Annotated in this window: 58 protein-coding genes, 10 pseudogenes and 1 riboswitch (1 of these 69 only partly in view); of the genes and pseudogenes, 32 read left to right on the top strand and 36 right to left on the bottom strand. The window is 69.1% G+C overall.

Annotated elements, in window-relative coordinates:
• Positions 1-463: the 5' portion of an LLM class F420-dependent oxidoreductase gene (locus tag ACWGJM_RS21315; protein ID WP_453413240.1), read on the bottom strand. The gene continues 419 nt to the left of window position 1, outside the view; the window shows 463 of its 882 coding nt (coding positions 1-463); it begins with the start codon at positions 461-463; its stop codon lies off the left edge, out of view.
• Between the two features lie 208 nt (positions 464-671).
• On the opposite strand from ACWGJM_RS21315, the gene ACWGJM_RS21310 reads away from it, so the two are divergent.
• Positions 672-1,643 carry an alpha/beta hydrolase gene (locus ACWGJM_RS21310; protein WP_453413239.1) on the top strand — a complete coding sequence of 324 codons (972 nt, stop codon included), beginning with the start codon at positions 672-674 and terminating at the stop codon, positions 1,641-1,643.
• 10 nt (positions 1,644-1,653) lie between these two features.
• Here the strand turns inward: ACWGJM_RS21310 and ACWGJM_RS21305 are convergent, their stop codons facing one another.
• Positions 1,654-3,690, bottom strand: coding sequence for a TerD family protein (locus tag ACWGJM_RS21305; RefSeq protein WP_453413238.1), 2,037 nt, complete (start codon positions 3,688-3,690; stop codon positions 1,654-1,656).
• Positions 3,691-4,219: 529 nt separating this feature from the next.
• Between ACWGJM_RS21305 and ACWGJM_RS21300 the strand changes: the two are divergent.
• Positions 4,220-5,279 (top strand): annotated as a pseudogene (locus ACWGJM_RS21300) (helix-turn-helix domain-containing protein).
• A gap of 131 nt (positions 5,280-5,410) precedes the next feature.
• On the top strand, positions 5,411-7,039 hold the full coding sequence (locus ACWGJM_RS21295) for an IS200/IS605 family accessory protein TnpB-related protein (RefSeq protein ID WP_453413237.1): 1,629 nt from the start codon (positions 5,411-5,413) through the stop codon (positions 7,037-7,039).
• Between the two features lie 488 nt (positions 7,040-7,527).
• Here the strand turns inward: ACWGJM_RS21295 and ACWGJM_RS21290 are convergent, their stop codons facing one another.
• Positions 7,528-7,731 (bottom strand): cold-shock protein, encoded by a 204-nt coding sequence (locus ACWGJM_RS21290; protein ID WP_010982331.1) that lies wholly within the window; start codon positions 7,729-7,731, stop codon positions 7,528-7,530.
• 354 nt (positions 7,732-8,085) lie between these two features.
• Positions 8,086-8,499, bottom strand: coding sequence for a hypothetical protein (locus tag ACWGJM_RS21285; protein ID WP_453413236.1), 414 nt, complete (start codon positions 8,497-8,499; stop codon positions 8,086-8,088).
• A 310-nt stretch (positions 8,500-8,809) separates the two neighbouring features.
• On the opposite strand from ACWGJM_RS21285, the gene ACWGJM_RS21280 reads away from it, so the two are divergent.
• Positions 8,810-9,022 carry a hypothetical protein gene (locus tag ACWGJM_RS21280; protein ID WP_453413235.1) on the top strand — a complete coding sequence of 71 codons (213 nt, stop codon included), beginning with the start codon at positions 8,810-8,812 and terminating at the stop codon, positions 9,020-9,022.
• 87 nt (positions 9,023-9,109) lie between these two features.
• Positions 9,110-9,252 (top strand): annotated as a pseudogene (locus tag ACWGJM_RS21275) (DnaB-like helicase C-terminal domain-containing protein); the annotation flags it as partial.
• Between the two features lie 147 nt (positions 9,253-9,399).
• Here the strand turns inward: ACWGJM_RS21275 and ACWGJM_RS21270 are convergent.
• A complete protein-coding gene (locus tag ACWGJM_RS21270; protein ID WP_453413234.1) occupies positions 9,400-10,293 on the bottom strand; it encodes an NADP-dependent oxidoreductase in 894 nt (297 codons plus the stop codon).
• Positions 10,294-10,369: 76 nt separating this feature from the next.
• On the opposite strand from ACWGJM_RS21270, the gene ACWGJM_RS21265 reads away from it, so the two are divergent.
• The 7 genes from ACWGJM_RS21265 to ACWGJM_RS21235 all read left to right on the top strand — a co-directional run bounded on the left by ACWGJM_RS21265 (position 10,370) and on the right by ACWGJM_RS21235 (position 15,850).
• Positions 10,370-10,987 (top strand): TetR/AcrR family transcriptional regulator, encoded by a 618-nt coding sequence (locus ACWGJM_RS21265; RefSeq protein ID WP_453413386.1) that lies wholly within the window; start codon positions 10,370-10,372, stop codon positions 10,985-10,987.
• The gene (locus ACWGJM_RS21260; RefSeq protein ID WP_453413233.1) at positions 10,984-11,496 is read left to right on the top strand and encodes an MFS transporter; all 513 of its coding nucleotides are present in this window, start codon (positions 10,984-10,986) and stop codon (positions 11,494-11,496) included. Before ACWGJM_RS21265 ends, ACWGJM_RS21260 begins: the two co-directional genes overlap by 4 nt.
• Before the next feature lie 342 nt (positions 11,497-11,838).
• The gene (locus ACWGJM_RS21255) at positions 11,839-12,861 is read left to right on the top strand and encodes a zinc-dependent alcohol dehydrogenase family protein (RefSeq protein WP_453413232.1); all 1,023 of its coding nucleotides are present in this window, start codon (positions 11,839-11,841) and stop codon (positions 12,859-12,861) included.
• Between the two features lie 370 nt (positions 12,862-13,231).
• Entirely contained in the window at positions 13,232-13,642 is a 411-nt protein-coding gene (locus tag ACWGJM_RS21250) for a hypothetical protein (protein WP_453413231.1), read from the top strand.
• Between the two features lie 198 nt (positions 13,643-13,840).
• Positions 13,841-15,061, top strand: a complete 1,221-nt coding sequence (locus ACWGJM_RS21245) for a PP2C family protein-serine/threonine phosphatase (protein ID WP_453413230.1) — start codon at positions 13,841-13,843, stop codon at positions 15,059-15,061.
• 31 nt (positions 15,062-15,092) lie between these two features.
• Positions 15,093-15,503 (top strand): STAS domain-containing protein, encoded by a 411-nt coding sequence (locus ACWGJM_RS21240; RefSeq protein ID WP_453413229.1) that lies wholly within the window; start codon positions 15,093-15,095, stop codon positions 15,501-15,503.
• 77 nt (positions 15,504-15,580) lie between these two features.
• Positions 15,581-15,850 carry a hypothetical protein gene (locus tag ACWGJM_RS21235; RefSeq protein WP_453413228.1) on the top strand — a complete coding sequence of 90 codons (270 nt, stop codon included), beginning with the start codon at positions 15,581-15,583 and terminating at the stop codon, positions 15,848-15,850.
• Between the two features lie 58 nt (positions 15,851-15,908).
• On the opposite strand, the gene ACWGJM_RS21230 is transcribed toward ACWGJM_RS21235, so the two are convergent.
• The 4 genes from ACWGJM_RS21230 to ACWGJM_RS21215 form a co-directional block, all read right to left on the bottom strand.
• Positions 15,909-16,265, bottom strand: coding sequence for an ArsC/Spx/MgsR family protein (locus tag ACWGJM_RS21230; RefSeq protein ID WP_453413227.1), 357 nt, complete (start codon positions 16,263-16,265; stop codon positions 15,909-15,911).
• A gap of 49 nt (positions 16,266-16,314) precedes the next feature.
• The gene (folE, locus tag ACWGJM_RS21225) at positions 16,315-16,968 is read right to left on the bottom strand and encodes a GTP cyclohydrolase I FolE (protein ID WP_453413226.1); all 654 of its coding nucleotides are present in this window, start codon (positions 16,966-16,968) and stop codon (positions 16,315-16,317) included.
• A 1-nt stretch (position 16,969) separates the two neighbouring features.
• Positions 16,970-17,425, bottom strand: coding sequence for a hypothetical protein (locus ACWGJM_RS21220; RefSeq protein WP_453413225.1), 456 nt, complete (start codon positions 17,423-17,425; stop codon positions 16,970-16,972).
• 72 nt (positions 17,426-17,497) lie between these two features.
• A complete protein-coding gene (locus tag ACWGJM_RS21215) occupies positions 17,498-18,046 on the bottom strand; it encodes a DUF2231 domain-containing protein (protein ID WP_453413224.1) in 549 nt (182 codons plus the stop codon).
• Positions 18,047-18,167: 121 nt separating this feature from the next.
• On the opposite strand from ACWGJM_RS21215, the gene ACWGJM_RS21210 reads away from it, so the two are divergent.
• Positions 18,168-18,896 carry a helix-turn-helix transcriptional regulator gene (locus ACWGJM_RS21210; RefSeq protein WP_453413223.1) on the top strand — a complete coding sequence of 243 codons (729 nt, stop codon included), beginning with the start codon at positions 18,168-18,170 and terminating at the stop codon, positions 18,894-18,896.
• A 37-nt stretch (positions 18,897-18,933) separates the two neighbouring features.
• Positions 18,934-19,353, top strand: a pseudogene (locus ACWGJM_RS21205) (DoxX family membrane protein).
• 239 nt (positions 19,354-19,592) lie between these two features.
• Here the strand turns inward: ACWGJM_RS21205 and ACWGJM_RS21200 are convergent.
• From ACWGJM_RS21200 to efeU, 3 genes are all read right to left on the bottom strand, one after another.
• Positions 19,593-20,174, bottom strand: coding sequence for a TMEM165/GDT1 family protein (locus tag ACWGJM_RS21200; RefSeq protein WP_453413222.1), 582 nt, complete (start codon positions 20,172-20,174; stop codon positions 19,593-19,595).
• Positions 20,175-20,767: 593 nt separating this feature from the next.
• Positions 20,768-21,421 carry a cupredoxin domain-containing protein gene (locus ACWGJM_RS21195; protein ID WP_453413221.1) on the bottom strand — a complete coding sequence of 218 codons (654 nt, stop codon included), beginning with the start codon at positions 21,419-21,421 and terminating at the stop codon, positions 20,768-20,770.
• Positions 21,422-21,528: 107 nt separating this feature from the next.
• Positions 21,529-22,476: an iron uptake transporter permease EfeU gene (gene efeU / locus ACWGJM_RS21190; protein ID WP_453413220.1), complete on the bottom strand. Its 948-nt coding sequence runs from the start codon at positions 22,474-22,476 to the stop codon at positions 21,529-21,531.
• A 150-nt stretch (positions 22,477-22,626) separates the two neighbouring features.
• Here efeU and ACWGJM_RS21185 point away from each other — a divergent pair, with 150 nt between their 5' ends.
• Positions 22,627-22,869 (top strand): hypothetical protein, encoded by a 243-nt coding sequence (locus tag ACWGJM_RS21185; RefSeq protein WP_453413219.1) that lies wholly within the window; start codon positions 22,627-22,629, stop codon positions 22,867-22,869.
• 97 nt (positions 22,870-22,966) lie between these two features.
• Positions 22,967-23,114, top strand: a riboswitch (cobalamin riboswitch).
• Positions 23,115-23,204: 90 nt separating this feature from the next.
• On the opposite strand, the pseudogene ACWGJM_RS21180 reads toward ACWGJM_RS21185, so the two are convergent.
• The 3 genes and pseudogenes from ACWGJM_RS21180 to ACWGJM_RS21170 all read right to left on the bottom strand — a co-directional run.
• Positions 23,205-23,420, bottom strand: a pseudogene (locus ACWGJM_RS21180) (histidine phosphatase family protein); the annotation flags it as partial.
• Between the two features lie 319 nt (positions 23,421-23,739).
• Positions 23,740-23,985 (bottom strand): annotated as a pseudogene (locus ACWGJM_RS21175) (5-methyltetrahydropteroyltriglutamate--homocysteine S-methyltransferase); the annotation flags it as partial.
• Positions 23,986-24,314: 329 nt separating this feature from the next.
• Positions 24,315-25,121 (bottom strand): TetR/AcrR family transcriptional regulator, encoded by an 807-nt coding sequence (locus ACWGJM_RS21170; protein ID WP_453413218.1) that lies wholly within the window; start codon positions 25,119-25,121, stop codon positions 24,315-24,317.
• A 73-nt stretch (positions 25,122-25,194) separates the two neighbouring features.
• Here ACWGJM_RS21170 and ACWGJM_RS21165 point away from each other — a divergent pair, with 73 nt between their 5' ends.
• Positions 25,195-25,911 (top strand): DUF4386 domain-containing protein, encoded by a 717-nt coding sequence (locus ACWGJM_RS21165; RefSeq protein ID WP_453413217.1) that lies wholly within the window; start codon positions 25,195-25,197, stop codon positions 25,909-25,911.
• Positions 25,912-26,114: 203 nt separating this feature from the next.
• Here the strand turns inward: ACWGJM_RS21165 and ACWGJM_RS21160 are convergent, their stop codons facing one another.
• A complete protein-coding gene (locus tag ACWGJM_RS21160; RefSeq protein ID WP_453413216.1) occupies positions 26,115-26,366 on the bottom strand; it encodes a replication-relaxation family protein in 252 nt (83 codons plus the stop codon).
• Between the two features lie 249 nt (positions 26,367-26,615).
• On the bottom strand, positions 26,616-27,506 hold the full coding sequence (locus ACWGJM_RS21155) for an ATP-dependent DNA ligase (protein ID WP_453413385.1): 891 nt from the start codon (positions 27,504-27,506) through the stop codon (positions 26,616-26,618).
• A gap of 216 nt (positions 27,507-27,722) precedes the next feature.
• Here ACWGJM_RS21155 and ACWGJM_RS21150 point away from each other — a divergent pair, with 216 nt between their 5' ends.
• From ACWGJM_RS21150 to ACWGJM_RS21135, 4 genes are all read left to right on the top strand, one after another.
• Entirely contained in the window at positions 27,723-28,754 is a 1,032-nt protein-coding gene (locus ACWGJM_RS21150; RefSeq protein WP_453413215.1) for a medium chain dehydrogenase/reductase family protein, read from the top strand.
• A gap of 124 nt (positions 28,755-28,878) precedes the next feature.
• Complete coding sequence (locus ACWGJM_RS21145) at positions 28,879-30,363, top strand: alpha/beta fold hydrolase (protein ID WP_453413214.1); 1,485 nt, start codon at positions 28,879-28,881, stop codon at positions 30,361-30,363.
• A gap of 56 nt (positions 30,364-30,419) precedes the next feature.
• Positions 30,420-30,986 (top strand): ester cyclase, encoded by a 567-nt coding sequence (locus ACWGJM_RS21140; protein ID WP_453413213.1) that lies wholly within the window; start codon positions 30,420-30,422, stop codon positions 30,984-30,986.
• A 938-nt stretch (positions 30,987-31,924) separates the two neighbouring features.
• The gene (locus ACWGJM_RS21135) at positions 31,925-32,317 is read left to right on the top strand and encodes a DUF2267 domain-containing protein (RefSeq protein WP_453413212.1); all 393 of its coding nucleotides are present in this window, start codon (positions 31,925-31,927) and stop codon (positions 32,315-32,317) included.
• An 89-nt stretch (positions 32,318-32,406) separates the two neighbouring features.
• Here ACWGJM_RS21135 and ACWGJM_RS21130 read toward each other — a convergent pair whose 3' ends face one another.
• Complete coding sequence (locus ACWGJM_RS21130; RefSeq protein ID WP_453413211.1) at positions 32,407-32,874, bottom strand: ATP-binding protein; 468 nt, start codon at positions 32,872-32,874, stop codon at positions 32,407-32,409.
• A 505-nt stretch (positions 32,875-33,379) separates the two neighbouring features.
• Between ACWGJM_RS21130 and ACWGJM_RS21125 the strand changes: the two genes are divergently transcribed.
• On the top strand, positions 33,380-33,697 hold the full coding sequence (locus ACWGJM_RS21125) for an STAS domain-containing protein (RefSeq protein WP_453413210.1): 318 nt from the start codon (positions 33,380-33,382) through the stop codon (positions 33,695-33,697).
• A gap of 154 nt (positions 33,698-33,851) precedes the next feature.
• Here the strand turns inward: ACWGJM_RS21125 and ACWGJM_RS21120 are convergent.
• The 6 genes and pseudogenes from ACWGJM_RS21120 to ACWGJM_RS21095 form a co-directional block, all read right to left on the bottom strand.
• Positions 33,852-34,208, bottom strand: a pseudogene (locus ACWGJM_RS21120) (GAF and ANTAR domain-containing protein); the annotation flags it as partial.
• 569 nt (positions 34,209-34,777) lie between these two features.
• Complete coding sequence (locus ACWGJM_RS21115) at positions 34,778-35,623, bottom strand: SDR family oxidoreductase (protein WP_453413209.1); 846 nt, start codon at positions 35,621-35,623, stop codon at positions 34,778-34,780.
• A gap of 88 nt (positions 35,624-35,711) precedes the next feature.
• Positions 35,712-36,599, bottom strand: a pseudogene (locus ACWGJM_RS21110) (IS630 family transposase); the annotation flags it as partial.
• 259 nt (positions 36,600-36,858) lie between these two features.
• On the bottom strand, positions 36,859-37,338 hold the full coding sequence (locus ACWGJM_RS21105; protein ID WP_453413208.1) for a Pycsar system effector family protein: 480 nt from the start codon (positions 37,336-37,338) through the stop codon (positions 36,859-36,861).
• A gap of 288 nt (positions 37,339-37,626) precedes the next feature.
• Entirely contained in the window at positions 37,627-37,866 is a 240-nt protein-coding gene (locus tag ACWGJM_RS21100; protein WP_453413207.1) for an ATP-dependent DNA ligase, read from the bottom strand.
• 61 nt (positions 37,867-37,927) lie between these two features.
• Positions 37,928-38,284: a DUF6233 domain-containing protein gene (locus tag ACWGJM_RS21095; protein ID WP_453413206.1), complete on the bottom strand. Its 357-nt coding sequence runs from the start codon at positions 38,282-38,284 to the stop codon at positions 37,928-37,930.
• A gap of 64 nt (positions 38,285-38,348) precedes the next feature.
• On the opposite strand from ACWGJM_RS21095, the gene ACWGJM_RS21090 reads away from it, so the two are divergent.
• A complete protein-coding gene (locus ACWGJM_RS21090; RefSeq protein WP_453413205.1) occupies positions 38,349-38,567 on the top strand; it encodes a LexA family protein in 219 nt (72 codons plus the stop codon).
• On the top strand, positions 38,564-38,764 hold the full coding sequence (locus ACWGJM_RS21085) for a hypothetical protein (RefSeq protein ID WP_453413204.1): 201 nt from the start codon (positions 38,564-38,566) through the stop codon (positions 38,762-38,764). Before ACWGJM_RS21090 ends, ACWGJM_RS21085 begins: the two co-directional genes overlap by 4 nt.
• Positions 38,765-38,777: 13 nt before the next feature.
• On the opposite strand, the gene ACWGJM_RS21080 is transcribed toward ACWGJM_RS21085, so the two are convergent.
• Together ACWGJM_RS21080 and ACWGJM_RS21075 are read right to left on the bottom strand one after the other, a co-directional pair.
• Complete coding sequence (locus ACWGJM_RS21080; RefSeq protein ID WP_453413203.1) at positions 38,778-39,020, bottom strand: hypothetical protein; 243 nt, start codon at positions 39,018-39,020, stop codon at positions 38,778-38,780.
• A 13-nt stretch (positions 39,021-39,033) separates the two neighbouring features.
• Positions 39,034-39,318: pseudogene (locus ACWGJM_RS21075) on the bottom strand (helix-turn-helix domain-containing protein); the annotation flags it as partial.
• Between the two features lie 35 nt (positions 39,319-39,353).
• Between ACWGJM_RS21075 and ACWGJM_RS21070 the strand changes: the two are divergent.
• Entirely contained in the window at positions 39,354-39,830 is a 477-nt protein-coding gene (locus ACWGJM_RS21070; protein ID WP_453413202.1) for a hypothetical protein, read from the top strand.
• 270 nt (positions 39,831-40,100) lie between these two features.
• Here ACWGJM_RS21070 and ACWGJM_RS21065 read toward each other — a convergent pair whose 3' ends face one another.
• Positions 40,101-40,580 (bottom strand): ATP-binding protein, encoded by a 480-nt coding sequence (locus ACWGJM_RS21065; protein WP_453413201.1) that lies wholly within the window; start codon positions 40,578-40,580, stop codon positions 40,101-40,103.
• A gap of 156 nt (positions 40,581-40,736) precedes the next feature.
• Here ACWGJM_RS21065 and ACWGJM_RS21060 point away from each other — a divergent pair, with 156 nt between their 5' ends.
• Together ACWGJM_RS21060 and ACWGJM_RS21055 are read left to right on the top strand one after the other, a co-directional pair.
• Entirely contained in the window at positions 40,737-41,123 is a 387-nt protein-coding gene (locus tag ACWGJM_RS21060; RefSeq protein WP_453413200.1) for an STAS domain-containing protein, read from the top strand.
• Between the two features lie 1,515 nt (positions 41,124-42,638).
• Positions 42,639-43,049, top strand: coding sequence for an ester cyclase (locus ACWGJM_RS21055; RefSeq protein ID WP_453413199.1), 411 nt, complete (start codon positions 42,639-42,641; stop codon positions 43,047-43,049).
• A 475-nt stretch (positions 43,050-43,524) separates the two neighbouring features.
• Here the strand turns inward: ACWGJM_RS21055 and ACWGJM_RS21050 are convergent, their stop codons facing one another.
• The 3 genes and pseudogenes from ACWGJM_RS21050 to ACWGJM_RS21040 all read right to left on the bottom strand — a co-directional run bounded on the left by ACWGJM_RS21050 (position 43,525) and on the right by ACWGJM_RS21040 (position 45,218).
• Positions 43,525-43,935, bottom strand: a complete 411-nt coding sequence (locus ACWGJM_RS21050; protein ID WP_453413395.1) for a hypothetical protein — start codon at positions 43,933-43,935, stop codon at positions 43,525-43,527.
• 112 nt (positions 43,936-44,047) lie between these two features.
• Positions 44,048-44,326: pseudogene (locus tag ACWGJM_RS21045) on the bottom strand (replication-relaxation family protein); the annotation flags it as partial.
• A 496-nt stretch (positions 44,327-44,822) separates the two neighbouring features.
• Entirely contained in the window at positions 44,823-45,218 is a 396-nt protein-coding gene (locus tag ACWGJM_RS21040) for a hypothetical protein (protein ID WP_453413198.1), read from the bottom strand.
• Between the two features lie 10 nt (positions 45,219-45,228).
• On the opposite strand from ACWGJM_RS21040, the gene ACWGJM_RS21035 reads away from it, so the two are divergent.
• The 3 genes from ACWGJM_RS21035 (at position 45,229) to ACWGJM_RS21025 (ending at position 46,096) form a co-directional block, all read left to right on the top strand.
• Complete coding sequence (locus ACWGJM_RS21035; RefSeq protein ID WP_453413197.1) at positions 45,229-45,390, top strand: hypothetical protein; 162 nt, start codon at positions 45,229-45,231, stop codon at positions 45,388-45,390.
• 16 nt (positions 45,391-45,406) lie between these two features.
• Positions 45,407-45,538, top strand: a complete 132-nt coding sequence (locus ACWGJM_RS21030) for an ATP-binding protein (protein WP_453413196.1) — start codon at positions 45,407-45,409, stop codon at positions 45,536-45,538.
• Positions 45,539-45,835: 297 nt separating this feature from the next.
• Positions 45,836-46,096, top strand: a complete 261-nt coding sequence (locus ACWGJM_RS21025) for a hypothetical protein (RefSeq protein ID WP_453413195.1) — start codon at positions 45,836-45,838, stop codon at positions 46,094-46,096.
• Here ACWGJM_RS21025 and ACWGJM_RS21020 read toward each other — a convergent pair.
• The 3 genes from ACWGJM_RS21020 to ACWGJM_RS21010 all read right to left on the bottom strand — a co-directional run bounded on the left by ACWGJM_RS21020 (position 46,060) and on the right by ACWGJM_RS21010 (position 49,099).
• A complete protein-coding gene (locus ACWGJM_RS21020) occupies positions 46,060-47,628 on the bottom strand; it encodes a hypothetical protein (protein ID WP_453413194.1) in 1,569 nt (522 codons plus the stop codon). The genes ACWGJM_RS21025 and ACWGJM_RS21020 overlap by 37 nt on opposite strands.
• 80 nt (positions 47,629-47,708) lie before the next feature.
• A complete protein-coding gene (locus ACWGJM_RS21015; protein ID WP_453413193.1) occupies positions 47,709-48,035 on the bottom strand; it encodes a hypothetical protein in 327 nt (108 codons plus the stop codon).
• 458 nt (positions 48,036-48,493) lie between these two features.
• The gene (locus tag ACWGJM_RS21010; RefSeq protein WP_453413192.1) at positions 48,494-49,099 is read right to left on the bottom strand and encodes a hypothetical protein; all 606 of its coding nucleotides are present in this window, start codon (positions 49,097-49,099) and stop codon (positions 48,494-48,496) included.
• A gap of 258 nt (positions 49,100-49,357) precedes the next feature.
• Here ACWGJM_RS21010 and ACWGJM_RS21005 point away from each other — a divergent pair, with 258 nt between their 5' ends.
• Entirely contained in the window at positions 49,358-49,588 is a 231-nt protein-coding gene (locus tag ACWGJM_RS21005; protein ID WP_453413191.1) for a hypothetical protein, read from the top strand.
• Between the two features lie 343 nt (positions 49,589-49,931).
• On the opposite strand, the gene ACWGJM_RS21000 is transcribed toward ACWGJM_RS21005, so the two are convergent.
• The gene (locus ACWGJM_RS21000) at positions 49,932-50,510 is read right to left on the bottom strand and encodes a hypothetical protein (protein ID WP_453413190.1); all 579 of its coding nucleotides are present in this window, start codon (positions 50,508-50,510) and stop codon (positions 49,932-49,934) included.
• A gap of 52 nt (positions 50,511-50,562) precedes the next feature.
• Entirely contained in the window at positions 50,563-51,387 is an 825-nt protein-coding gene (locus ACWGJM_RS20995; RefSeq protein ID WP_453413189.1) for an IS5 family transposase, read from the bottom strand.
• A 304-nt stretch (positions 51,388-51,691) separates the two neighbouring features.
• Between ACWGJM_RS20995 and ACWGJM_RS20990 the strand changes: the two are divergent.
• A pseudogene (locus ACWGJM_RS20990) lies at positions 51,692-51,814 on the top strand (IS5/IS1182 family transposase); the annotation flags it as partial.
• 283 nt (positions 51,815-52,097) lie between these two features.
• Here ACWGJM_RS20990 and ACWGJM_RS20985 read toward each other — a convergent pair.
• Positions 52,098-52,955 carry an inositol monophosphatase family protein gene (locus ACWGJM_RS20985; RefSeq protein WP_453413188.1) on the bottom strand — a complete coding sequence of 286 codons (858 nt, stop codon included), beginning with the start codon at positions 52,953-52,955 and terminating at the stop codon, positions 52,098-52,100.
• Between the two features lie 77 nt (positions 52,956-53,032).
• Here ACWGJM_RS20985 and ACWGJM_RS20980 point away from each other — a divergent pair, with 77 nt between their 5' ends.
• Positions 53,033-53,800, top strand: coding sequence for a transposase (locus tag ACWGJM_RS20980; protein ID WP_453413187.1), 768 nt, complete (start codon positions 53,033-53,035; stop codon positions 53,798-53,800).
• Positions 53,801-53,961 lie beyond the last annotated feature (161 nt).

The raw sequence follows: 53,961 nt of genomic DNA, 5'->3' as shown, positions 1-53,961 counted from the left end.
AGGGGCCGTCGGCGTCCGGATCCCACATCTGGAGACAGATCCGCAGGGTCTCCTCCAGCCGCTCGAACCGCTCCGCTAGCGGCGGGTAGGGCACGCCGAGCCCCTGGTGCTCGCGGTCGTACCAGGCCGCGCCGATCCCCAGCGTGGCCCGGCCCCCGGAGAGCACGTCGAGCGTGGTGGCGATCTTGGCGAGGAGGCCGGGGTGCCGGTACGTCACCCCGGTGACCAGCGCGCCGAGCCGCACGGTCGAGGTGTGCCCGGCGAGGTAGCCGAGGGTCGTGTAGGCCTCCAGCATCGGGTCCTCGGCGCCGCCGTTGAACTCCATCTGGAAGTAGTGGTCCATCACCGACAGCCAGCTGACGCCCGCCGCCTCGGCCGCGGCTCCCGCGGCGGCCAGTTCGGCGCCGAGCGCGGGGACGCCCCCGGAGTGGTCGAACCGGTTGATGTGTACGCCCACCCGCATGTCCGTCTCCGTTCCACCCGGTCCTCGATCGACGAGTGCGACGCTAGGACTTCGAGCACTCTCGAAGTCAAGCCTGGTGGGCGGGGCGGGACGCCGATCGGGCCACCCGCCGTACGGCGGGCATTTCCGCCGTACGGCGGCCTCCTGGCGGGCGGCGGCGCGCCGATGATGGCCGTACCCGCCGCAGCACCCCGTGTGAGGAGAAGCCATGACGTCGGCCCCGCCCCCGTTCGACCCGGAACTCGCCGCCGCCCTGGAAACGATCAAGGACGCGATCTCGCCGGGGCTCACCCCGGAGGAGATCGGCACCGCCCGGCAGGGGCCGGGGATCGACCTGCTCGCGGATCTCGACCTCACCCTGGGCGGGGTGTTCGACGTGGCGGACCGCACGGTCCCGGGCCCCGAGGGCGCTCCCGGCGTCTCCCTGCTGATCTGCCGCCCGGCCGCCCCGGCGGGCACCGGCCCGCTGCCGGTGATCTACCACGTCCACGGGGGCGGCATGATCCTCGGCAACAACCGGGGCGGCGTGGACGGCCCGCTGGAGTGGGCACGGGAACTGGGCGCGGTGGTGGTCTCCGTCGAATACCGGCTCGCCCCGGAACACCCTCACCCGGCGCCGGTCGACGACGTCCTCGCGGGCCTGCTGTGGACGGCGGAGCACGCCAAGGAGCTCGGCGGCGACCCTGAGCGGATCGTGCTCGCCGGGGCCAGCGCGGGCGGCGGCCTCACCGCGGCGCTGGCCCTGCTGCTCCGCGACCGCCGGGGCCCGAGGCCCCTCGGGCAGATGCTGCTGTGCCCGATGCTCGACGACCGCAACGACACCTTCTCCAGTCACCAGATGGCGGGCCTCGGCATATGGGACCGCACCGCCAACGAGACCGGCTGGGGTGCCCTCCTCGGCGCGAGCCGGGGCGGCCCCGACGTGTCCCCGTACGCCGCCCCCGCCCGCGCCGCCGACCTCTCCGGCCTCCCGCCGGCCTTCCTCGACGTCGGCTCCGCGGAGACCTTCCGCGACGAGGTCGTCGCCTACGCCTCCCGGATCTGGCAGTGCGGCGGCACCGCCGAACTCCACGTCTGGCCCGGCGGTTTCCACGGCTTCGACGGCTTCGCCCCCCAGGCGGCCCTGTCCCAGGCGGCCCGGGCGGCACAGCTGGAGTGGCTGCGCAGACTCCTGGGATGACCCGGCACGCTCATCGCGCCGCCGTGCGTTCCCCCGGCGATGTGCGTCGGGTGGCCGGGCCGTCCAGGTGCGACACCACCGTCAGGTGGAAGCGATGAACGGCGTCGTCGACGCTTCGGATGAACCCCGTCTCGGCGTTGCCGCGACCGCTGCCCATCCCCTTGAACAGGGAGAGGCGGAACCCGGTGATCCGGACGCCGTCGCCCTTCGGCAGCAGGTCGGCGGGTTCGGGGCGGAGCCGCTCGAGCGTGCCGCGCGGGCCGGCTGCCGCCCCCTCCACCAGCGTCTCGATGTGGAGGTCGGCGGGAGCCTCGGCCAGTCGCCGAACGAGCCGCTTGACCCAGGTCAGGGGGTACCCCTGCTCGGGCGCCGGGATCTCGACGGAGGTGCGCAACTTGCCGGTACGCAGATCCGCGGCGACCGCGAGCACGCCAGGAGTGCCCTCGATGCGCAGCTCCGCCTCGAGTCTGCCCTGGAGGCAGAGCTGGTCGGCGAGGCAGCTGCGGCGCTCACGCGGGTCCGCGCCGCGCCGGGCGCGCTGGACGGGCAGCACCTTCTGGCCGAGTTCGCCGCCCAGTCCAAGACAGACCTGCCGAATGAGCCGCTCCCAGCTCTCGACCACCTCGAGGGCGCGCGGGTCGCCCTGGCAGAGGGTCTCGTCGTCGATGCCGTTGCGTACGGGTACCCAGGCCGGACCCATGTTCTGGAAGCCGTGGCAGCCGGAGTTCTCATGCTGGAGGTAGTGCAGCAGTTCCCGCAGCAGCCAGGCGTGTGCCGCGTTGCCGACGCCCTCGTGCCGGATCAGCAGTTGGGCCTGGTGGGTGACTTCGGCCCAGGACAGATGTCTGAGCGCCACCTTGTGCTTGCGCCTGCCGTCGGTCTTGACATCGACGAGCGGGGTGCCCTCCAGGGCGACGTCGTTGGACAGTGTGATCACTGCCTCGTAGCCGCGGCGCGCGGCGATGTCCATGTACGCCTGCACCTGTTCGGCCCTGAGCGCGTTGCCGTTGGTCTTCGTTTCGACCAGCGCCGTCCACAGCTTGCCGGCCCGCTCGACGCGGATGATCCCGTCGGGGCGTCGCGGGGAGTCGCCGTGCGGCAGGGAAACCTCGGTGAACGTCTCCATACGGCCTGCCGGTGCGCCGAACGCGGCGGTCAGGCGCCTGCCGAACTCCGGCACCTGCGCCATCACGGACAGCAGGACCGAGGTGGCACGCGTCTCGCGGTCCCGGTCGCTCTTGAGAGCCGAGACGGGAAAGAGCCGGGCCTGCCTCCAGGACTCGTTCTCCGCCAGGGACCTCCGGCTCGTCCTGGGCAGGACGACCTTCTTGCGTGACGTACGAGGCCGGGCCACCGGTTTGCCCGGCACGGTCGCGTCGCCGGGCGGGCGGGGCGCCGGTACGGCGTCCAGCGGCGGCGCCTGCGCCTCGATCGCCGGGGGCTCGTGCCCGACGTCGGTCTGCTCTCCGCCGGCCATGGCCTCGAGCGTGTCAGCCGCCGCGTCGTCGTCGATGTCGACGCCGAAGTCCGTCGCCAGACCGACCAGACCGGTGTCGTAACCCTGACCCACGGCACGGAACTTCCACTCGTCCGACCGCCGGTACAACTCGCCGAAGATGACCGCGCTCACCGTGTCGGCGTCGTCGATCGCGAACCTCAGGAGAGGATCGCCGACCGCGTCCGACAAGGTCACGGTGAGGTCTTCCAATTCCTTGAAACGGGCCCCGCCATAACGGCTGGCAGCGATGACGATCCGCCGCACGTCGTCCGGAAGCGCTGTCAGGTCGAAACCGAGCCGGTCCTCGTCGCCGTCCTGCGTGGGCGTCTTGCCCAGCAGTTGCACGCTTCCGTCGGCCGCGACCGGGTTGTTGTAGAAGTAGAAGTCGCCGTCGCCGCGAACCTTGCCGTCGTCGCTCAGCAACAGGACGGACACATCGGCGTCACCCTCACCGCTCGGGCTGGCCCAGCCCAGGCTGACGATCACCGAACCGACATGCTCGCTCAGAGCCGACAGCGATACGTTCGACCCCTTGGACATTTCCTGCATGAATCCCCCCACGGAATCCCCACCGCAACTGCTTGCCACGCCCCACGATGTGACGTGTCACACACGGGTAACTGTAATACCCACGGAGCTGGGCCGTCGGCGGGATCCGAAGACACGTGATGTCCGCATACGGTCTTCCCCGGCCGATCGAAGGGGAGGGAAAAGTCGTTGATGGGTCCTGCCGGTCCCGACTGTCTGGTGACCGTGTTGGTGGAGATCTAGGCGGACCTGCCGCCTGGGAGAAGGTGGAGCAACACTTCGGGGAGCTGGGTGGTCGTGGCGGTCGGCCACGGCCAAGGAGCGGCGTGTCGCTCGCCGGGCCGTCGGAGCCGATCCTGGCGACTCCGGTTTCCGGTGGGTCGACGTTCCCGTCACGGGTTCCACCTGGCGTGCCTACTGGGAGGGGCGGCACGCTGAAGGCCGGGAGGCCGTACGTCTCCTTCGGTGTCGCCAACGGGCAGGACCTGCGGGTGACCAGGGCGGAACCGGGGGGCTGACCAACCCCGGCGAGATGCCGCACCATGTGGGAATGAAAGAACTGGCCGGGCGTCTGGCCGCGCTGGATCCGGATGCCGGGGCCACTGTTCGGGTCATCGCCTACTTCGACCGGCTGGCCGAGAGCCGGGCCGGGCTGGAGGCGCTGGTGCGGGGTGCCGCCGTGCTGGCCGGGTGTGCCGCGCGGCTGGTTGACGAGGAGCGTGTCGGGCTGCGGGTGGAGCCCGACGGGCGGCGTGCGGAGGTGCCGGGGCCCCGGATCCGCGCTGGCCGTGCGCGCCGCTGGAGCCGGGCGGGCCGCCGGCGCTGTGGCTGGAGCGGGTGGCGGCCGAGCCGAGCGTCGTGGACGCGGTGGTGCTGGAGCGGGTCGCGGCGGCCATGCGGGCGGTGCTGGACCGTACCCGGGGGCGTGCCCCCGCTGCGCGGGTCGACGATCCAGCGCTGGTGGAGACGGTCCTGGACGCCGGTGCCAGCGAGCAGGTACGGCTGCACGCGGCCCGCCGCCTCGGCCTGGACACCGTGCGCCCGGGCGCACGGGCCGCGTCGTCGCGCCGGCCGACGGGCCGCCCCGGATCGTGCCGCGGGAGGCCGGCGTCGTCCCGCCCGCCAGGCGGGTGGGCGTCGGCCCCGCCGTGCCCGTGCTGGAGCTCCCGCGTTCCTGGGCCGCCGCCCGTACCGCCCTGCGGTTCACCAGCGCGCGGGAGCCGGGGCGGCGTGCCGTGTGGGCCGAGGAGCTGGGTGATGTCGCGCTGCTCGCCGAGCTGGTCGGGCCGGGTGCCGAGCCGCCGCCCGATGCGCGGGCCGTCGAGGCCGCCGCGGCGGACGCGCCCTGGATGCTGCGCACGCTGCACGCCGGCCTCGACGGCGAGCCTGCGGGCGGCCGCCGCCGAGGCCGGCGTGCACCACTCCACGCTCCAGGACCGGCTCGCCCACGCCGAGCACCTGCTGGGCTGGCCGGTGCGCACCCGCAGGGCCGGTTCCGGCTGCAACTCGCCGTCACCGTGCGGCACTTGGCTCGCGACAGGGCCTACGGTGAGGCTTGGGAACTGCTGCAGAGTGACAGTGCGTGGGCGCATTCTGGTGTGTATGAGTGAGCGTCTCGGTCACATCGTGCGTGTGCGCCTGAGTGGGGAACGGGAGTTCTTGCATCGAATGCGTGACCTTCGCGCGAGGTGTTCGTTGGGCGTGGTGACGGGTTCTTCGGCATCGGGCGGGAGGTGGGGCGATGGGCGGGTTGCGTGTGGTGGCGGCTTCGTTCGTGGTGCCGGGCCCGTCCGGGGTGGCGATCCGTGGCAGCCTCAAGGGGCTGACCGGGCAGGATGAGAAGGTCCTGCGCCTGGTGGGTGACCTGCTCGGCTCCCTGGCCTGCCGCGACCTGAAGGCCCGTTGCGCGGCCGGGCTCGATCATGACAGTGATCGGTGGGCGGGGCGCAAGCGTGCTCTGACCGGGGCGTCCTCCTCGCGCTGGGCGGGCAGCATCACCAAGGCCACGCATGATCAGTGGGCGCTGGCTAGGCGCGGTCAGCTCGCCCACATCCACAGCCTCCGGGCAGGCGTGGACACGATCGCGCACCGGCTTGCGCTGCCGATCGGCGCGAAGGGCTCCAAGGGCCGGCCGGGCGGTTACCGCTCGAAGCGGGAGTGGTTCGCCAAGTCCCGGCGCCTGCACCTGCTCGAAGACCGGCTGGAACAGGCACGCGCCCAGTGGGAGGCCGGACGCGTACGGGTGGTGCGCGGCGGTAAGAAGCTGCTGCGTGCCCGGCACAACCTCGAGGCCGCCCAGCTGAGCGAGGCCGCATGGCGGTGCCAGTGGGAGGCCGAGCGCTGGTTCCTCCAAGCCGACGGTGAGTCGGGGAAGCGGTACGGGAACGAGACGATCCGGGTCAGTCCGGACGGTGAGGTGAGCATCAAGCTTCCCGCGCCGCTGGCCGCGCTGGCGAACGCGCCGCACGGCCGGTACGTGCTCGCCTGCCGGGTCGGCTTCCGGCACCGGGGCGAGCAGTGGGCCGACCGGATCACCGCCAACCAGGCCGTTGCCTACCGCATCCACTACGACGTCGGCCGTGACCGCTGGTACCTGACCGCCTCCTGGCAGAACCCTCCCGTGCAGACGGTGCCGCTGGAAGCCGCCCTGGCCGCGGGGCTGGCCGGTGTGGACATGAACGCCGACCACCTGGCCGCCTGGCGCCTGGACGCCCACGGCAACCCGGTCGGCGAACCGCGCAGGTTCGACTACGACCTGACCGGCAGCGCACCGCACCGGGACGCCCAGGTCCGGCACGCCCTCGTCCGCCTGCTGCACTGGGCCGAACGCCACCACCTGGCACTGGCGATCGAGGATTTGGACTTCCAGGCGGACAAGACCCGGGAGAAGCACGGGCGGCGCAAACACTTCCGCCGACTCATCTCCGGCCTGCCCACGGCCAGGCTGCGCGCCAGGCTGGTGTCCATGGCCGCCGAACTCGGCATCCCCTTGGTCGCCGTCGATCCTGCCTACACCAGCCGCTGGGGCGCCCAGCACTGGCAACGGCCCCTGACCACCACAACCCGCACCACCACGCGCCACGAGGCTGCCGCCGTGGCGATCGGACGGCGCGCCCTGGGACACCCGATCCGGCGACGGACGACACCGCCCCCACCACACCGGCGTGATGCGGTGGGGCATCGGACCGTCCAGGCCCGACCGGAGGTTCCGGGGCGTGAGGGAACCCGCCCCCGCATTCCCGGACCACGGACACGATCCGACGGCGCCGGATGCGGAGCGAAAGCGGGGGACCAGCGCGCCCACAACCGTTCGGGGCACGCGGCTGAGCACGAGTCCTGGCACCAGGACTCACTCCCGCTCAGTCTTTAGGAACGGTTCCGCGCGTACGAACGCGCCCACCGCGACGTGCTCGCCGAGTACCACAGGGTCGGTCTTATCACCCGAGGAGTGGCTGCACTCCACAGTTCAGGGATGGCAGGGGGTCGGACCAAACGGCAGCCGGACTCGTTCAGCCATAGCCACAACGGTTCTGGCCCCTGGCCCTTCCGTGAAGTACCCATCCGCTCGGCGACCGTTGCCTCGCCCGGCGGCGTCTGGCCCACGACACCGTCGTGGTCGCGCCAGTGCAGCACTCTTCGCAGCCGGCCGCCGAACGGTGCCCGCTCGGCCGCGGTGCTTCTGCTCGTAGGCGGTGACGGTGTCGGGAGAGGTGAGGATCTTCATCCAGTGTGTTCGAGGCTCCCCGCAGGTGAGGGGGCGCCCCTCCTGTGAGCCGCCCCGGCGGACCTTGACCAACTCCAGAACGCCCGGCACCCGCCCAGCGAGCGATGCGGGGCGGGTGCCGTGCAGGTGCGAGCTCAGGCGGGGGTGATGTTCTCCGCCTGGGGGCCCTTCTGGCCCTGGGTGACGTCGAAGTTCACCTTCTGGCCTTCCTGGAGCTCACGGAAGCCGGAGCTGGCGATGTTGGAGTAGTGGGCGAAGACGTCGGGGCCTCCGCCGTCCTGCTCGATGAAGCCGAAGCCCTTTTCCGAGTTGAACCACTTGACGGTTCCGCTGGCCATTTTTCCCTCCGAGGGGATTCGAAGTCGGTTCCCGCACCGTGCGGGAACCGGAGGTGATCGCCCTGGCCCTCAGAGACACTGAACAGAAAAATCACCCGTGCACACGCTCACGGGCGACCGGTACTTCGGAACCATGACAGCTGGCTCAGACGCTACACCGGCAGTTCCACCCTCACAACGAAACGCTGGTGAGAAGGGCTCGAATTCTTCCCTTCAGCGGCGTGATGTGGCGGACACAGGCGCGTGAGCCCGGGTCGGAGCCAACCCTAGCCAACGGGACAGAACTCGATCCTTCCCTGACCTGACGTCCGCGATGCTTGCCGCCGCTCCGGTCGGGGGTCACGTGGCCCTAGCCTAGGCCGACTGCGGGCCCGGATCGCCGACGAACTCGGCATCCACGCCGACCCGAAAGCCATCGGCCCACGGGTGCTGATCCTCCTCGAAGAGATCAACGCCACGATGAAGCAGCCGGCCCGCTACTGGGAGAAGATCCGCGAGTCCGGCGACCCGAAGGTCTCCCCGGCCGCCGACGCGCTCAACGAGATCCTCTACATGGGCCGCCAGCTGCGCATGCACGTGCTCCTGGTCGCCCAGTCCGCCACCATCCGCGCCCGGGGAGGCCCGGAGGTCCGCGAGCAGTTCGCCACCCGCATCCTCGCCCGCTACAGCGTCAACGCCTGGCGCATGCTCGCCCCCGAGGTCCACCCGGCGCCGAAGTGCACCAAGCACCACGGCCGCGCCCAGGTCGTCATCGGCGGCTCCGCCCATGAGACCCAGGTGCTGTTCTTCACCGCGACCGAAGCCCGCGAGTGGGCCACCACCGGCAAGACGGCCACCGACGGCCCGAAACGTGCAGCCGTCGCGACGCAGCCCGGTCCGGTGCAGTTGCAGAAGCCGCCCACGTCCGTCGCGCAGCCCGCCGCGCCCGCTGACTTCCTCACCGACGCCTGGAGCACCACGGCGGTCACGGCCGCGCCCGATCCGGCCCCGGCCACCGACCGCGACTTGCTAGCCCGACGCCTCGAGCCTCACCCCGACCCCGGCCAACACCACCCCGGCGACTTCGCCCACGGTCCCGGTGGACGACGACCAGGCGGTGGGGCTGCGCGAGGCCGCCGAACACCACCTGCCGTACACCCTCGCCCCGCTGCGCTACGCCCGCGCCAACGACCCCACGTTCCCCGGCTCGGTCGACAAGCGCGGCGCCGAACTCCTCTACCGCGTCGACGACCTCAAGAAGTTGACCCGCAACCGGCCCCGCGCCGCGTCCGAAACCACCGACCTCGACTGACTGCCACGGCCCGCCTGGCGGCCGCGAGCCGGGACCTGTCCAGCGACACCTGCCAACCTCTTGACGCTGGTCAGCGGGCGGGCGGATCGTGAAGACGCCTACGAGAAAGACTCCCCCGCGCCGGCGAAGCAGACCTGATCGTGGCGAAGCACCGCGACGGCCCAACCGCCACCATCACCGTCGCCTTCCAGGGCCACTACTCACGCTTCGTCGATATGGCGCAGACGTGATGCCGCCTTGTAGGTTCTCAATGCTCGTGTCTGAATCTCACGGGCGGCATGGGGCTCCCTGTGGGAGGCGCGCCTGCCGAGTGGGCCCCGACGAAATCGCTGCAAGGAATTCGACTTGCCGGGCCGTGTGACTGCGCCGGAAGCGGCTCAGATGACCAGGACCCGGCGCCCGCGCGTGTGACCGGCCTGGCTGTCGATGTGGGCCGCTGCGGCCTCGGCGAGCGTGTACGACTTCTCAACCGGGATGTGGAGCTTGCCCCGCGAGATGAGGCCGGCGGCTTCGGCGAGCGCGTCCGGCATGCTCCCGGCCACGCCGGAGAACCGGACACCGAGCTCCGACGCACCAAGATCGGCGATGGAGATCACCTTCCGCGGATCCCCGGTCAGCTCGACGAGCTCACGGATCACGCCCGAGCCGGCCAGGTCGAGGGCCGCGTCGACACGGCCGAGCTGCCGCACCCGCTCGACCCAGCCCTTGCCGTACGTCGTGGCGAGGGCCCCCAGGCTGCGCAGGTAGTCCTGGTTCGCGGCCCCGGCCGTACCGATCACCGTGATGCCGCGGTCGCGGGCGATCTGCAGCACCGCCGATCCAACTCCACCGGACGCCCCGCTGACCAGCAGCGTCTGCCCGAGCCGCACACCGACCTCGCGGAGAATGCGCAACGCGGTCTCGACCACGGAGGGGTACCCGGCCGCCTCTTCGAACGTCAGCCCCTCGGGCATACGGGCCCAGGCCGACAGCACAGCGAACTCGGCATACGTGCTCGATCCTTCACCGAACACGCGGTCGCCGACCTCGACCCCTTCGACACCCTCGCCCATCTCGTCCACCACCCCGGCGGCGTCCAGTCCGACCCCGGCGGGCAGCTCGATCGGATGGGCCCCCAGGACCTGGCCTTCGCGGATCCTCCAGTCGACGGGGTTCAGGCCCGCCGCCCGCACAGCGATGCGCACCTGGCCGGGGCCCGCGTGGGGCTCCTCGGCGTCTATGAGTTGCAGAACGTCCGGACCGCCGAACTCGGCGAAGCTCACCTTCTTCATGCGGTCCACGATAACACTAACGGTTAGGATTTAATATCTGTTACTACTTTGCATCTGGTAGCATCAGGGTGTGACCGTGCAGACGACCGGACGCCGTGAGCGCAAGAAGGCCGCGACCCGCCAGAAAATCGCTGACACCGCCCTGCGGCTCTTCCTGGAACGCGGGTACGACGCGGTGGGCATCCGGGACGTGGCCGCCGAGGCCGACGTGGCGGTCACCACGCTCTTCTCCCACTTCGCCTCGAAAGAGGCCCTGGTGTTCGAGCAGGACCAGGACTTCGGGCAACGCCTCACCCAGGCGGCCACCGGCCGGGCACCGCACGAGCCACTCATCCCCGCGCTACGCCGCGAGATCCACGCCCTGGTACGGCACTGCACGGGCGACGGCGCCGCTCCGATCCGGCGCATGATCGACGCGTCGCCCGCACTGCGGGAGTACGAGGAGTCGATGCAGCTGCGCCATGCCGAGTCGTTGGCGACGGCCATCGCCGCCGACCTCGGCCTGCCACAGAGCACGACGGCCTGCCGCACGATCGCGAGGTTCGTGATCGACGCCTATTCGCTGGCCCGCGAGGCGGCCGACCCGCAGGCCGCGGTGGAGGAGATCTTCCGGATGATCGAGGCGGCCTGGGAGGTCACCTGTCCGTCTGCGAGCGGTCGCCAGGAAACCGATGGGCCGCGGCCGCGGGCGTGAGACTCGCCGTCCTGGGAACCGCCGCCATGGTGCTCATCGCCCGCCAGGTTCCGCGCGACATCGGCGGCGACCAGGCGGTCTCAGTCCGTTCCGAGCTGTCCGCTGTGCGGTCGGGGCGCCTGTGGCTGGCTCTGGCGGCCTGCGCGACCACCGCCGGTGGCGTGCTGTCGACGTACACGTATGTCTCGCCGCTGCTGACCGACCGGGCTGATCTGGCTGCCGGTCGGGTGCCGCTGGTTCTGGTCGGTTTCGGTGTCGGCGCCCTGGCAGGTTTCCTGGTGGGAGGCCGTCTCGGGGACCGCCGTCCGTGCATGACGACGATCGTGGCACCTGCGGTGACGACGGTCCTGCTGCTGGCGATCTGTCTGCTGTCCGGGTATGCCGGGCCCACGATGGTGCTGGTCGCCCTGCTGGGGCTGTTCGGTCTCGGCGCCAACCCGGTGCTGATCTCCCTGGGTGTCCGCTTTGCCGGCCGGGCTCCGACTCTGGGCTCTGCCCTGACCGTCTAGGCGTTCAATCTCGGCACGGCCATCGGCTCATGGATCGCCGGCCTTGCCCTCGATTCCCCCTTGGGAGCCACCGGTCCGGCCGCCGTCGGCACCGTGATCGCCGCTCTCACGCTGATCCCCACAATCACCATGGCGCTGACCCAGCGCCACCACTTGGCGGCGGCGTACAGCCAAGCCGCCCCGGCAGCAGTGACGCCGAGCCGGGGGCCGGACAGCCAGGCCGCTTCCAGTGGGCTCGACGGTGTGAGCCCTTCAAATCGAGGAAGCCGCGGCACTGCCGTGTCTTCCTGAACACAAACCGGCGCCTCGGGCGCCAGCAAGACAGAGCAAAGGAGCCCCACGATGCGTGGAGTAGTGATGTACACCGCCGGCGACGTCCGGGTGGAGGAGCGCGAGGATCCGAAGATCACCGAGCCGACCGACGCGATCGTGAAGCTGACGGCGACCTGCATCTGCGGCTCGGACCTGTGGCCGTACCGCGGCATCGAGCCAGCCGATCACCAGGTCATGGGCCACGAGTACGTGGGCGTCGTGGAGGAAGTCGGCTCCGCGGTTAAGAACGTCAAGGTCGGCGACTTCGTCGTCGGGTCGTTCGTCATCTCCGACAACACCTGCGAGATCTGCCAGGCTGGCTTCCAGTCCAAGTGCGTGCACGCCGAGTTCGTCTCTCAGACGATCGGCACCCAGGCCGAGAAGGCCCGCATTCCGCACGCGGACGGCACCCTCGTGGCCACGCCGGGGCAGCCCGATCCCGAGCTGATCCCTTCGCTGCTGGCGGCCTCCGACGTGCTCGGCACGGGCTGGTTCGCCGCCGTCGCGGCGCAGGCCGGGCCCGGCAAGACCGTCGCGGTCGTCGGTGACGGCGCGGTCGGTCTGATGGCTGTCCTGGCCGCCAAGGAGCTGGGCGCGGAGCGCATCATCGCCATGTCCCGTCACCCTGAGCGGCAGAAGCTGGCTCGCTACTACGGCGCCACGGACATCGTCGAGGAGCGCGGCGACGAGGGCGTCGTGAAGATCAAGGAGCTGACAAACGGGCTCGGTGCGCACTCGGTGGTCGAGGCGGTCGGCACCCAGGAGTCCTTCATGCAGGCCGTCGGCGCCACCCGCGGTGGCGGGCACCTGGGCTACGTGGGTGTGAACTACGACGTGTCCATCCCCGGCATCGACCTGTTCTTCGCCGGTATCCACACCCTGGGCGGCCCGGCCCCGGTGCGCCGGTTCCTGCCGGACCTGATCCAGCTGATCTGGGACCGCAAGATCGCCCCCGGGAAGGTCTTCGACCTCACACTGCCGCTGGAGCAGGCCCCGGAGGGCTACAAGGCGATGGACGAGCGCCGCGCCACCAAGGTGATGCTCACCTTCTGATCCGCCTGCCCATTACCTTCTCGGCCCGCTCCGCTCTCCCGCAGCAGTCGGGGCGGGCCCCGTGGGCAACATTGGCGTCGTTTGCCAACAAGCGTGCTGATTTGCCAACTGTTCTGCGTCGTCACAACACCCTTCAACAGGCGAGGGAGACCGCACAGTCGCGAGTCTCTGTCCACAGGCCAGCACAGGTCTGCTGGTCACATGACTGATGACGACGCGCAGCGCGCGGCCCGTGTCCGCGCCAAGATGCGCGCGGTGCTGTACCCATTCCCCGGAGCCGCAGCCGGCCCGGCACCGCTCACGGCAGTACCTCGGAGGCCGACCGAACGCGTGGCGCACGGCGCCCCGCCTGGCCGATTACAGTAACGCCATGGACGGGCCGCTGGCGGCCGGCCAGTGGTGGTTTTTGTTCAACCAGGTGCCGGGCCTGCCCGAGGCCCTGATCACCGGCCGGGAGGACATCTGGCTGCGGCATTTCTTCACCGCCCGGTCGTCCAACCCTCAGCTGATGACGCCCGCCGACCTCGACGAATACGTCCGTGCCTACCGCCAGCCCGGAGCTGTGATGGGGGCGTGCAACGACTACCGGGCCGCCCCGCAGGATCTCGCCCAGGACGCGGAGGACGCCGGCACTCGCCTGACCTGCCCGGTGCTCGCCTTGTGGGGAGCCGACTTCCGTTGGGTGGGCCGGGCCTACGATCTGCCCCGTATCTGGAATGACCTGGCCGACGACCTCCGCACGGTAGAACTCCACCTGCTGGAGTTCCTCACCGGCTGGTGACCAAGCGCGCCAGGATGCAACGTCGGCAGCGCCGGGCCGGTTGGCGGAGTCCTTCAGCAGTCGGCGTGCGGGGCCGGGCACCGATGCGATCCGCGATGCGCCAGCAGATGCCAGAGTTCCACGGTCGGGGGTAGACGGTAGGTCTGCTGTCGTTCCGCTAGGTCGCCGAGCGGTGGAGGTTGAGGGGAGACTTGTCTTGTGATCGATCCCGCGAAGGTGGGCCGTGCGCTGAGCGATCTGATGATGGCCAGCCATGTGGCGACGCTGGAGGAATTGCCGCGGATGGTGGCCGATCATGTTGATGCGGTGGGCCTGCACGATGTGGCGTTCTTCCTTGTCGATGTGCAGGGCAAGGTCCTGCGTGAGGTCACCGGCGGTGGGCTGAATGCGGGTTCGCAAGGCCTTGAGCTTGCCGTGGACACCACCGTGGCGGGGCTCGCCTTCCAACGGGTGGATCTGATCGCCGAGCCGGACCCGTCCTGCACGCGGGAGCGCTGTCGGTGGTGGGTGCCCGTCACCGACGGCGTGGAACGCCTGGGCATGCTGCGCGCGGACACCGACGAGGACGACGAGACCACCCGGGATGCGCTGCGTGCGGTGGCGTCGATGGTGGCTTTGCTGGTGCTGAGCAAGCGGGGCTTCAGCGACTCCTATGCACGTCTGACCAGGACGGCGTCGATGAGCGTGTCCGCGGAGATGCAGTGGCACCTCACGCCGCCCTCGGCGTTCGCCGGCCGCACCACCACGGTGGCCGCGGTCTCGGAGCCGGCCTACGACGTCGGCGGGGACGCCTTCGACTATGCCGTGGCCGACGGCGTGCTGCACCTGTCGGTGTTCGACGCCATGGGACACGACGCACGGGCCGGCCTGACCGCCAACCTGGCCGTCGCCGCCTGCCGCAATGCCCGCCGCCAGGGCGCCGACCTCGTCGCCGTCTCCCAGGCGGTGGAGAACACGCTCATCGAGCACTTCGGCACCACCCGCTACGTCACCGGCATCCTGGCCGACCTCCACATGAAGACCGGACAGCTGACGTGGATCAACCGCGGTCATCCCCTCCCCGTGCTCCTGAGAGCCGGACGCTGGTCTCATGAGCTGCGGTGCCCGCCGGCCGGGCCCATGGGAGTGGACCTGAGACTGCCCGTGACCGTGTGCTACGAACAGCTCCAGCCCGGCGACCGGGTCGTCCTCTACACCGACGGCGTCGTCGAAGCCCGCGACACCGACGGCACGCAGTTCGGCACCCAACGCTTCACCGACTACCTCGTGCGCCACCACGCCGACCGACTCACCGTCCACGAGACGCTGCGCCGGCTCATCCACGCCGTGCTCGGCCACCACGACGGACACCTCGGTGACGACGCCACCGTCCTGCTCGCCGAATGGTGCGACCCGAACCAGGAGAACCTCACCCCCTGACCAATCACCGCCAAAGGCAAGGAGCCGCGCAGTGGAGAGGAGAGACGATGCCCACCACCGGGACGATCTGCCGGCCACGACCGGGAAGCTCACCCTCGGCACCGAACCCTGGGGTGCGGGCGGCTTCCTGCTCACGGTGACCGGCGACCTCGACCACCACACCACCACCCAGCTCACGGACTGGCTGCAGACCGTCCTGGAAAGGCCAGCCCCGACCGTCCTGGTGGACCTGTCCCGGGTGGCCCTCATCGATTCCAGCGGCCTGACCTGTCTCCTCCAGGCCGACCGGGCAGTGCGAGGCGCCGGGGGACACCTGGCTCTGGTCGCTCCAAGCCCGCGGGTGCAGCGTCTGATGGACATCACCGGCCTCGGCCAGGTCTTCACCACCTACCCCGACCATCGCGTCGCGCAAGCCGCACACGACCGGAAAGACCCACGCTAGTTCTTCTTTCCCGGGATGCCGAGTGCGGTGTCCGGTCTGCAGTGCACGCACAAAGAGCTGTGGGGTCGGCTTCCTTCGTGACGTGTGGGCCTGTCCGGGAACGGCAGGCCCGGTGGGGCTGGGCGTTGTCGGGAGACCTTCAGCCGCACCATCAGCAGGCGGTGGAGGCCGCGGCCGGGCAGGGGCTGGCAGAACTGGCCGACCGGGAGATGGAGCTGTCCGCGCACGAGGGCCGGCCCATCGTGTGGGCAGCGCGACTCTCACCCTGCGGCCGCGACGTGCTCACCTACACCGACGCCAGCCCCGCCCCCGAGCAACCACACGACACTCCCGCCAGCTCTGCCTGAGCCAGGCCGGCTTTCATGCGCTGGGCGGCTACGAGCCGGGCCGGGGTCGTCGACGGGGTCAGTGCAGGACTGACCGTACGGCGGCAGGGGATCGGCCGACGGCTGCTGTGCCGTCGTCTGCGGTGATGATCGGGCGTTGGATGAGGATGGGATGGTTGGCCAGGGCCTGGACCCAGCGGTCGCGGTGCGCGGCGTCCCGCCTCCATGTTGCCATCCCCAGATCGGCCGCGGCCGGTTCTCCGAGCCGGGTGATGTCCCAGGGCTCCAGCCCAAGCCGGTCCAGCACATGCTCGAGCTCGTCAGCGGTGGGTGGCTGTTCCAAGTAGTGCCGAACTGTGTACTGGGCGCCCTCGGCGTCCAGCAGGGACAGGGCGGAGCTGCACTTGGAGCAGGTTGGGTTGATCCAGATTTCCATGCGTTGTGGTCTTTCCGATGCGGTGCCGGGCTGCGTGCGGCGCGGTGGGTCAGGAGGTGGCGCCGGTCAGGGCGAGGAATTCGCTGCGGGAGCGGGCGTCGGAGCGCAGCAGGCCGAGCAGGGTGGAGGTCATGGTGCTGGAGCCGGTGGCCTGGACGCCGCGCAGGGTCATGCAGGAGTGCTCGGCTTCGATCACGACTCCGACGCCTTTCGGTTCCAGGTGGGTCTGCAGCCAGTCGGCGACCTGTTTTGTCAGGCGTTCTTGGACCTGTGGGCGGCAGGCGAAGTGTTCGACGACGCGGGCCAGCTTGGACAGGCCCAGGATGCGGGCGCCTGGCAGGTAGCCGACGTGGGCGGTGCCCACGAACGGCAGCAGATGGTGCTCACACACCGAGCGGACGGGTATGCGGCGGGCCAGGACGAGTTCGTCGTAGCCCTCGTCGTTGGGGAAGGTGGTCAGGTCGAAGGCGCGCGGGCTGAACAGTTCGGCATACGCGCGGGCCATCCTGCCCGGCGTGCCGCGCAGGCTGTCCGAGGCGGTGGAGATGCCCAGAGCCTGGAGGAACTGGCCGGCCGCGGCTTCCGCGGCGGCCAGGTCGATCCCGGGGGACTCGTGCACGACCCGCAGAGCGGGCCGTGCGGGCGCCGTCGGCTCCGGGGCGGCGTCTATTCGGGCGGTGGTGCGGTGCGAGCGCTCGGTCATGTCAGCTGCCACCGATACCGAGGGCGGTGAGCAGGACCAGGATCAGGGTGAGCACCGCGAACAGCCCGTGTGCCAGCACCACCGCGAGCGGGAAGTGCCGTTCGGCAGGGACGGCACCTTGAGCTCCCGGGCCGGTGGCGGCCGGTGCCGCCCCGGACGCAGTACGGTCGCGGTAGACGGGGATCCAGCGGGCCAGCATCACGAATCCCAGCAGGGCGACCGGCAGCAGCAGACCGAACGCGGTCCAGGCCAGGGCGCTCTTGTCGGCCACGACATAGATGATCCACACCACCAGCCCGACCGCGGCCAGGGCGAAGTGCCCGAAGACGACCGGTGCGGGCAGGCGGCTGGTGCCGGACTGCTGCTGGCGGATTCCGCCGCGTTGGATCCAGGTGCCGAGCATGTAGAAGCCGCCGAGGGCGGTGACCACCCAGGCGATCAGTGCGGCGATGTCCATGGGAACTCCCAAGTGATGTGATGTCGAAGGCTGCCGGGAGCACCGGCGGCCGTGGCGGGTGCGCGGGCCGGGTCACACGGTGGAGCGGGCGCTCCTCGGGCTGCGGTCAGGTGTGTATCCCTCGGCCTGGGTGTTCTCATCGGCGACCCGTACGCCGTAGCGGTAGGCGAGCTTGCCGCCCAGGAACCCCGATACGCCCAGGGCCGCCACACTGATCGCGGACAGGACCAGCCGGCCGATGCCGACGCTTCCCCCGTCGGTGTAGGTGCTGTAGCGCCACAGGAAGTTGACGGCGTAGGCGGCGGTCACCAGCAGGTTCAGCGTCATGTGGACCAGGGCGGTCCGGAAGGCCCGCGTCGCGGTGGGAATGGCGAACAGGTCGAGGAATCCGACCATGGCCGCCAGCAGGGCACCGATCACCCCGACCCCGATCAGCCACTCCGAACCCTGGGTCAGGAAGCCCGGACGGTGCACGACGTGTGAGGCGATGTCGAACACCAGGCTCGTCACCCAGGCACCGATCGGCACGGTCACCAGGATCGGGTGGAACGGGTGGCCGTACGGGCCGGCCAGCGAGGCGCTGACCGGACGCTTCGCCTGCAGATGTGACTGATCAGCCATCGCAACCTCCCACTAGTTTCACCAACAAATCTTGGTTCTATTGGAGGAGGACGTCAAGTGGCCCAGATGATTCGGCCAAAAGAACGCTTGCGCCCACACTGGTGGGAGTTATCGTGGTCGTGTGGCTTCTGATCTGACCTCGCGGGCCGATGCGGCCGACCGCGCCATCGACTCCGTCAGCGCCCTGAGCGAGGACTCGCGGAGGCGCATGTTCCTCTTCATCCGGCGTGCCGGCCGCGCGGTCACCCGCGACGAGGCCGCCGCGAGTGTCGGCATATCCCGCAAGCTCGCCGCGTTCCATCTCGACAAGCTCGTCGACGCCGGCCTGCTCCGCGCCCGATACGAAACACCCGGAGGGATCCGCAAGGTCGGCAGACAGCCCAAGGTGTACGAACCCACCGACGCCCAGATCACCGTGAACATCCCCGACCGGCGCCATGAACTCCTGGCGGACCTTCTCCTGGACGCCGTCCTGACCGAGGGCGCCGACGAAAACGCCACGCAGGCAGCTATACGGACCGCCGAACAGCGCGGCCGCGAGATGGGCGAGACGGCGCGGGAGGAGACCCGCCCGGGCCGGCTGGGCCCCGAGCGCGGACTGACCGTCTGCGAGCGGCTGCTGGATGAGTACGGCTACGAACCCGTCCGGGAAACCCCCACCCAGCTCCGGCTGCGCAACTGCCCCTTCCATCCGTTGGCCGCCAAGGCCCCGGATCTGGTGTGCGGCATGAACCAGGCTTTCCTCTCCGGCTACCTGGGCGGCCTTGAGATCAGCGGGGTACAGGCCGTCCTGGCCCCCGAGCCCGGGGAATGCTGCGTGCGACTGCGCCCGAGTGACCCCGATGCGTGATGGCCGGATGGCTCCCGACCGCTGACGTGACGCCGACCTGCTGCTCCTCAGGCTGACCTTCGGACTGCTGAGGGCCGCCCATGGCTCACAGAAGATCTTCGGGCTCTTCAGCGGTCACAGCCTGACGGCGCGATCGGCAAGGGGTTCGCCGCCCTCGGCTACCGCACGGGAAGCTCTTCGCCGTGATCGGCGGGCTGTCCGATCTGCTCGGCGGCCTCGGTCTAGCCCTCGGCCTGCTGACGCCGCCCGCGGCTGCCGCCCTGATCGGCGTCATGCACGCCCCACGGCCCGTGGGAGGCGGACGGTGGCGTCGCATGCAACGTGTGCATCGCTGTCGTCGCACTGGCCGTCACTGCCAGCCAGCCCGGGCCGGCTGGCTGTCGACCGCTTCTTCCGCTGCGGTAGCGGCGACCTTGGCCTGGGCGGAGTCGCCGCCGCGATCACGCTCAGTCTGTAGACACCAAGCGCGCCCGCCCGCCCGCTCACCACGACCAGTTGGCACTTCCGACGGTGCCATGCTGTGGTCGGGTGATGACCATGGCCGCTATCAGCGCTCCCCCGTAAGGAGTGCGCGGCTGCGGGCTCCCGCCTGGTTGGCGTACTGAGTGCGCGGTAGTGGCAGGGCCCTGGCCGGGTACGGTGTGCCCTGCCCTGCCCGGCCCTACCGTGCTGGTGGAGGCGGAGGGCGGTGGGGTTTTACCCGGTGAATGCTTCGATGAGGGTCCAGATGGCCAGGCCGGCCATGCACAGGGCGCCGATGCGCTGCACGGTCTTGAGCGGGACGCGCTTGGCGATGAACCGGCCGACCAGCAGGGCCAGGGCGGAGACGGACATCAGGGCCGCGGCTGAGCCGATGGCGGTGGGCAGCCAGCCGTTGGTGGCGGCGAGGTTGGCGGTCGTGATCTGGGTGAGGTCGCCCCATTCACTGATGAAGACGGCCATGAAGGCTGTGGTGTAGACGGGCCAGAAGCCGGTGACCGTCTTGGCGGCCGTATCGCTCTCGTCGTCGTCCCCGCCGCGCAGCAGGACGAAGGCTCCGAAGGCGAACAAGGCAGCGGAAACGAGCTTGACGGCCATGATCGGCAGCAGGCTGAGGAGGCTGCCGGCGCCGACCGCGATCGCGACGTGGACGATGAACGCGGTGGAGGTGCCGAACCACACGTACAGCGGCCGCATGCGCGTGCCCATGGCCAGCGAGGCGAACATGGTCTTGTCGGGGAGTTCGGCGAGGAAGATCAGCCCGAAGGCGGTGATGATCGCCAGGGGGTCGAGAGTCATTCCGGGTGCTTTCTGCTGGGGCCGGGCCGCGGGCCTCGTGCGACGCTCAGCAGGGCGACGGGTGAGTCCTCTCGGCCCGGCACGACGGAGCAGCCCGCACGGTGGTGCAGGCCGGGTCATGCCTTGGCCGAAGGTCTCGTCCGCCCCCGCATCGTGTGCGGCGGCCCGGTGGCCGGGACGTCCTGGGACGTCCAGCGTGTCGACCAGCGGTTTGCGGGACTACTCCCCTTCGCTCCCGCCAGTCTACCGGGCAGCGGCCGCATGCCCGGCATCACCTCCCGGACGGCCGGCGGCTGGCTGTAGGGCTGGATAGGTCAGCGTCCTCGGGCGTCTCGGGTCTGTGCCCTGGCTTCGTTCACGCTGGCACCTGCGCCATCAGCGCGGGACTCGCTCGCCGTCGGACGGCTGCCCACACCTGAGCCCCTGCCTGGCCATGTCCGAAGCCCTGGAACTCGCCACCCGGACCTACTCCGCCGAGGTCACAAAGCCCTGCTGCTGCGTCGGCTGACTCGCCCGTATCACCGTCGGCGGGGTGGACAGCGGGCGGCGCCCAAGGGGGAGCGCCGCCGCCCGCCTGACCGCGTGAAGGCTGGTCAGTTGACTGTGAAGGTGCCCTTCATGCCCTGGTAGGCGTGACTGCTGATGCCGCACTTGTAGGTGTAGGTGCCGGGCTTGGTGAGGGTGATGACGGCTTCTCCGGTCGCGCCGGGCTTGACCGGGCTGACTTCTCCGGCCTCCTTGCCGTCGGGGCCGAAGATCTCCAGTTCGTGTTCGTCGGTGCCCTTGTTCTCCAGCTTGAACTCGATCTCCTCTTCGGCCTTGGCGGTGAAGTTCTCCAAGCCCTCCAGCTTGAAGTTCTCGGCTTCGACCTCGATTTCGCGGTCGTAGGCGGCTTCGGTGTCTTCGTCGGCCTTGGCGCCTTCGACGGTGATCTTTGTTCTGATGCCGTCGCCGCTCTGGCCGGGCTTGCAGGCGATCTCGTAGGTGCCGCCTGTCAGTTTCATCTCCATGTCGCGGGAGGTGCTGGGGCCGATGTTCTCGACCTCGCTGATGACCTTGGTGTAGGCGCCGTCGTGTTCGCCGTAGACGTAGACCTCGGTGGTCTTACCGCCCTTGTTGGTGACAGCGAAGGTGGTCTCGCCGGCCTTCAGTTCGGTCTTTGCGACGTCGCAGGCGGTGTCGGTGGCGTTGATGGCGACCTTGCTGTCGCCGGATGTGGAGTTCTCGGTGTCGTTGCAGGAAGCCAAGAGCGGGAGGGTCAGTAGCGCGGCGCCGGCAAGGACGAGAGGGAACGGGAAGATGGCACGGCAGATCTCCGGGGAGCGAGCGGGAAACGGGGAGGGTGGAGCGGGCTTCAGCGTTCGGTCGGCAGTGCCGGACCGGCCGGGGCGGGGGACTTGGCCCGGCCGGGCAGGAAGAAGACGGTCATCACCGGCAGGATGTAGGCGAGCCAGGCGGTGACCTCGAGCCAGCTGGATGCCGGGCTGAAGTTGACGGTGCCCTTGAGCAGGGTGCCGTACCAGCTGCTGGGCGGGACGGCGCCGGAGACGTCGAAGGCGATGTTGTCCAGGCCGGGCAGGACGCCGGCCTCTTGCAGGTCGTGGACGCCGTAGGAGAAGACGCCTGCGGCGACGACCACCAGGGCGGCTCCGGTCCAGGTGAAGAACTTCGCCAGGTTGATTTTCACGGCCCCCCGGTAGAACAGGTAGCCCAGCAGGACGGCGCTGACCAGTCCGAGGCCGGCGCCGATGACGGGGTCGGTGCTCTGACCGGTGGCCTGGATAGCGGTCCAGATGAACAGGGCGGTCTCCAGGCCCTCCCGGCCCACCGCGATGAACGCGGTCACCACCAGGGCCATGGTGCCCATCGCGAGCGCGGCGTCGAGCCTGCCGTGCAGTTCGGACTTGAGGGTGCGGGCGGTCCGGCGCATCCAGAAGATCATCCAGGTGACGAATCCCACCGCGACGATGGACAGGGTCCCCCCGAAGGCTTCCTGGGCCTCGAAGGACATGCGGGAGGAGGTGAAGGTGAGTACGGCGCCGAACACGAGGCTCAGCGCCACGGCGGTCAGCACGCCCGGGTGGAGGAGTCTGTGTCTGCTCTGCCCCCGGAGCCGTCGGTGTCTATTCGGCCTGCACCCGCGCTGTCCGGCACCGGCCAGGCCAGGCCGCTGGGTCTTCACGACTCCTGGTGGACGATCGCCGCGGGCGCTGTGACGGTGTGCCTGGGCCCTGACGGCCTGCGTATGGGTATCCCTGCACCTGCACGCGGATCCCGCCCTGCACACCGCCGCTCTCTTCATCCACCTGGCCTCCCTGGTGCTCGGCTTCGGTGCCGTCATGGTGGCCGACTACTACGGACTGCTGCGGATATCGCGACGGTGCCCCCTGAGCGACACCCTCAGCGCCACCGCACGCCTGCACATCCCCATCGGGACGGTCTCGCCGGACTCGTGCTCAGCGGCACGCTGCTCCATCCAGACCTGGCCTCCCCCCTCACCCGCACCAAGCTGGCACTGGTCCTCACTCTCACCCTCAACGGCCTGCAAGCCGGGCTCCTCAACAGACGCATGGCCCAACACGCAGCTACCCCGCTGCCCCCACGCCTCATGGCCCGGGGCGCCACCACCGCCCTGATCTCCCAGATTTGCTGGTGGGGCGCCGTAGTGATCGGGTTCCGCAACAGCCAGCACTAGCTGTTCTGTCATTCCGCTGCCGCTGACCCACAGGTTCCACAGGGCTGTGTCATCGGTGCCCGAGATGAACCACGCCAGGTGGCGCGTTATTGGCCATGTCCGCGACACACGGTACGGTCGGTGGGATATCGATGACGGCAAGACGGAAGCCGGTGGGAATCCGGCACGGTCGCGCCACTGTGTGCCGCCGCCTTGCGAAGAGGTGGCGGCGAGTCAGACCCGTAGCCGTCGTCATGTGCACCACCGAGATGGGACGCGAACTCCCAGAGGAGGCCCGCCACCACAGCGACCATGCGGCCGTCCGCCACGGAGACACTGTCCAGCCACTGCCCGATGCGCAGGCATAGCTCCTGCACCGACTGCCCGCCGTGGGGTGCTGAGGCCGGGTCGGCGAGCCACTGCGCCACGGCCTCTGGTTCGGCCGCGCCGACGTCGTCGAGCGTGCGGTCCTGCCACCGGCCCACGCGCAGGGCGGCGAGTTCCGCCACAGGCTCACTGTCGTCCAGTCCGAGTGCTGCGGCCGTTTCACGGCAGCGCATGCTGGGAGAGGTGACGACGCGAGCAGGCGAACGTGGCGTTCCGACCGCAGCCCGGGCCCGTGTCCTGCCCCGTCGTCGAGCGGGGTCCGGCCGTCGTCGAAGCGGGCCTGACGCAGCGACGGGTTCGTCGCGGGCGAGATAAGGGTGACGCGGCTGGTCACGCTGTCGCTCCTGCCGTCTGAGTCATGGGGTCGGGTCTCCACCGGCTGGGCACGTGCCCGAGCATGTGCGCAGGCTACCGTTCCATCGAAGTGGGCGATCTTGCTGTGGCCGCGCCGACGACCGGCCGGCGACGGAGCGCGAACACTCAGCCCCCGGGCGGTCGTCGGGATCAGGACGCGGGCAGCTCACTCCTAACGGTGCGTGCCTCGGCGACCAGGTTCTCCAGGGCGGGGCGGGTCTCGGGCCAGCCGCAGGTCTCCAGACCACAGTCGAGGTTGGCCCAGAGTCGTTCGGCGGGGATGGCCTTGAGACCGGTCCGGCGGAGCTTGGCTGCTTCCTCGGTGCTCGGGACGCGCGGGGAACGGATGTCGTAGACGCCGGGTTCGGCCTCGCGCGGGTAGCCGTGGCCGGCCAGTAACCGCTTCATCCGCGCCGCGCACCGGTTGCCTCACCGCTGCGAGTGGCAGCCCGACGCGTGCAGCACCCTTTACGCAAGGCGATGTGTACCTCGACTTTCGACGTTCTGACAGGTCTGGGTGATCAGGCTGCCGTGTCGAGGCTGGCGGCGGCCCATGCCTGCTGGACGGCGCGGATTTCCTCATCGGGGGGCCGAGCTGGGCGGGTTGGCGGAAATCGGGCGGTGATGATCACGCGCCGGAGCTGATCACGGGATGTTCTCGAGTCTTGAAGGCGGTCATGTCGCCACGCGGGCTCCGCCAGGCGATCGAGGCAGTTGGCAGGCCCTCAGTGCTCAACGCTCGGCGTCGCCGTGGTGCCGGGGAGCGGAGAGGGGTGGGTTCCGCGGTCTCGGTCGCGTGTGTCTGCGGAGCTCCAGGACTGGTGGTGGAGTCGGTCGAATCCGTCGAGGAGGAGGTCGAGGGCGAACTCGAACTCGAACTGGTCATCGCAGCCGATGGCGGAGTCGGGGTCGTGGGCGCTGATGGTGGCGATCTCGATGATGTGTGGATATCGCAGGGCGACGTCGCGGAACATGAGCTCGCGCAGTTCGGGGTCGGCGGGAGGCGGGGGCGTGGGGAACACCTCCTGGGTGAAGCCCCACATCCTGCTGCCGAGCGCGTGCATGGCGTGGTGAGTGAGGTCGGCCGAGAGTCCGCCGGTGCGGAAGGTGCCGATGAGGGAGTTCATGTACTCCAGGACCACTGGTGAGGCTTGGCCCCTGGACTCGATCAGCTGCGGTGCCCAGGGGTGATGGAGCAGGGCGCGTCGTGCGGAGAGGATGCGTCGCCGGACTGCTTGCTTCCAGCTCGGATCCTCAGCGGGCGGCTCGATCTCGCCGATGACGATGTCGACCATCCCGTCAAGCAGCTCGTCCTTGTTGGCCACGTGCTTGTAGAGCGCCATCGGCACCACGCCGAGCTCCTGCGCGAGATGGCGCATGCTCACCGCTTCGATGCCGGCGCTGTCGGCGAGTGCGACTGCGGCGCGCAGGACACGGTCCCGGTTGAGGCGGGTCCGGGTGGTGGGCTGACTGGTCTCGGCGGCGGGGTCCGACTGCACCTGGGTGGGGTGTGGAGGTCGGTCACTTGACATGGCGTACAGCGTACACCTACGTTCAATCCGCCAAGGTGTACGCCGTATACCAAGGCTCGTCTGAGAGGCCGCCATGACATCCACCCGCACAACCGCCACCGCCGCCGGTGTTCTCTTCCTGGTCACACATGTCACGTCGGTTACGGCGCTGGCCCTGTACGGGCCGGTCCTCAACAACAAGCACTACATCACCGGCTCGGGCCCCGAGACGCAGGTCGTCCTCGGGGCCCTTCTCGAAGTGCTCCTCGCGCTGGCGATCGTCGGCACCGCGGTCGCGCTATTCCCCGTCGTCAAGCGCACGAACGAATCAGTGGCATTCGGCTATGTCGGGCTGCGCACCCTGGAGGCCGCCGTCATCGCCGTCGGCGTCGTCCCGCTGCTCGCCGTGATAACCCTGCGCCACGATGCCCCCACACAGCCCGGCACCGTCCCTCTCGGGGAAGCAATGATCGCCCTCCACAACTGGACCTTCCTGGTGGGCCCGAGCCTGGTCTGCGGGACCAACACCGTGCTGCTGGCCTACCTGCTGCATCGGTCCCGGATCGTGCCCCGGTTCATCTCCACGCTGGGACTCATCGGCGGTCCGCTGGTGTTCGCCTCGGGGACTGCCCAGATGTTCGGCCTCATCGACCAGATCTCGGCCTGGGCCGCGCTCGCGGCCATCCCGGTGTTCGCCTGGGAAATCTGCCTCGCCCTCTTCATGCTCATCAAGGGCTTCCGGACTCCGCTCGACGAGGCACACGCCGCCCCGGCGCCCATTCCGAGCACCCTCCAGCCGACGGCGTTGTAGGCAGGCCCGTGCGGTCGGCCTGTCCCGGCGACCGCACGGCGCGACTCCGCCTGCACAAGAACTTCTTTCTCAGCAACAAGTTGAGGTCGCGACTACACGACCGTCACCGCCGAGCTGCCGCGTGCGCCGGTCCTGACGTCCTGGCGGCCCAAGCTCCCGCGGCAAGGTCTCTCGACTTTCGACGTTCTGACGAGTCTGGGAGTTCACGCCCGCGTAGTCGGGGCTGGCGGCGGCCCGTACGCGGTCGGGAACCAGGCCCGAGTCCGTCCGGCCTGCGGCAAGGTGATGCGGTCGACCAGCCCCTCGGCGCACAGTCTGGTCAGCCTGCGCCTCGTCTGCTCAATCCGCACCGAAGGGGCGATCACCCGGTGCATCTGCTCGGTGGTGGCCATTCGGTACTGCGTCAGCACCGCCAGCGCCAGCCGGTCTCCGCTGCCCGCGTCCACGCCGATCATCACGGATCCGCTCGCTTCCCATCCGGTGTGGCACCGGCCTGTCCAACGCCGCGCGTGCCGGACAGGCCAGCAGCCGGCCCCGACCAGAGCCCCGACCGCGAAAGCCTGACCACGGTCACGAAGCGACAACGCCTCCGTGGACCAGGCCGTAATCCCCGCCGACAACCGGCCGCACCCGCTCGTCCGCCCGCCCGCAAACCGGCAGGTCACCACGCTGCTCGGGCCGTGGTCGGGAGGCCGACATTCCCTCTACGCCCCCGACTCCACGTCCCACAGCAGGAAGAAAGAGAAGTGGGTGGGTGGGACAGGTCCCGGGCGGCGGGCGAGGGGATCGGGGCGCCCTCGGCCGGTTGCGCGTCGGCGGGGCCGCCGCGCCCGCGCCGCCGTCAATGCGGCGGTGGCGTCATGTGGGGGACGTCGGTGGGGGGAGAGGTCGGGGCGGGGGCGGTGCAGGCGTGCGGGGTGGCGCCAGTGGCCGGAGGCGTCGCGGGCGACGTCGACGCCGGCTTCCACCACCAGCTCGGGTTCCACGAGCGTGACGTCCAGCGTCTCCCGGCTGCCCCACCCTGCGGAGAACGACCAGCCGGTCCAGGGATGGTCGTGCCGGGCCGGGGCGAGCAGGTCGGCGACCGTGTCGCTGGCCGCCTGGGTGAGGTTGGTGGTGCGGCCCGCGTACCGCAGATATCCGTCGTCGTCGGATCTGCCGAGCAGCAGCGTGTGGGGAGCGGCCGGGCTGCCGGTGACCGCGCCGACGATCGCCTCGGTCGTCTCGTGAACCTTGTACTTGTGCCAGCCTCTTGCCGCCGGGTGGTAGGCGTCGTCCAGCCGTTTGAAGACGATGCCTTCCATGCCGACGGCCGCCCACGTCAGCCACTCGTGCACGGTGCCCGGGTTGGTGGTCGACGGGCACAGCGTCCACGGCGCCGACAGGTGCCGGGCGGCGAACACCGACTCCAGCGCGGTCCGGCGCCGCCGGTACGGCCAGGCGGTGGTGTCGGTCCCGGACAACCGCAGCAGATCGAGGGCGACGAAGTGCGCCGGCCACTCGCCTGCGGCCCGGGCCGCGCCGGCGCCGCGCCGCTGGAGCCGGTTCTGCAGCCGCTCGAAGGCGAGACGTCCCGCGGCGTCCCATACGACCAGCTCGCCGTCCAGCGCGGTCGCGTCCGGCAGTTGCGCGGCCCCAGCCTCAATCTTTCCCTGTGTGGTCGCCGGCTCCCGAGGGCCGGGTGAGCGGCTGGTCGCACGCCCTGAGTTAGACCCTATTACGAACGCACTTGACTGTCACTCTGCGGGAGTTATAGCTTCTAACGAAAGCGCCAGCTGCTAACGAAGCTGGTCGAGTCGAGGGAGGTCGTCATGAACGCCGCAGCGATGGTCGAGGTCGTACTGCCGGGAAAGGCCGAGCCGGAAGGGCTTCAGGTGCGCCACGGCGCCGTCCCGACCGCCGGCCCCGGCCAGGTGGTCGTCCGCATGGAAGCCACCGGTGTCTCCTTCGCGGAGCAGCAGATGCGCCGCGGCCGCTACTACGACCAGCCGCCCTTCCCGTTCGTCCCCGGCTACGACATGGTCGGCACCGTGGCGGCGACCGGCGAGGGTGTCGATGCGGGTCTGGCCGGCACCCGGGTGGCCGCGCTGCTGAAGATCGGCGGCTGGGCCAGCCACGTGGTCCTCGACGCCGCCGACCTGGTGCCGGTCCCGGACGGGATCGGCGCGGCCGAGGCGGAAACTGTGGTGATCAACGGCATCACGGCCTGGCAGATGCTGCACCGCAAGGCCCGCGTCCGCGCAGGGCAGACCGTCCTGGTGCACGGAGCCAACGGGGGAGTCGGCTCCGTCCTGGTCCAGCTCGCCCAAGCCGCCGGGGCGAACGTGATCGGCACCGCCTCCGCACGCCACCACTCCGCCCTGCGGGAACAGGGAGTGACCCCGATCGACTACCGTACGGCGAACATCCCGGCCCGCGTCCGTGAACTCGCCCCACGGGGCGTGGACGCCGTCTTCGACCACGTCGGAGGCCGCGGCATCGTCGACTCCTGGCACCTGCTCGCCCCCGGCGGCACGCTCGTCTCCTACGGCAGCGCCTCCACCCGTGACGAAGAGGGCTCCAAGCAGTGGCCCGTCCTCAAGCTGCTGGGCCGGGTATGGCTGTGGAACACGCTGCCCAACCGCCGCCGTGCCTACTTCTTCAACGTCTGGGCCGGGCGCGCCCTGAACCGCGGCCGTTTCCAGGTCCGGCTGCGCAACGACCTCACCGAGGTCTTCGAAGCCCTGCGTCGCGGTGATATCACCGCCCAGATCGCCGCCGAACTGCCCCTGACCCAGGTCGCCGAGGCGATGCGGCTGGCCGAGTCCGGGACCGTCGCCGGAAAGGTCGTCCTGCACGCCTGACGCATCACGCGGAAGCCCGCACACACGCACCCCCGCAGGTCGCACTGTTCGCGCGCCCGCCGCACTGTCCCCGCATCCCCTCCGCGCCTCGTCACGGCGCGAACGCCCTCAGGAGAAGCCCGTCATGCCCAGGCCCAGACTGCGGACCCACATCCGACGTACTCTGACCACCGCTCTCCTCGCCGCGGCCACCCTCGCCACCCCGGCGGCCGCCGCTCCCGCACAGCCCCAGATGGCCGCCCCCGCGAGCCGGATCAGCTGGAGCGCCTGCTCCGACGCGGAGTTCCAGGGCATGCAGTGCGGCACGCTGCGGGCCCCGGTCGACTACGCCCACCCGCGCGCCGGCAGCCTCAGCCTCGCCCTGGTCCGCCGCCCCGCCGACGAGCAGGCCCACCGTAAGGGCACCCTCCTGCTCAACGACGGAGCCGGCGGATCATCGATCGAACAGCTCCGCCTCGCGATGCGCATCGGCTTCCCCTCCTTTGCCGGCGCCATGAGCCGCAACTTCGACCTGGTCGCCGTCGACCCGCGCGGTGTGGGCCACAGCACGCCGATCCGCTGCACCAAACCCCTCAAACCGGCCGGAGTCACCCACTTCCCGCACAGCCAGGCCCAGTTCGACACGCTCGTCGCCCACAATCGCGCCTTCGCCGCCGACTGCCTGCGCGAGAACGGCCCCCTGGTCGCCCACACCGACCTGACCAGCACCGCACGGGACTTCGAAGCCGTACGCACCGGCCTGGGCGAGAAGCAGCTGAACTGGTACGGCATCCACTACAGCACCCTGCTCGGACGCACCTACGCCGACCTCTACCCCGGCCGGCTGCGCACCATGGTCCTGGACACGGCGCTGGACGACACCATCACACCCGTCGAGCGCATCCGCCGTGAAGCAGCCACGGCCGAAGAGGCGTTCAACCGCTTCACCGCCTGGTGCGCCGCCTCGACGGACTGTGCCCTGCACGGCAAGGACGCCGCGGCCGAGTACGACGCCCTCGTCGCCCGAGCCGACCGCGCCCCGATCCCCACCGCCGACGGCAGCCGGACCCTGACCGGAGAGGACATCCGCACCGCCACCCAGGACTACCTGACCCTCTCCGGCGTCACCTGGCCCGCCCTCGCCCAGGCCGTCGTCAAGGCGAAGGCCGGCGACGCGAGTGACTTCACCTACGAACCCGACGACACCCTCGACCCCGTCCAGGTCCAGATCCCCGCCTGCCTGGACACCGCACGTCCCGTGACCACGTTCGACCAGCTCACCCGCCTGCGCGACGACCTGGCCCGGATCTCGCCGCACCTGGGCGGCGCCGTGCGCTCCTGGACCGCGCTCACCGGCTGCCTCGGCTGGCCCGTCCCCGCCCACCCCGTCGCGGCCGGGACCCCCGTCCACGGCGCGCCCCCCGCGCTGATCGTGCAGTCCACCCACCAGGCGCTCGCCCCGCACAGCGCGGGCTTCGCCATGGCGGCCCAACTGCCCGGCAGCGTCGTCCTCAGCCGCGAAGGCGACGACTACAGCATGTTCCTGCTCTCCCAGTGCGTGCGCGACGCCACCAACCGCTACCTGACCACCCGCACCCTGCCCGCACCCGGCACCACCTGCACCGACTGACACCACAGCCCGCCGGCACCACCGCTCCCCACCACACTGATATGCGAGGAACCATCATGACCACCACCGCCTGCATCCGGATCCGCCTGCTCCTCCCCGCCGCCGTGGCCGCCCTGGCCGTCAGCGCGACAACGGCCGCAGCATCCACCTCGTCCGCCGCCCCGGCCGCTCACTCGGTCACCTCCCCGGGCCACCGGGCGGCCGCCAAGAACCCGAAGGCGATGCTCGACGCGTGGCTGCGCCTGTGGAACGGCGACTACACCCAGGCGCCCGGCATCATCTCCCCGGACTTCACCGTGCACGCCGCCCTCCTCGACGGCGGCGACGGCAGCAGCATCCGAGGCGCGGACGGCCTGGTGGCCTGGATATCCCAGACCCGCGCCGCCTTCCCCGACCTGCACTTCTCCCTCCAGACCGCCCCCCTGACCGCCGGGCACCGCGCCGCCGTGCGCTGGACGGCCACCGGCACCTACGCCGGCGGCTTCCCCGGTGCCAAGGCCCAGCCCGGCACGACCGTCACCTTCACCGGCACCGACACCCTGCGCATCAAGGACGGCAGGTTCGTCGAGTACTGGCTCAACTCCGACACCCTCCAGCTCCTCACCCAGCTCCACGCACTGTAAGCACCACCCGCGCCGCCCCGCCGCCCTCACCGACCGCATGGCCGGCGTGGGCGGCGGGGCGCTGCGTGGCAGGCGGTGCCCTCGGCTTCCTCGGGGTCCTGCGCCTTGCCACGCTCTTGGGGGCCGTGCGCGGGGCGGCATGCGCGGGGTGACTCGCGGCACCCGACGTCCACCCCAGCCGCCATTACGCGAGCCTGCCGGACGACGTGCGGGACCCGCTCTTCACGCCAGGGGACTTCTCGGAGATGTGGCTGTCGGGAGCGGACTCGGCCGGGCATCGGCAGCCGCGCAACATGACGCGTCAAGTCGGCGCTGAGTGACCGATGACGGTCCTCCTCACCGTCGCCCAGAATCCGGTTCGGGGCATGGCACACCTCCGCACTCGCCCCGAGCACCACCAGGTTACGACGCCCCCCATACGCCCCCTGGACACCGGCCGCCCAGGGCCCGAACACAGCTCGACTTCCGAGCCCTACTGCAAACCCGCGGCAGCTGCTTGCGGTCGCACCATCCCCGCTCTCGTCCGTCAACCCTGCGACGTTGCCCGGTGCTTGGCGGATTTGCTCCGTAGGTGGCGAACGGCGGCCGAGCATGCAGGGATGCGATCAACTTTGGAGATTCGGGAATGCCGCGTACGTCCTGGTGCCCAGTTGGTGTCGTGAAGCCCCAAGCTGGTGGTGATGATCGCCCCGCCGGTGGTCAGCGACATGGCGGTTCGAGCCGGGCTGTCCTTCCTCGCCCGGCCCCCAGGCCGGCGAGTGACTCACCCAGTATTCGGTTCTGCCCGTCACTACCCAGGTCGGGGATCAGGTGCTCCATCTGCGACATCGGAGTATCCGCAGAAGGTCATGAAAGGGCGGTTCGGTCTGGGGTACTGGGAAGGGAACAACGGCGTCACGAGAGATGCCGTCGATGCATCACCGGAAGCGGAGGTGACGATGAGGTACGACGAGTTCCTTGCCCGCGTACGCGAGCGCGGTGAATACGGCAGCCAGGACGAAGCAGCGACGGTCACCGAAGCCGTCCTGCGGGTGCTGGCGCAGCGGATCAGCCCTGGCGAGGTCGACGACCTCGCCTCGCAGCTGCCCGGACCGCTGGGGCAGACGCTGGCCGACGCCAAGCCCGAGCAGGCTGAGAGTTTCGGGATCGAGGAGTTCTACCGCAGGGTCGCGGAGGCGGTCGGTGCACGGTCGCGTACCGCGGAGTGGGATGCCAGTGCGGTCTTGACTGCCGTCGCGGACACGGTCAGCGGCGGTGAGTTGAACCAGATCATCAGCCAGCTGCCCTCCGGCTACGCCGTTCTGTTCGGCAAGGCCGACCTCGCCAGCTGACACCGCTGCGGCCGGCCGGGCGCTGGGAAGCCCTGGCCGGCCGCAGCCGATTTCGGTGCCGGCCAGGGCCCGCCTCGTGGGCCCTGGTGTCAGGCCGGGGATCCTCCCGAGAGGGAGCTGGACAGGACCGTCCTGGGGATGTTGTCGTCCGGTGCCAGGCGCAGATGGGCGCTGATCTGCTTTCCCGTCTCGCATGCTGCGACGACGACTCTGTCGCTGACCGTGTGCACCAGGTGCAGTCCGTGGCCGCCGACGCGCTGCGGGTCGGCGTTGTGCACAGTCGGTATTTCGGGGGAGCTGTCCCACACGCTGATCGTCAGTTCGTCTCTGGACAGCTTCAAGGTCATCGCGCAGGGGCCGGGAGCGTGCCGGATGGCGTTGGTGACCAGCTCGCTGACAACGAGTTCCGCGTCCATGCCCAGGTGGGCCGGCGCGGGGCGGGGGCCGGTTGGCAGGGCGTGGGCGAGGAAGGCCCGCAGGGCCTGACGCGCGTCGGCAGCGTGGGCCGCGCCATGGGCCCAGACTGCGCTGCACTGCAACGTGACGTGCTCGTCCATGCCCTGCTCATCCGCCTGATTCCTAAGCGGGATGACCATGCGGGGCTCTTTCACTGTGTTCACCCGTGGGTGGCTTTTTCGACCAGCGTGTACCCGGGTGTCACTCGCGCACACTGTTGGCATGTCCTGGCACTGTCATCCGGGTGCGCTGTTCTGCCGCAGGCGAGGCGTGGCGGGCATCGAGCCGGGCCCCGGCGGGGGCGCATCCACGGGTCAGGCCCGGTGGCGGATGCACAGCTGCCTGGTCTGACCGGTTGAGGAGGCGGCTCTCGCCTGTCTTCCCAAGCGAGCCCCTGGCGGGAGGCAGCCGACGCGGCGTGGCCGGGCAGCCGGCTCCCGCCTGCACTCACGCTCTCGCCCTCTCCACGCCCCGTACAGGGCCTGCCGCAGAGGAACAGGGGCACTCGGCCGGTTGACTTTGGGGCCGAGCAGCCGAGACGCTCACCCTGTCGACAGCAACCCTGGCACACAGCCCGGCGAGCGGTTGCAGGTGTGCAGCACCATCGTGGACAGCCAGACCGTGGTGGCGGTGGCGGGCGAGGTGGACCACCTGACCGCAGCAGGCCTGGATGACGCGCTGCATGCCGCCGTCATGAGCGGCGCCGCCTGCATCGAGGTGGACTTCAGCCGGGTCACCTTCTGCGACTGCGCCGGACTGACCGTCCTGCTGGCAGCCCGTCGGCACTGCCAGCAGGCGGGGCTGCGGTTCGCCGTCTCCGGCCCCCTGAGCCCTGTGGTGAAGCGGTTGGTACAGGTGACGGGGACAGGTCCGGTGCTGCTGCGGGAGTCTGATCCGGTGGACGGACCAGCACGAACGGTGTGACACTTGCGGCGCCCGGTGCGCTGTCACCGGTAAGCCGTGATCACGGCTGGGCCATGACACGCTCCCCCCGTGCGGGTCATGGTCTCCGGGGCGGGCAGGTGCAGTCCCCCGTCACCTGCCCGCCCCCTTTCCGCGAACGGGAGAGAACTGACGATCAGGCCGATCCGGTACGTTCTGCCCGCACTTTCTGGGCCACGTGACGCAGCTTGAGGTTGTGGTGCTGGGAGATGCGGCGCAGCACGCTGAATGCGTCGTCCTCGCTCAGCCGGTGGCGCTCCATCAGAATGCCCATGGCCTCACCGATGGCGTGCCGGCTCTCCATGGCATGCTCGAGTTGGTCGATGGTACGGGCGTCAGCCAAAGCGACTGCGGCGTGCCGGGCCAGCAGCCAGCCCGCGGTCTCGATGTCCTTGCCGAAGGCTCCCGGCCGGCGGGCGTACAGGTTCAGCGCGCCGAAGTCCTCATCGTGGGTGTAGAGCAGCACGCCGGTCATGCTCCCGATGCCCGCCGCAGTAGTCGCCGTGCTCCGCCCCAGCAAGACCGGGCCAGCGCCCACCCATCTGGGGGACATGGCCGACCAGCTCGCCCAGGGGGTACGCCAGCAGTGGGAGGCCGAGGCCCGACTGCGCCGCCTGAACGACCCTTTTCCGCTACCGGTCGCATGGGAGGCGGCCGACCCGGACCTTGTCGAATCGTGGACTTACCTGACCAGAGCTGGCCAAGGACTGGCCCGGCCAGTTCCCCGAAGCCGACTCCGTGTGGGCTCTCAGCCCGGCAGAGCTGGCCGGCAAAGGGGGCGACATCATCCAGGTCTTCGAGTGCGTGCCCACCCGCCGCCTGATGGTCCTAGTGCGCATAGGTTCACCGGTTTGCTGTTCACTCGGGGGTGTGGGGTGGACTTGGATGTCCGAGAACGTCCAAGCGGCGCCGCGAGGTTGTGATGGCAGATCAGGCCAGGTCGGGAGACTGACCGATCAGGAAGGTCGGCAGTCCCAGCGGGTGATGGTGCTGCTGGCGTTCGTCAGGAGGGAACCGGCTTTCGGTGATCTCACACCGGGGGCGGGCCGATGAGGACCATGGTCAATCGAATAGGTTGCGGTTCTGGCGCACGAAATCGGCAAAACCGAGGGCTGCACGGCCCGTGAGGTCGGCCACGGTTGAAGTGACAGTCTCGGCACCGCCGTCGCGGTAAGCGCGGGCAACTCCTATTAGGGCATTGACGTGGAACTCTGGTATCCCGCGACTTAGCATTGCCGCGCGCGCTTCGTCGTCCGGCAGGCCCACGTAGCGCACCGGCTTGCCGAGGATGTCGGAAAACTCTTCGGCGGCTTCAGCGTAGGTCAGCGCCTTCGGCCCGGTGAGGTCATAGACGCAGCCGTCGTGGCCATCAGTGGTGAGAACCCGCGCTGCAACACAGGCGATGTCGCCGATGTCGATGAAGCTTATGGGGGCGGTGATCAATGGGAGGCTGAACTCCCCGGCCTCGCGGATGGACGGTTGGCGCAGGAAGTTCTGCAGATAGAAGTTGGGTCGCAAGATCGTCCAAGGCAAACCGGACGTAACCAGCGACTGTTCGACAGGCTGATGTAGCCGGGCGATCGGTGTGAGTCCTTCGTCGGCCCGCCAGACCGACAGTTTGACCACCCGAACACCCACCGCAGAGGCGGCTTCCAGCATGTTGAGTTCGTGCGTCGTTTGGGCGGGGCTCGTCGCGCCGAGAAGGAATACGGCCTCGATGCCATCGAGTGCAGGACCGATCGTGTCCGGCATGGTCAGATCGAGCGTCACTGCCTGGCCGCCCGACTTGATCACCTGAGTCGTGGTGTGCGGATCACGGTAAGCCGCCCGCGCGGCCACGCCGTCGGCATGAAGACGAGTGAGGAGAGCCGTTCCGACGTTCCCACTCGCGCCAGTCACCAGAATCATCGTCACATCCTCCAGGCGATAGCAGTGAGTATGCCAAGAATCGGAACGACCATCCTGGGATGGACGCGAGGCAGGCCAATAGTGATCTTCAGGCTGCGGCGTTCAGCGGACGTCCGCCCCAGCGGACGTCCTTCTCGCTGCGGATGCAGGCGCGTTCCTTGCGTTGGGCGGCAAGTATGTCGGGGTGGCGGGCGTTGGCGTTGCGCCAGCGTAGATAGGCGTGCAGGGCCTGCGTCTGTGCGGGGTGGCTGCGGTGGTGGGAGTTGGCCAGGGTGAACTGCCGCAGCGGGCCGAAGTGGGCCTCGATGGGGTTGGCCCAGGAGGCGCAGGTCGGGGTGAAGCGCAGCTCGACCTTGTTCTTCTTCGCCCAGCGACGGATGTCCGTGCCGGTGTGGGCGGAGAGGTTGTCCAGAATGATATAGATCGGCGCGCCGTCGGGCCGGGCGGCGCGGATCGACTTCAGCGCGGCCAGGGTGTTGGCGGTGCCTTTGCGGCGACGGTTGACGCCCCAGAGTGTGTCGTCGCCGACGGAGTAGCAGCCGTGGAAATAGGTGACGCCGTGGGTGCGGCGGTAGGTCGCCGGCAGGCGGTCGGGCTTGCCCCGCTTCGCCCAGCAGGAGCCTGCGGTGGGGCGGATCCCGAGGGGCCCGAACTCTTCGAAGGCGAACGTCCGGTCAGAGAAGCGGTCCAGCACCTCCTCGATGCGGTCGAGCTTGGTAGCGCGCTCGGGGTCGGGCGATTCCTTCCACGTCTTGGTGCGCTGGAAGGTGATGCCGCGGCGCAGAAGCAGGCACCGTAAGGCTTCACGGCCGATCCGGATGATGCGCCCGTGCACGCGGCGCAGGTAGGCAGCGAGTTTGCGGATCGACCAGCGGGTGAAGGGCTGGCCGAGCTTGGAGGGGCGGGTGGTGGCCGTCTGGATGACGAAATCCTCGTCGTCATCGCTGAGCAGGCGGGGACGGCCTCCCGCCCATTGTGATCCGGATTCCCCGGCGTTTTCTGGCCGGTGGCGCTGTGTGGGGGGCTTGCTGGCGGGGTTCCTGCGCCGCTTGTTCGGCCGTCGGCGGGACCGTTCACCTGCCCGGTGTCAGCCCCGGACCGACACCAGCCAGGCTCCCTCGTCGTGGCGGACGAAGAGCGTGACGTCGTCGGGGGGACGTCCGGGCGTACATGTGGACATCGTGCGGTCTGTCGCCGGGGGTCGGCGCCGTCGCGGGCGACGTCGGCGTGGGCAATCAGGAGTTCACGGTGGCGATCACGGCCGCCAGAGTGAGGAACCCTAACCCGGCCAGCATGAAATCGACCGCGAGGCGGATCCGAGCGTATTTGGTTCGGACTGAGACTGCGAGCACCTTCACCAGCGTCAGCTGTTGGCCCGCAGCCAGCTCTCGATGTAGCTCTTCGTCCGTGAGGTTCGGCCACTGCGGCCACCCGGCACCCCCCAACTGGGGGCGCACAGCGAGTAGCAGGGCCACGGTTGCAGCGAGCAGCGTGACCGCGCCGATCGCGCCCACCGCCACAACGGAGGCCGGAACGTGCCCGATCGCGCTCAGAGAGACGAGTGCGGCCAGTGCCGCACCGTTCAGGGCCAACAGCAGCGATGCCTTGCTGTCGCTGCGGGCCACTTCTCCACGCAGGAGCGTGATTGCGGTGTCAATGTCCGAGCCAGCTTGACGCGCCTGCAACGGGTCCGGGTTCGAAGTGGTGGTGGACACTATGCCTGCTCCTTTGCTTCAGCCCGCACTGGGACAGCACTGGCGCCGGTTACTTCGGCCTGGGTGCAGCTTGCCCTTGCAGGACACCGCCCACCCCCGCTGGGCCCTCGGCCAGAGCCGACGACTACCACTGCCCTCGAGCAAACGCTTCATACCAGCTATCCGGCCGGAGGAGCATCCGACGCACGTGCGGCACTGAGCGCAGGTTGACATGGTCCTCAGGCCTTGATCAGCAGCGAGTAGTCCCACCTTGGGCGAGACACCGACCGCCTGAGACAGGTCAGCAGGTCACATAACGCCGTCCAGCCCGGTGTCCGCCGGCAGCTGTTCGAGGGCCGCCGCCCGGATCTCGGGGAACGACGCCGTCATGTCCGTCCCCTGCCTGGAACGCAGCAGCACCCGGCCGTCCGCGTACACGGCGAGCTGGGCGCGGTAGCCGTCCCACTTCGGCTCCGCCGCCCACCCGGCGGGCAGCACTGGACTGTCCACGGCCGCGGTCAGCGTCGGCTCGGGCAAGGACCATGTCATGCGGCATTCCTTCCCCACCGACACCCGGCGAGCGTCCAGTCACCCGGCGGCCGGCCCTGAGTTAGTCGAGGATGCCGAGTGCTGTGTCCGGTCGGCAGTGGACGCAGGCCGGCACCCGCTGGCGCAGCGCCTCCATGGCCTGCTGCCGGCTCACCGGGCGGCACCGTCCGCTCCTGGCTGCGGCCCAGCACTCGCCGGTGTGCACGGCATCGACGTTCGTGCGGTTCAGCCCGTACTGGATCAGCCAATCAGGCGGAGGCGGCCGCCTCTCCTCGCCCTGACGCCGCTCCGCCTCGCGTCGTTCCTCCTCGGCTATCCACCGGTCGATGACCCGCAGCTGCCGGACGGCCTGCTGCTCCACGACGCGCCGGGCGAAGCGCAGCGCCTCGAGACGCGAGAGCGGCTGCTCACCACTCATCTGCTGCTCCCGGCTGCCGTGTCTCCACTTGCCCATAAATTCGAACAAGCGCTCTAATTAAATTATGCACCGAGTCGACTACCTCACCGACACCCAGGAGCGCATCCTGCGCTGCATCCGCCGGCACATCGCTGATCACGGGCACGCGCCGACGATGCAGCAGGTCGGGGCGGCCGTCGGCATGCGGAGCAGGGCATCGGTGCACTACCAGCTCATCGAGCTGGAGGCGAAGGCCGCCATCGTGCGCGAGCCGGGACGGCCCAGAGGGATCCGCCTCGCATGACCAGCCCCGGCCGCTACCACCTGCTGCTCGCTTGCGGTGGCCGGCCGGTGCAGCACGGCTGGTGGAACCGCTCGGAGGTGGCACGGGACAAGTTCCGGCGCTGGGTCGGCGAGTACGGCAGCATGCCCGAGGCCCGCATCACTCTCACCGGCCAGGACACCGGTGACGTGCTGGCGTCCTGGCCGGATCAGGGGTAGGCCGGGGCGGCGGCTACTCGCCAGCCGGATCTTCCTGGGCGTGCCGGACGACCTTCTTCACGGCCGGCTCTAGCTCGTAGCGGCTGGCTTCGGTGGCTCCGGCGCAGGCGGTGATGGCCGCCTGTACCGTCTCGGAGGCCTTGCGCCAGCGCCGCCACTGGGCGTCGTACTCGTCACCGGTGAGGCCATCGAGCTTCGCGCGTTCTTCCTCGGCGGATCGTTCCAGGTTGATCAATTCTTCGGGTACCTCGGCCACGAACGTGGATCCACGGCTGGAGCGCGAGTGCCGCCGCTAGGTGGTCGATGATGCGGTCGGCCGCCGACTTCGAGGTGCCGAACAGCGGGGCGAGCTGCCGCAGCGTCAGGTTCGTCCGCCAGTACGCGGCGACCAGCAAAACCCGGTCCTCAAGCGGCAGACTCCACGGTTGGCCCTTACGGACCGGATCCGCGCCCGCGCGTCGTAGCTCGGTGATCAGCTTGCCGAACTGACGCGGGCTCAGCCCGGTGAACGGGGCTATCCAGGACGGCTCCGACGCCGTGATCACACCAGCCACAGCAAGATCGTCTCAAAGATCGACGGCATGGCACGATGACCGCCATGTCAGGTCAGCTCTGGGTGTCACTCATATCGCTGGGCGGCGTTGTCCTCGGCGGCTCTTTGTCCTACCTCGTCCAGCACAGGACTCAACTCTCGGCGGAACGCGCTGAACAGCAACGGCAGCAGATCGCCTTGTCGGAGGCCCGGCGCGGGGAACGGCTGGCGTTGCTGGAGCGGTTCATCGAGGTGGGCGCCGAGGCCGAACGCTCAGCCTTCAGCCGACCATCCGAGTGGGAAGACACCGACGCCTGGTTCCTCACAACCCGGGACGTCATGAACAGGCTGTGGGTCGCAGAGCGGCTCATCCGCATCCAGTTCCCCCTGCCCGTGCACGATGCGGCACGCGCGTATTTCCTCGACCTCAACCGGACGGTGTGGGAAGGCTTGCCCGACGGCGAGAGCGTGAGGGACTACCTGGAGGACAACCGGCTGGCGTTTCTGGACGCGGCCCGCGCGGTCATCGGGTAGCGCACCGCCGACTCCGGAGATCTTTTGCGGGACAGTTAAGCAGCGGGTGCGACGGGCCGACGATCACACTCACCGCCCGATCGGGTACAGCCGCCATGGGCTGCCGGACGGACCGCAGGCGGGACCCGGTAGGAGGATCACGAACTGCCCGCGATCCTCGAGAGGACTTCCCGTCTCGTGCGCTTTGTCCCCGTCTGCCGCAGCTGCCGCAGTGCCAGGCACTTGAGGGACATGCGTGCGCACCCCTGGGCCGGGACGGAAGGGCTCGTCTTACTGGGGTCGGCGGCCGGCGGGTGCGCCGCCTGGGTCGTCCAGCATCGCGATGCGGGCGGTGATGCGTTTGCCGACCGGCTCACGTTGCGCCTCGAAGCCCTGGGCGATGGCCATCACGATCTCCAGCCCGTGCTGTCCGACCCGTCCGGCATCCGCGGCCCTTGCCACCGGCAGCACTGGATCGGAGTCCCACACGACTACCTCCACGAGGTCACCGGCGATCCGCAGATCCATCAGCACCGGGCCCGGCGCATACTTGCAGGCGTTGGTGACCAGTTCGCTCACCACCAGCTGCGTCACATCCACGGCCCGCTCGGAGACCGGCAGCCCGTGCTCGGCCTGCACCCGGGCAAGAAAGTCTGCCGTCAGATGGCGGGCCTGGGCGATGCACGTGCCGTCCCCGTCCAAGGCCACCGTGGTCTGTATGGTCTGCGCCTGCGGTGTCATGCCGTCTTCACCCAAGGGCACTGATTCCATGCCGGCCGCCTTCGCTACCCCGTTCACACCCCGCGCGTACCCGCGTCTGAGCGGAAGGCTCCTGCACTCCTCTGTCGGCTCTGTCACATCTGGGCATGATCCCCACCGTTCAGGGCAGCACTCGGGGCGAAGTTTCAGTGTGCCAGTACCACCGGCATGGCAGAGGGACCAATGGCGGAGATCGAAAGAGCTGAGCGGACACCGCAACCCGGCGGGCTGTCCGTCGTATCCGCCACCACCGACGGCATCCGCGTGCTGACCCTGGCCGGAGAGATCGACCACCACACCAGCGACGAGCTCAGGCAGGCCCTGGACGTCTCCGACACCGTCCGGCCCCGCATCGTCGTCGACATGCGGCAGATCGCCTTCATGGACTCCAGCGGCATCAACCTCTTCATCACCGCACACCAGGCCGTCACCGAGGCAGGAGGATGGCTGCGCCTGACCGGCCTCGCCCGAGCCGTGCTGCGCACCCTGCAGCTCGTCGGTGTCGACGCCCTCATCGACTGCCGCCCCACCCTGCACGAGGCACTCAGCCCCTGACACTCCTGGCCGACGGGAAGTCGCCGCCGGCACCATGTCGCTGCGCACGCGACTCTGGATGCCGTTTCGACATGACCGTGGATGTCACCCCAAGCTGGATTCCGGCTGTGGCCGCTCTGCGGCGAGCCGAGCGGGTGGCTGCCGAGCTGCGCTCGTGCGCTGCGGGTCGATCGGCTCAGTGCCTGCCCCGCTGCGGGGCATCTGCGACCCTGCTCCGGCACATCAGTGCCTGAGCGGTACCCCCTTCCGTCAGGTTGCGCGATGCGTTGGGGACCGCGCTGCTCGCGGGCCGGGCAGCCGGGCATGACCTGCCACGGTCGGGGGTGGCGGGTCTTGGACGGGCTCGTAGTACGGCACTCGGCATCCCTGGTCGGGGTTCAGCGCCGACTGAGCAAGCCCACCCACTGGGGCTTGCCCAGCACTCCGCCCGGCCGGTACCGCGCACGGTCCGTTGGCAGGCCCTGTCCGGCCCCGGCGGGTTGCTTCCTCGGTGGGACCCCATAGGGGGCTGAAGGGTTGGGCCCACCATTGCACCGAGGGGTGCAGCATCCTCATCGCGCGGGCGCCCGTTTGTGCAGGTGGGGTGGTGCGGGCAAGCCGGTCGTGGACGCCGACCCCTCCCTCCGCGGTAGCCGGAGGGAGGGGCTGACCTCCTATGGGCTCGTAGCCGGGCGGCGGCGCGTATTCAAGGACGCAAGGCAGTGCTTTCGCAGGTCAGAAATCCTTGAATGCGGGATCGGGATTGCGAAGAGTCGAGGTCGTCGCAGCGCCCGAGCCGCCTCCCGTTCCCGCCTGACCGCATGACCGGGATCGCCTTGATGGCGGATGCGCTGGTCAGAGCCGGTTGCGGAGCTAACCCCCGGTGGTCCACCGCCGCCCTGCGCTCGCCGTTCCGTTGACGGTCGCCCTGGCTGGTGCCGGCGTCCTGGCCGCCGTCGTTTTCGGGATCGTCCAGGCCGGAGGTCGGTGAGTGCCGGGCACAGAGGCGGCCCCGGGTGCTCTCGGGCCATGACGTCCCCGGGCCGCTCTCCACCGGCCGGTTCAACCAGGTGAGAGGCGCGGTCGTGACCTGCACGGGAAGACAGGCTCAAGACCGCCACGCTGCACTAGGCGTATTGACCCGCAGGGTTGTTCACGCGGGTGATGGGTGGCTGGCTGGCCTTGGTAGGAGGCTGGCGCTCCAGATCGTCGCGGCCCGGAGTTGGACTTCTGGCGAGGTAGCTCTCGGGGGTCTTGCCCGTATGGAGCCACGATCATGCACGGCGGCAATGCCCCGAGCATCCCGCCGGCCTGGGCCCGACCGTTACACAGCAAGCGTCAGCGTAGCGCGGGCGTAAGATGAAAAGTAGAGCAAATGATGCCATTTAGGATCTCCGTGCGACGGCGGGGTCACGCCGCGCCGCCCAGCTGACTGTACGACACCTGGCGATGCGACCACTCGACCAGGGATTGATCGATGCCCGGAGTGGCGGCGCCCCATGGGCGGCCCCATCCGCTTCCGATCCGAGGAGAGCCATGTCCCGAGAGACCAATATCGCCGCCCAGACCGCGTTCGCTGAGGCCGTGGGTAAGGGAGATCTGGACGCCTTCGAGCAGGTCGTGGCACTCGACTCCGTCGACCACGACCCCGCTCCCGGTCAGGTCCCCGGCCCCGAGGGCTACAAGGCCATGTTCGCGCAGGTCAGGAGCGCCTTCCCGGATCTGCACGTAGAAGTCGAACATCTGGTGGCGACAGATGACGAGTTGGCCTTCGCTTACACCATCAGGGGGACGCATCTCGGTGAGCTCATGGGGCATGCGCCGACCGGCAAGGAAGTGAGCTACCGGGCAATGCAGATCAGCCGGTTCGTCGACGGGAAAATCGTCGAGCGTTGGGGCAGCAGCGATGAACTGGGCATGCTCCGTCAGCTGGGGTTCGTCGACTAGGGCCTGGCAGCCTTGCTCCGGTACTGCAATGCGGTCTGCTGGTCCCCGGTACACCGGGGACCAGCAGACCGCCGAGCGGATGTCTCATCCTTGGACTACCTGCCCGTGTCGGCGTGCGCCCGGCGGCCTTTCATGCCCATGGCACGTCCGGCCTCGGTCACACGAGGGCCGCTGCGCTCTCGCCCGCAGGGGTCCGCGCGCCGGGCACCGCCGCGGCCGCGCCCGCGTGGTCATGGCAGCGATGGCGGCGCATCACCCACCGCGCAGTGATTGCGCACCGCCCACCGTCACCGGGTCCCGGCTGCGTAATCGTCGACGCGGTTGCGCAACGGCTGCGCAATGCTGTGACCTGCTGTGGTCGGGGTACCGGGTCTCATGGTTGGGCTCGTGGTCGGGTGGTGCGCATCGTTGTACGGGCGGTGTGGTGGTGCGCAATCGCTGTGCGGAGTTGATGCGTAGCGATTGCGCAGGGTGCCTACGGGTGCCGGCCTGGCTCCAGCTGACTGTGCGTTCGGGACCTTGGACGGGCCGCAACACGGGTGCGGAGGGGCCGCCGCGGAAGCAAGCCGACCAGGGACGCCGCTAGAACGGGAACGCTGCGCAGGAAGCCGGACAGTGCCGGTTGTGAGGCGGTCGCGCGCAGGGCGCGGATGCGTGTCTCGACGCCGGTGGGCTCGGTGCCGTCCAGGACGAACAGCAGCCGCGGGAAGAGGGGGTAGCGGCGTCTCCAGTCCTCTTCTGGGGGCTGCTGCCCGGCAGCCGGCCGCGGGCGTCCGGGCACGGGCGCGGGTACGTAGTCGTGGAGGCGGGCGTAGGACGTGAGTTTCACGGAGAGGCGTTCGGGCCCGATGGTGGCCCGGTCGACTTCCACGAAGGCCCGCAGCATCGACCCGCCGTCGCCGGAGGTGCGGTAGTAGAGGAGGACGTCGGGGGTGACGGCTTCGCTGCTGCCGAGTGGGGATCCAGTCCAGCGGCCGGCATTCGTCGCCGCGGCGGCGGGCGTCCTGCAGGAAGGCGAGCCCGGTCTCCGTCACCGTCAGCGCGTGCCCCGCCCGCAGCCGGGCCGCGGTGCGGTCCGCGATCAGCCTCGGCGGCCGCCGCTGGCGCAGCTCGGGCCACTCTAAGGCGACGTCCACGCCGTACTGCGTGGCGAACCACACCCGCGTCCGGCTGGCCTGCGGCAGCGTGACACGGTCGATGAGCCCCTCGCCGCGCATCTTGGCCAGACGGCGCCGCGTCTGCTCGATCCGCACCCCCGGCGCGATCACCAGATGCATCTGTTCCGTCATCGCCATCCGGTACTGCGCCAGTACGGCCAGCGCCAGCCGGTCCCCGCCACCGGCATCCACGTTCAGCGACGCCACGCCTTTCGCGTACGGTGCAGCGGCGGTCTTGTCCGGCGCCGCGCGTACGTCCAGGCCAGCAGCCGATCCCGACCAGACCACCGACCATGAAGTCCCGACCAGCGTCACGTTGCGATAACCCCGCCCCCGACCACGCCCCGCAGCCCCTCCGGCATTCCCTTCGACACCCCCGCCGACAACTGTCCGCATTCATCGGGCGCCTGACGGCGTATCCGCAAGTCACCACACCTTTTAGGTGTGGTCGGGGAGCCTGACATCCCCCTCTGCACCCCCCATAACGGCCCCACCCAAGAAGAAAGAGGAAAAGGGGAGGGCGGGCGTGGTGTGGTGTGGTGTGGTGTGGTGTGGTGGAGCGTCGGGGGATCGGGCGGCCCTCAAGGGGTGTTGCGCGTCGGCGGGGCCTCCGCGCTCAGCGCCCGACGAGTCGGCGCGCCAGGAGGACAGGACGCCAGCCGGGCGCAGCTGCGCGGACAGACGTCAAGACGAAGGCTTTGCCGCCCGCGGGGCTGGACCCGTGTCGTCCTGGTCCTAGCCGTGCTCGTACAGGGCGCGGGCCTCGGTCACGGCGCCAGCTGCGCTCGTTGCCACCGTGTTCGCGCGCCAGCTGCGCGGCGATGCCGCGCCGGTATCCGCCGGCCCGCCGGAGTTCCTTGAGGGCGGTGGCGACGGTGGCGCTCTTGATCCCGACCGCGTTGTGCCGTGGTTCGCGGACCTCGCGGGACGTTCCGTCCGGCTGTCGGCGGCGCACGGTCTTGGTGGCGAGGCGCTCCTTCCAGACCGCGGCGACCTCAGGCGGCAGGTCCACACTGCCCGAAGTGGAAGAGCTTTTCGATGAGAGGGAGGGCAAGATCGGCGACCAGGTGCGCCTGTTGGAGCGCTTGCGGTTCCTTGAGCGTGTGGTGGAGCAGCGCGACGCGCAAACCAGGTCTTCATTCCGGATTCCGCGGCTCTACACGCGCTGCTGGGACTACACCTGATCCCCGATGCATAGTCGTGGCCACCGATGCCGCCGCGATGATCGACCGCCTCGTCCATCACGCCGAGGTCATCTCGTTGAAGGGCGACAGCTACCGCATGCGCGGCCGCGACCTCGGACGGGTTCCAGCGGCCAACACCGGGGAATGATCAACATCAACTGACGCAGGGGGTCATTTTTCACCCGCTGGGAACGGCTCACAATTCAAGCTTCGCCGACACACCGTCCAGGCGGCTCGCAATACGCTTGCGGGCGCGGCAGGCTGCCCGTCGGCTACCGGATCCCTTACCAGGAGTGATCCTCGTCGGGAGAGGGGGTGGGGGTGCCGTCCGGTTCGATGCCGTGCGGCCATAGCGTTGCCCATAGGGGTTGGATGCGGTGGTGGGGTAGGCGGCGTCTCCTCGGTCGAGTGCTTCACGGGCGGTACGGGTGGCTCCCTCAAGATCGTGGGCTTCGTGCTGGAAGCGGGCGATGTTCGCGAGTGCCTCTGGGTGTCCGTAGGTGGCGGCGGCTTCCCAGAGCTCTTCGGCTCGTTCTTTGTCTCCGGCTGCCTCGCGTCGCACTGCCAGATCGGCCAGCGTGTTGGTGAGCCCGTACTCGGCGGCGGCTCGCGCGTAGTGTTCTGCCTGCTCGAAAAGTTCCGCTTCTTCTCGCATCATGGCCAGGTGGCTCAGACAGTCGGGGCTCCGTTTGCTGCGGCGTGGTGAGCCAGGTCGGAGGCCTCGACGGCTAGTCCGGCCTCTTCGAGTTGGAGCGCTATGTCGGCCAGCGCTTCTGGCTGGCAGCATTCGGCAGCTTGTAGTGCCAGGCCCGCAGCCTGCTCGTAGTCGGCTGCCTCGGCGGCGGTGAAGGCGAGATCGGCCAGTGCCCTGCAGGAGAGGTGGTCTGCCGGCCAGCGGGCGGTGTCGTCAAGCCAGTCGTGCTCAGGCGGTTGTACCTTCGGGCCGATGGACGGCTCGGACCAGGGCAGGTCATCGGCGCGCTCGGCCAGAAGGCTGGCGTAGCGCAGCCGCCACCGGGCGGAGGCTGCTGACGCCAGCGCGCTGACATCAGTGCGTCGTGGCAGATGCCGCAGAGCTGCGTCCCAGAAGGAGGCCGGCGGGCACCGGTGACCGCGTGTCGCCCGGCCATGCTGTTCCATGTAGTCGGCTAGCCGGAAACAGCGGTTTTCGCGGTTACTTCCTGCCGTGCGACGTGTCCGCCGCAGCAGTGCTGCGTTGCCATGGACGGTGCGTCCTGTGAAGCTGAGGGCGTTTTCGAACCAGTCATCTTCCAGCGAGTTGAACACCGATCCGGGCAGGTAGCCGGTGGCCGCTTCTTCAAGGAACTCTGCTGGAAGGTCCATACCGCATCCCAGACGGCGCGCGTCCATAGCGGCATCGAGTACCGCCCGGGCGCCCCCCTCGGCATTGGTGTACCGGTCCAGCAACGCCGGAACACCAGCAAGGAATTGGGTGATACGGCGATCGGCTGCCCCTGCCAGCGCCTGTGCAAGACGCTCGTCCGTTTCCGCTGCACAGCGAACACCGATGAGATCCCGCTCGCTGAAGGCGTCCGGCACACGTACCTGCCGTCCCGCCAGCACCTGACGGCTCTGCGCCTGCGGATCACGCCCCGGCTGGGTCGGCAGGGAGGTCAGCTGATCCCAGTGCACGGGCCACAGAGTGCCCAGGACCAGGATCGGAGTACGGCGGGTATCGGACAGTAGGGTGCGTAGGGCCGCAGCGATCTGCTCCCCGACCTGAGGGTCAGCCAGATAGTGGTGCGCCTCATTCAGCCAGACCACGGTTTTCGACTCCACTGCGGCCAGACCGGCCAGTGCTGCCTCGGCTCGAGTGGGGTCGAAAGGATGCCATAGCCGCCAGCCGTCGGCGGCCAGAGCCTGGATGGCCTCCCAGCATGCACGGGTCTTGCCGGTGGAGGATTCGCCCACCAGCACGCACAGCTGGCTCTTCCCGCCCCGGGCGGCGTCCACGTTGTGCTGCAGGTATGCGTCATGCTCCCGCGGCACGTAGGCGGGTAACGCATCCTCCTCGGCGGCGACATGAATTGCGTGATGCACCTCTAGATCAAGCGGATGGCACTCGCTGATAAGGCGAGTGGCGAGTGCTTCCTGGCCCGTGGCGCTGGCAGGCTGAGCAGTGGGGACGACATAGACGTGGGTGATGGCGTTGTGATCGCCGGTGATGACTGCGCCGACGTCTCCGCCTGCCGCCACCGAATCCTTGCTTGCCTGCACCCGGCTGCCTTGATCCGGAGGCCGCCGACCGTTGTCGTCCGGGACGCCGCGATCCCGACGCGGCCACACCGGCGAGGGACTCACGTACGGTTCCCATCCCCGGTGATGACCTCACCAACGTCTCCCGCCGCAGCGGTGCTGCCCGCTCCTGTGGCACGCACGCTGCCGCTCGAGTTCGGATCGTGTTGCGACGCCGCGTACGGCGTCACCTCGTTGCGGTGGCCGATGATGACGCGCCCCGCGTGTCCCCCCGAAGCCACGGCACCATCATGCGCCTCGACCGAAAGGCGGCCCGAACTAGAGAGCGCCCACACGGAGACCGCCAACCCCACAAGCCCGGCAATGGCGCCCAGCACACTGCCAAGCCGGTCCGCGACCGCCAGATCCATGAAGATCGCGACCACCACCAAACACACGGCCGCCGCCCCGCACACAGCCGCGCACACAACCAGTGCGTATCTCTTCCACCCCTGCATAGGACCATCAAACCGCTTACTGAGGGCCAAAGTCTCCGAAACCTTGTTCCCAACACCAGAAGCGATGGTGAGGGGCCGGCGCCACCGAAGTCCAAGGCGCGCGCAGCGCCCACAGCAGCCGGACCGACACCGCGGGCCAGAAGCCCGGCCGCTGAGCGCACCCGGTGGGGTTCACTCGATGCGGCCGATGGCCACCGACGATGCCGTGCACTCTCCGGATGGATGCAGGAGACATCGTCCCGGAACTGTTCGAACATCGGTGCGGTGGTGCGCACCCCGGTGCGGGCGGTGCGCACCACCGCCTTTTGATGCGCGGCACTCCGCACGGGCAGCGGACGCCTTGAACCCAAGACCCTCACCTGACACGGCACGGTCGCCTGCCCCCGCGATCAGGAAGCAGAGGTTTCCGCGGCCCGATGTTGGCGGTCGGCCAGAAAGACGAAGCTGCTGAGAAGCAGAATCCATACCGGGAAGAGCAGTTCGGACCAGCGGATGTCCACGAACAGCAGCACCAGCGCGACCAGATAGCCGAGCCAGATCAGCCAACGAGGAAAAGTGGCCAGGCCGTGCCCGATGGTCGTAGTCGCCAGAGTCAACACCGCGGCCATGCGTGTGCAATAGGTCGAGAGCAGCACGGAGACGAACTGACGCACGTACTGCCACAGCTCGGGTTGGGAAGAGCCCTGCGATGTGTCCGTCGAGGCCAAAAGCCCGTAGGCCGCTGCGGAGAGAGCGAAGAGCATCGCTACGAACAGCAGGCCGCCACCCAGGAAGAGGGTGGCGAAGAACTTGTCTTCCGCATTCCCGAAGTAGTCCCGCACCGCGCCCATGAACCACAAGAAGAAGATCCCCGCAAACGGCACCAGGCCCAGTGACAGCCGCAGGACATCCCGGTGCGACGGGTCGGTCAACCAGACGGTCGCACCCGTCGAGTCGGCAGGGACGGCATTGAGGATCAAGACCATGGCGGTGCCCAGCAACAGGGCGGAGATCACACCGGCCACCCCCGCGACGCGCGGTGTCTGTAATGCCCGTCGCGGCCCGTCAGCAGCTCGCAAGTCTTCCTCCGCCCTAGGGTTCCATGGGATAGGACTGTTCGGGCCCCTATCGTCGTTGCAGCTCCCTGGGGCGCATCCTTTGACACTCCCCTCGGCTGACAATCACCCTCATGGATCACAGAGGTGAGGCGGCCCGCTGGGGTAGCCGGTGTGTCCGACCTGCATCTCCGGGCGGGGATTCCATCCTTGCTGGAGATGTGTGCGCCTGCGTCCGGCGTGGACGAGGATGTGTGGCGGCACGAGTGCCTTGAGTCGGCTGTCGCCGCGTCCGCGCTCTACAACGAGGTTGTGACGGTGGAGGCATGTGAGGCGCTGGGGTTGGCCTCCGGGCAGCGCACCGTCACTGCCGGGCGCCGCCCGGTCATGGAAGTCGCCGACGTCCCACGCAGGCTGATCCGCTGGACCTCCCGCCGCTCGCGCATATAGCCGCCTGCCTTACCGACCTGGAGCACGAGTACGTCACCGCCACCGACGACGATGGGAACCTGAAGTTCGCGCCCGAGGTCTCCGAGCGGGCATGGGCGAAGCTGAGCCGGATCGCCGCTCGCAAGACCCGCCGCACCGTTCTGGCCGGCCACCTCGGCGACGTCACCGGCATCGCGTTCAGCCCGGACGGCCCCACCACACACCCGCCCCGAGGTGACGGCGGGGGACCCTGGCCTCGGGCGTGAGGCGGTCGGCTGCCCGGAGAGGCCTGCCGAGGCTCAGTAGTTGGGCGAGGGCAGGGGGTCGAGGCGCTTGCTGCCTGCCGTCCGGCGATCTGGTTGTGTCACGGGTTCTCGGTAGGGTCGCGTACAGCTTGTTCGCTGTCGGCGGCGGACAGCCGTCGCATCTCCTCATCCTCTTCGAGGTACCGGTCGTACAGAGCCGAATCCGCTTCACGCAGTGCTCTGAGGTACGCCGTCATGAGGCGGGTGTTTGCCTCCACCGACAGCTGTCGCTGTCGGCCTACCAGTTCTATAACGGCCTCCATAGTTCTGGGGCCTGGCAAATACTCGCCCTCAGAAATGAGCCTCAGCGTCGCGTAGGAGACGGTGCTGTCCATTGCAGCGCTGATGCGTTCGCTGGTCCAGCCTGCATCGAACAGCGGTTTAATCAGTTGGTTGGTTACTTCGTCTACGAACGCCTGCCTGGCGGGTGGCAGCGCCGCATCCCCGTGCCCGAGTTTGTCCTCACCTGCATCCTCCCGCACGTCTGGCCGGGCCCCGACTACGGGTGCACCTTCCTCTTCCGCATCCGTGTCAAATGACCCGTCACTGCGCAGGCCGGGGAATGCGTCCTCAGTGCTCGGCGCGTTGATCCACATCATCTCCGCAGGGCTGGCTGCCGCCGGAACCTGGATGTGCACAAGACCGGCTTCTAAGTGAGCGTTTGATTCTCGGTTGTCTGTTTCATTTGGATTAGCTGTCGCGCCAGTTCTGGGTGGCTTCGTGGGTGAGGCGGCGGGTCATGAGGTTGATGGCGGCGAGTTGGATCATGGCTGCCGATCGGTGGGGGTGGGTTTCGTAGTCGCGGGCCAGGCGACGGTGGTGCATGAGCCAGCCGAGGGTGCGTTCGATGACCCAGCGGCGGGGTTGGACGTGGAAGCCGCGGGTGGTGGGGTCGCGTTGGACGATTTCGAGGTCGATGCCGAGGTGGGCGGCGTGTTCGACGGCTTTGGTCTTGTAGCCGTTGTCGGCCCAGGCTTTGGTGATGGTGGGGTGGCGTGCGGCGACGCCGGCGAGGAGTTGGGTGCCGGCGGCGGAGTCGTGGACGCTGGCGGCGGTGACCGTGACGGCCAGGAGGAGGCCGAGGGTGTCGGTGACGATGTGCCGCTTGCGCCCGATGATTTTCTTGGCCGGGTCGATGCCTTGGCTGGTCAGGGGGACGGTGGCGGAGGTTTTGATGCTCTGGCTGTCGATCAGGCAGGCGCTGGGCTCGCTGGTGCGGCCTTCGGCCTGGCGGACTTTGGCGCGTAACAGGCCGGTGAGCTGGTCGAAGATGCCGTCGGCTTCCCAGCGGGCGAAGTAGCCGTAGACGGTCTGGTGGGGTGGGAAGTCGTGGGGCAGGTAGCGCCAGGGGATGCCGGTGCGGTCGACGTAGAGGATGGCGTTCATCAGGGCGCGCAGGTCGTGGGTGGGTATGCGGATGCCGTTGCGGGCCTGGCGCCACGCTTCGAGGGTGGGGCGGATGAGTTCCCAGCGGGCGTCGGACAGGTCGCTGGGGTAGGGCCGTGGGGTTTGCATGATGTCTGCGTATGCGGTGGCAGCCAGCCTGAGCAGGGCGCGTGCGGGGGTGCCGGGTGCACCGGGGCGTGCGTTCTCAACCCGGTGCGGACCGGTAGGTTTCTACATGAGACAGGAGCTCTTGCAAGGAAACCGGCGCATTGCAGCTCTGTCGATTCTCGCAGAAGCGGCGTTTCCGTCAAATCGCTTCACTGGGCGCTCGACCTGGCTCCTAAAATTCCCCATGAACCATCCAATACCAGAATCAAACGCTCACTAAGACGCCGTCTCATTTGGAGCGCTGGGTATTCTGCACCGCGTGGTGATGGTCGAGCGCATGGTGCCAGACGAATTGTGGGAGCTGTTCCAGCGGGTGGTCCCACCTGCTCCAACACGGCCGCAAGGCGGCGGCCGGCGCCGGTACGGGGATCGCGAGGTGCTGGCCGCGAGCCAACTCCGCCTCGACGTGAAGTGGGCCACCCGGCTCGTCCGCGCGCTGATGATTCTCAACCAGCACGAGATCCCCCGCTGACCGACGATCTTCACGCCAGACAGGCGCCCAGGACCAGCACAAGAACGGCATCACCCACCCACACCAGACCCCTGACTGCACGTTCAGGTTGAACACAACTCACTGAAGCCTGCACAGACGAAAAGCCCGCCCGCAGTCCCGGTTCCTAAGGCTTGTCCCGTAACCCACTAGGCAGCGTGAAACAGCCCTGGCGTGAAGGTCAGTTGGGGGCTTTGGCCATGTTCAGGAGCTGCTGGTGGATGTCGGGTTTGGCGAACAGGGCAGCGCCTGTGTCGGTTCGCCGTTGGCCGGAGAGGTCACTGAAGGTGCCGCCGGCCTCCTCGACGATGGGGATCACTGCGGCGATGTCCCAGGGGCCGGCACCTAGCAGGAGGAAGGCATCGAGTTTTCCTGTCGCGACCAGGAGGGCTCCGTGACAAGTGCCGGATCCGGTCGACGGTTTACTCGGTGGCGGCGTGGTGTGGTCTGCCGCCGACCAGTCGAGCACAGGGCGCACAGTCGCAGTGCCTGCCGCCAGCCGTGCGGCGGCGTCGCGTTCGGCTGCGCTCAGGCGGGACGGTGGAGGCCAGATGCCGATGGCGGCATCCTTGGCGTTTCCTCGTGCCGTGAGCGTCAGACGGACCGGAGGGACTGACGGATCGGAAGGGCATGGCCCCATCCAGGCCCCAGTGCCTGGCATTGCCCACCAGCGGCGCCCGAGTGCGGGAGCGGAGACCATACCCAGCGTCACGTCACCGTGATCTTCAAGGGCGATGAGGGTGCTCCATTCCGGATCGCCCGCGATGAAGCTCGCCGTGCCGTCAATGGCATCGATGATCCATCGGCGGCGGCTGCGCCCCTGGGCGCCGAACTCTTCACCGACGAACGCGTCGCCGGGATGTTCGGCGCGGATCGACGCGCGCAGAACACGTTCGATCTCCCGATCGGCCTCGGTGACCGGACTCCCGTCACCCTTGCGCTCGGCGCCCAGGTCGGGTGCATGGAAGTAGCGCCGGGCGATCTCGTCCGCCTGATCGGCCAGGCGGAGCGCCAGCGCCAGGTCTGCTGAGTCCGTCATACCGTCCACTTTCCCCGCTGCCACCCTCGTGATCAAGTCCTGGTCCAGGTCCACCACCGCGGTGAGACGATCACGGCATGGCTGGTGTGATCACGGCGTCCGAGCCGTCCTGGATACCCCCGTTCACAGGCGTGAATCCGCGCCAGTTCCACAAGACAGTGACCGCGCTGCGCCGCGAGGGCGCCGACGCGGTACGGCGGGGCCGACCCTGGAGTCTGCCGCTGGAGGACCGGGTACTGCTCGTTGTGGCCTACTGGCGCACGAACCTGACGATGCGCCAGCTCGCCCCGCTGTTCGGTATCTCGAAGTCCGCAGCCGATCGGATCATTGACCAGATCGGCCCACTCCTTGCGCTTAAGCCCCGGCAACGCTTTGCGAAGGACACCGTGCTCATTGTGGACGGCACCCTCGTTCCCACCCGGGACCACTCGATCGCCGAGCAGTCGAAGAACTATCGCTACTCCACGAATCACCAGGCCGTCATCAACGCCGACACCCGCCTGGTCGTCGTGGTCGGCCAACCGCTTCCAGGCAACCGGAACGACTGCAAGGCATGGGAGGAATCCGGGGCCAGAGCCGCCGTCGGCAAGACGATGACCATCGCCGACGGTGGCTATCCCGGCACCGGACTGGTGATGCCGCACCGTCGCCAGCCCGGCGACGAACTCCCCGACTGGAAGTGGGAGCACAATCGCTCACACAAACAGGTCCGCGCCCGCGTCGAGCATGTATTCGCCCGCATGAAGACCTGGAAGATCCTCCGCGACTGCCGGCTCAGGGGCGACGGCGTCCACTACGCCATGCTCGGCATCGCCCGCCTGCACAACCTCAACCTCGCCGGATAAGCGCAATGGCCGCTGACCGGGCCGTCACGCCTCCGCCGAACCAAAGATCATTACGGGACAACCCTTAGGGGTGCTTTCAGAAAGCCGGATGCTTGCGGGCGAGGGTCATGCAGTGTGCGAGCTGGAGGAAGGCGTCGTGCATGTCGTCTCGGGTTTCCCAG

The organism is Streptomyces sp. NPDC054834 (assembly GCF_053611185.1).
Note: the sequence above shows the minus strand (reverse complement) of the source record. Positions and strands in the feature narration are given on the sequence as shown.

Coding starts and splice junctions, on each gene's coding strand:
- ACWGJM_RS21055 (WP_453413199.1), top strand. CDS start 42,639: ATGTCCCGAGAGACCAATATCGCCGCCCAGACCGCGTTCGCTGAGGCC.
- ACWGJM_RS21220 (WP_453413225.1), bottom strand. CDS start 17,425: ATGGACATCGCCGCACTGATCGCCTGGGTGGTCACCGCCCTCGGCGGC.
- ACWGJM_RS21290 (WP_010982331.1), bottom strand. CDS start 7,731: ATGGCCAGCGGAACCGTCAAGTGGTTCAACTCGGAAAAGGGCTTCGGC.
- ACWGJM_RS21305 (WP_453413238.1), bottom strand. CDS start 3,690: ATGCAGGAAATGTCCAAGGGGTCGAACGTATCGCTGTCGGCTCTGAGC.
- ACWGJM_RS21165 (WP_453413217.1), top strand. CDS start 25,195: ATGACATCCACCCGCACAACCGCCACCGCCGCCGGTGTTCTCTTCCTG.
- ACWGJM_RS21295 (WP_453413237.1), top strand. CDS start 5,411: ATGGGCGGGTTGCGTGTGGTGGCGGCTTCGTTCGTGGTGCCGGGCCCG.
- ACWGJM_RS21170 (WP_453413218.1), bottom strand. CDS start 25,121: ATGTCAAGTGACCGACCTCCACACCCCACCCAGGTGCAGTCGGACCCC.
- folE (WP_453413226.1), bottom strand. CDS start 16,968: ATGACCGAGCGCTCGCACCGCACCACCGCCCGAATAGACGCCGCCCCG.
- ACWGJM_RS21285 (WP_453413236.1), bottom strand. CDS start 8,499: ATGGGCGGAGCCGCCGATGACGACCTGGGCGCGGCCGTGGTGCTTGGT.
- ACWGJM_RS20985 (WP_453413188.1), bottom strand. CDS start 52,955: ATGACGGACTCAGCAGACCTGGCGCTGGCGCTCCGCCTGGCCGATCAG.
- ACWGJM_RS21100 (WP_453413207.1), bottom strand. CDS start 37,866: ATGACATGGTCCTTGCCCGAGCCGACGCTGACCGCGGCCGTGGACAGT.
- ACWGJM_RS21130 (WP_453413211.1), bottom strand. CDS start 32,874: ATGGACGAGCACGTCACGTTGCAGTGCAGCGCAGTCTGGGCCCATGGC.
- ACWGJM_RS21115 (WP_453413209.1), bottom strand. CDS start 35,623: ATGATTCTGGTGACTGGCGCGAGTGGGAACGTCGGAACGGCTCTCCTC.
- ACWGJM_RS21145 (WP_453413214.1), top strand. CDS start 28,879: ATGCCCAGGCCCAGACTGCGGACCCACATCCGACGTACTCTGACCACC.
- ACWGJM_RS21005 (WP_453413191.1), top strand. CDS start 49,358: ATGTGTGCGCCTGCGTCCGGCGTGGACGAGGATGTGTGGCGGCACGAG.
- ACWGJM_RS21270 (WP_453413234.1), bottom strand. CDS start 10,293: ATGAAGAAGGTGAGCTTCGCCGAGTTCGGCGGTCCGGACGTTCTGCAA.
- ACWGJM_RS21150 (WP_453413215.1), top strand. CDS start 27,723: ATGAACGCCGCAGCGATGGTCGAGGTCGTACTGCCGGGAAAGGCCGAG.
- ACWGJM_RS21310 (WP_453413239.1), top strand. CDS start 672: ATGACGTCGGCCCCGCCCCCGTTCGACCCGGAACTCGCCGCCGCCCTG.
- ACWGJM_RS21065 (WP_453413201.1), bottom strand. CDS start 40,580: ATGGAATCAGTGCCCTTGGGTGAAGACGGCATGACACCGCAGGCGCAG.
- ACWGJM_RS21085 (WP_453413204.1), top strand. CDS start 38,564: ATGACCAGCCCCGGCCGCTACCACCTGCTGCTCGCTTGCGGTGGCCGG.
- ACWGJM_RS21250 (WP_453413231.1), top strand. CDS start 13,232: ATGGACGGGCCGCTGGCGGCCGGCCAGTGGTGGTTTTTGTTCAACCAG.
- efeU (WP_453413220.1), bottom strand. CDS start 22,476: ATGAAGAGAGCGGCGGTGTGCAGGGCGGGATCCGCGTGCAGGTGCAGG.
- ACWGJM_RS21200 (WP_453413222.1), bottom strand. CDS start 20,174: ATGACTCTCGACCCCCTGGCGATCATCACCGCCTTCGGGCTGATCTTC.
- ACWGJM_RS21230 (WP_453413227.1), bottom strand. CDS start 16,265: ATGGAAATCTGGATCAACCCAACCTGCTCCAAGTGCAGCTCCGCCCTG.
- ACWGJM_RS21050 (WP_453413395.1), bottom strand. CDS start 43,935: ATGCTGCGGGCCTTCGTGGAAGTCGACCGGGCCACCATCGGGCCCGAA.
- ACWGJM_RS21215 (WP_453413224.1), bottom strand. CDS start 18,046: ATGGCTGATCAGTCACATCTGCAGGCGAAGCGTCCGGTCAGCGCCTCG.
- ACWGJM_RS21090 (WP_453413205.1), top strand. CDS start 38,349: ATGCACCGAGTCGACTACCTCACCGACACCCAGGAGCGCATCCTGCGC.
- ACWGJM_RS21060 (WP_453413200.1), top strand. CDS start 40,737: ATGGCAGAGGGACCAATGGCGGAGATCGAAAGAGCTGAGCGGACACCG.
- ACWGJM_RS21095 (WP_453413206.1), bottom strand. CDS start 38,284: ATGAGTGGTGAGCAGCCGCTCTCGCGTCTCGAGGCGCTGCGCTTCGCC.
- ACWGJM_RS21160 (WP_453413216.1), bottom strand. CDS start 26,366: ATGATCGGCGTGGACGCGGGCAGCGGAGACCGGCTGGCGCTGGCGGTG.
- ACWGJM_RS20980 (WP_453413187.1), top strand. CDS start 53,033: ATGGCTGGTGTGATCACGGCGTCCGAGCCGTCCTGGATACCCCCGTTC.
- ACWGJM_RS21255 (WP_453413232.1), top strand. CDS start 11,839: ATGCGTGGAGTAGTGATGTACACCGCCGGCGACGTCCGGGTGGAGGAG.
- ACWGJM_RS21135 (WP_453413212.1), top strand. CDS start 31,925: ATGAGGTACGACGAGTTCCTTGCCCGCGTACGCGAGCGCGGTGAATAC.
- ACWGJM_RS21140 (WP_453413213.1), top strand. CDS start 30,420: ATGACCACCACCGCCTGCATCCGGATCCGCCTGCTCCTCCCCGCCGCC.
- ACWGJM_RS21070 (WP_453413202.1), top strand. CDS start 39,354: ATGACCGCCATGTCAGGTCAGCTCTGGGTGTCACTCATATCGCTGGGC.
- ACWGJM_RS20995 (WP_453413189.1), bottom strand. CDS start 51,387: ATGCAAACCCCACGGCCCTACCCCAGCGACCTGTCCGACGCCCGCTGG.